39 protein-coding genes (1 of these 39 running past the window's edge) are annotated in these 48097 nt (G+C 70.1%); 20 read left to right on the forward strand and 19 right to left on the reverse strand.

Features of this window, described 5'->3' with window-relative positions:
• Positions 1-777 carry the 3' end of an IucA/IucC family protein gene (locus ACFYXF_RS38690; protein ID WP_389356661.1) on the forward strand. The gene continues 1011 nt to the left of window position 1, outside the view, so the window shows 777 of its 1788 coding nt (coding positions 1012-1788); its start codon lies beyond the left edge, outside the window; it ends in the stop codon at positions 775-777.
• Entirely contained in the window at positions 774-1985 is a 1212-nt protein-coding gene (locus ACFYXF_RS38695) for a type III PLP-dependent enzyme (RefSeq protein WP_389356662.1), read from the forward strand. The genes ACFYXF_RS38690 and ACFYXF_RS38695 overlap by 4 nt, the downstream gene beginning before the upstream one ends.
• A gap of 72 nt (positions 1986-2057) precedes the next feature.
• Here ACFYXF_RS38695 and ACFYXF_RS38700 read toward each other — a convergent pair whose 3' ends face one another.
• The gene (locus ACFYXF_RS38700; protein WP_389356663.1) at positions 2058-2354 is read right to left on the reverse strand and encodes a hypothetical protein; all 297 of its coding nucleotides are present in this window, start codon (positions 2352-2354) and stop codon (positions 2058-2060) included.
• 173 nt (positions 2355-2527) lie between these two features.
• On the opposite strand from ACFYXF_RS38700, the gene ACFYXF_RS38705 reads away from it, so the two are divergent.
• Positions 2528-2902 carry a nuclear transport factor 2 family protein gene (locus tag ACFYXF_RS38705; RefSeq protein ID WP_389356664.1) on the forward strand — a complete coding sequence of 125 codons (375 nt, stop codon included), beginning with the start codon at positions 2528-2530 and terminating at the stop codon, positions 2900-2902.
• Here ACFYXF_RS38705 and ACFYXF_RS38710 read toward each other — a convergent pair whose 3' ends face one another.
• Together ACFYXF_RS38710 and ACFYXF_RS38715 are read right to left on the reverse strand one after the other, a co-directional pair.
• Positions 2903-3877: a CU044_5270 family protein gene (locus tag ACFYXF_RS38710; protein ID WP_389356665.1), complete on the reverse strand. Its 975-nt coding sequence runs from the start codon at positions 3875-3877 to the stop codon at positions 2903-2905.
• Positions 3870-4418, reverse strand: coding sequence for an RNA polymerase sigma factor (locus tag ACFYXF_RS38715; RefSeq protein WP_389356666.1), 549 nt, complete (start codon positions 4416-4418; stop codon positions 3870-3872). Before ACFYXF_RS38715 ends, ACFYXF_RS38710 begins: the two co-directional genes overlap by 8 nt.
• Before the next feature lie 105 nt (positions 4419-4523).
• Between ACFYXF_RS38715 and ctaD the strand changes: the two genes are divergently transcribed.
• The 4 genes from ctaD (at position 4524) to ACFYXF_RS38735 (ending at position 8114) form a co-directional block, all read left to right on the forward strand.
• On the forward strand, positions 4524-6170 hold the full coding sequence (ctaD, locus tag ACFYXF_RS38720; protein ID WP_389356667.1) for a cytochrome c oxidase subunit I: 1647 nt from the start codon (positions 4524-4526) through the stop codon (positions 6168-6170).
• A gap of 5 nt (positions 6171-6175) precedes the next feature.
• The gene (locus ACFYXF_RS38725; protein WP_389356708.1) at positions 6176-6520 is read left to right on the forward strand and encodes a hypothetical protein; all 345 of its coding nucleotides are present in this window, start codon (positions 6176-6178) and stop codon (positions 6518-6520) included.
• Positions 6521-6708: 188 nt separating this feature from the next.
• Positions 6709-7125, forward strand: coding sequence for a hypothetical protein (locus tag ACFYXF_RS38730; RefSeq protein ID WP_389356668.1), 417 nt, complete (start codon positions 6709-6711; stop codon positions 7123-7125).
• A 137-nt stretch (positions 7126-7262) separates the two neighbouring features.
• The gene (locus ACFYXF_RS38735) at positions 7263-8114 is read left to right on the forward strand and encodes a hypothetical protein (protein WP_389356669.1); all 852 of its coding nucleotides are present in this window, start codon (positions 7263-7265) and stop codon (positions 8112-8114) included.
• An 18-nt stretch (positions 8115-8132) separates the two neighbouring features.
• Here ACFYXF_RS38735 and ACFYXF_RS38740 read toward each other — a convergent pair whose 3' ends face one another.
• Together ACFYXF_RS38740 and ACFYXF_RS38745 are read right to left on the reverse strand one after the other, a co-directional pair.
• Positions 8133-9023, reverse strand: a complete 891-nt coding sequence (locus ACFYXF_RS38740) for a helix-turn-helix domain-containing protein (protein ID WP_389356670.1) — start codon at positions 9021-9023, stop codon at positions 8133-8135.
• 400 nt (positions 9024-9423) lie between these two features.
• A complete protein-coding gene (locus tag ACFYXF_RS38745) occupies positions 9424-10113 on the reverse strand; it encodes a TetR/AcrR family transcriptional regulator (RefSeq protein WP_389356671.1) in 690 nt (229 codons plus the stop codon).
• Positions 10114-10291: 178 nt separating this feature from the next.
• On the opposite strand from ACFYXF_RS38745, the gene ACFYXF_RS38750 reads away from it, so the two are divergent.
• A complete protein-coding gene (locus ACFYXF_RS38750) occupies positions 10292-11560 on the forward strand; it encodes a YncE family protein (RefSeq protein ID WP_389356672.1) in 1269 nt (422 codons plus the stop codon).
• A 132-nt stretch (positions 11561-11692) separates the two neighbouring features.
• On the opposite strand, the gene ACFYXF_RS38755 is transcribed toward ACFYXF_RS38750, so the two are convergent.
• Positions 11693-13555: an endoglycosylceramidase gene (locus ACFYXF_RS38755; RefSeq protein ID WP_389356673.1), complete on the reverse strand. Its 1863-nt coding sequence runs from the start codon at positions 13553-13555 to the stop codon at positions 11693-11695.
• A gap of 113 nt (positions 13556-13668) precedes the next feature.
• Here ACFYXF_RS38755 and ACFYXF_RS38760 point away from each other — a divergent pair, with 113 nt between their 5' ends.
• On the forward strand, positions 13669-14775 hold the full coding sequence (locus ACFYXF_RS38760) for an XdhC family protein (RefSeq protein WP_389356674.1): 1107 nt from the start codon (positions 13669-13671) through the stop codon (positions 14773-14775).
• Here ACFYXF_RS38760 and ACFYXF_RS38765 read toward each other — a convergent pair.
• Positions 14772-15281 carry a metallophosphoesterase family protein gene (locus ACFYXF_RS38765; RefSeq protein ID WP_389356675.1) on the reverse strand — a complete coding sequence of 170 codons (510 nt, stop codon included), beginning with the start codon at positions 15279-15281 and terminating at the stop codon, positions 14772-14774. The genes ACFYXF_RS38760 and ACFYXF_RS38765 overlap by 4 nt on opposite strands.
• A gap of 227 nt (positions 15282-15508) precedes the next feature.
• On the opposite strand from ACFYXF_RS38765, the gene ACFYXF_RS38770 reads away from it, so the two are divergent.
• Both ACFYXF_RS38770 and rfbC read left to right on the forward strand, forming a co-directional pair.
• Entirely contained in the window at positions 15509-17467 is a 1959-nt protein-coding gene (locus ACFYXF_RS38770; RefSeq protein WP_389356676.1) for a glycosyltransferase family 2 protein, read from the forward strand.
• 4 nt (positions 17468-17471) lie between these two features.
• Entirely contained in the window at positions 17472-18071 is a 600-nt protein-coding gene (gene rfbC / locus ACFYXF_RS38775; RefSeq protein WP_389356677.1) for a dTDP-4-dehydrorhamnose 3,5-epimerase, read from the forward strand.
• Positions 18072-18140: 69 nt separating this feature from the next.
• On the opposite strand, the gene ACFYXF_RS38780 is transcribed toward rfbC, so the two are convergent.
• The 5 genes from ACFYXF_RS38780 to ACFYXF_RS38800 form a co-directional block, all read right to left on the reverse strand.
• Entirely contained in the window at positions 18141-18944 is an 804-nt protein-coding gene (locus tag ACFYXF_RS38780; RefSeq protein ID WP_389356678.1) for a class I SAM-dependent methyltransferase, read from the reverse strand.
• Positions 18941-19816, reverse strand: a complete 876-nt coding sequence (rfbD, locus tag ACFYXF_RS38785; protein WP_389356679.1) for a dTDP-4-dehydrorhamnose reductase — start codon at positions 19814-19816, stop codon at positions 18941-18943. Before rfbD ends, ACFYXF_RS38780 begins: the two co-directional genes overlap by 4 nt.
• A complete protein-coding gene (rfbB, locus tag ACFYXF_RS38790; RefSeq protein WP_389356680.1) occupies positions 19813-20805 on the reverse strand; it encodes a dTDP-glucose 4,6-dehydratase in 993 nt (330 codons plus the stop codon). The genes rfbD and rfbB overlap by 4 nt, the downstream gene beginning before the upstream one ends.
• Positions 20802-21869 carry a glucose-1-phosphate thymidylyltransferase gene (locus ACFYXF_RS38795; protein ID WP_389356681.1) on the reverse strand — a complete coding sequence of 356 codons (1068 nt, stop codon included), beginning with the start codon at positions 21867-21869 and terminating at the stop codon, positions 20802-20804. The genes rfbB and ACFYXF_RS38795 overlap by 4 nt, the downstream gene beginning before the upstream one ends.
• A gap of 70 nt (positions 21870-21939) precedes the next feature.
• Entirely contained in the window at positions 21940-24420 is a 2481-nt protein-coding gene (locus ACFYXF_RS38800; RefSeq protein ID WP_389356682.1) for a SpoIIE family protein phosphatase, read from the reverse strand.
• Positions 24421-25103: 683 nt separating this feature from the next.
• On the opposite strand from ACFYXF_RS38800, the gene ACFYXF_RS38805 reads away from it, so the two are divergent.
• Positions 25104-27158, forward strand: coding sequence for a SpoIIE family protein phosphatase (locus tag ACFYXF_RS38805; RefSeq protein ID WP_389356709.1), 2055 nt, complete (start codon positions 25104-25106; stop codon positions 27156-27158).
• Positions 27159-27483: 325 nt separating this feature from the next.
• On the opposite strand, the gene ACFYXF_RS38810 is transcribed toward ACFYXF_RS38805, so the two are convergent.
• The gene (locus tag ACFYXF_RS38810; protein WP_389356683.1) at positions 27484-28866 is read right to left on the reverse strand and encodes a S1 family peptidase; all 1383 of its coding nucleotides are present in this window, start codon (positions 28864-28866) and stop codon (positions 27484-27486) included.
• Positions 28867-29886: 1020 nt separating this feature from the next.
• Here ACFYXF_RS38810 and ACFYXF_RS38815 point away from each other — a divergent pair.
• The 4 genes from ACFYXF_RS38815 (at position 29887) to ACFYXF_RS38830 (ending at position 36063) form a co-directional block, all read left to right on the forward strand.
• Positions 29887-30105, forward strand: a complete 219-nt coding sequence (locus ACFYXF_RS38815; protein ID WP_389356684.1) for a type A2 lantipeptide — start codon at positions 29887-29889, stop codon at positions 30103-30105.
• Positions 30106-30219: 114 nt separating this feature from the next.
• Entirely contained in the window at positions 30220-31026 is an 807-nt protein-coding gene (locus ACFYXF_RS38820) for an HlyD family efflux transporter periplasmic adaptor subunit (protein WP_389356685.1), read from the forward strand.
• A complete protein-coding gene (locus ACFYXF_RS38825; protein ID WP_389356686.1) occupies positions 31023-33245 on the forward strand; it encodes an NHLP family bacteriocin export ABC transporter peptidase/permease/ATPase subunit in 2223 nt (740 codons plus the stop codon). The genes ACFYXF_RS38820 and ACFYXF_RS38825 overlap by 4 nt, the downstream gene beginning before the upstream one ends.
• A gap of 1 nt (position 33246) precedes the next feature.
• Positions 33247-36063, forward strand: coding sequence for an NHLP bacteriocin export ABC transporter permease/ATPase subunit (locus ACFYXF_RS38830; RefSeq protein ID WP_389356687.1), 2817 nt, complete (start codon positions 33247-33249; stop codon positions 36061-36063).
• Between the two features lie 7 nt (positions 36064-36070).
• Here ACFYXF_RS38830 and ACFYXF_RS38835 read toward each other — a convergent pair whose 3' ends face one another.
• Positions 36071-36919 (reverse strand): alpha/beta fold hydrolase, encoded by an 849-nt coding sequence (locus ACFYXF_RS38835; RefSeq protein ID WP_389356688.1) that lies wholly within the window; start codon positions 36917-36919, stop codon positions 36071-36073.
• A gap of 197 nt (positions 36920-37116) precedes the next feature.
• Here ACFYXF_RS38835 and ACFYXF_RS38840 point away from each other — a divergent pair, with 197 nt between their 5' ends.
• From ACFYXF_RS38840 to ACFYXF_RS38850, 3 genes are all read left to right on the forward strand, one after another.
• Positions 37117-38628 carry an MFS transporter gene (locus ACFYXF_RS38840; RefSeq protein WP_389356689.1) on the forward strand — a complete coding sequence of 504 codons (1512 nt, stop codon included), beginning with the start codon at positions 37117-37119 and terminating at the stop codon, positions 38626-38628.
• Between the two features lie 97 nt (positions 38629-38725).
• A complete protein-coding gene (locus ACFYXF_RS38845) occupies positions 38726-39220 on the forward strand; it encodes a methyltransferase family protein (RefSeq protein ID WP_389356690.1) in 495 nt (164 codons plus the stop codon).
• Positions 39221-39369: 149 nt separating this feature from the next.
• A complete protein-coding gene (locus ACFYXF_RS38850) occupies positions 39370-39774 on the forward strand; it encodes an STAS domain-containing protein (RefSeq protein ID WP_389356691.1) in 405 nt (134 codons plus the stop codon).
• 151 nt (positions 39775-39925) lie between these two features.
• Here the strand turns inward: ACFYXF_RS38850 and ACFYXF_RS38855 are convergent, their stop codons facing one another.
• The gene (locus ACFYXF_RS38855) at positions 39926-40360 is read right to left on the reverse strand and encodes a protease inhibitor (RefSeq protein ID WP_389356692.1); all 435 of its coding nucleotides are present in this window, start codon (positions 40358-40360) and stop codon (positions 39926-39928) included.
• Positions 40361-40879: 519 nt separating this feature from the next.
• Here ACFYXF_RS38855 and ACFYXF_RS38860 point away from each other — a divergent pair.
• A complete protein-coding gene (locus tag ACFYXF_RS38860; protein ID WP_389356693.1) occupies positions 40880-42478 on the forward strand; it encodes a purine-cytosine permease family protein in 1599 nt (532 codons plus the stop codon).
• 275 nt (positions 42479-42753) lie between these two features.
• On the opposite strand, the gene ACFYXF_RS38865 is transcribed toward ACFYXF_RS38860, so the two are convergent.
• The 4 genes from ACFYXF_RS38865 to ACFYXF_RS38880 form a co-directional block, all read right to left on the reverse strand.
• Positions 42754-44400, reverse strand: a complete 1647-nt coding sequence (locus tag ACFYXF_RS38865) for an RICIN domain-containing protein (RefSeq protein WP_389356694.1) — start codon at positions 44398-44400, stop codon at positions 42754-42756.
• A gap of 507 nt (positions 44401-44907) precedes the next feature.
• Entirely contained in the window at positions 44908-45285 is a 378-nt protein-coding gene (locus ACFYXF_RS38870) for a toxin Doc (RefSeq protein WP_053745133.1), read from the reverse strand.
• A 3-nt stretch (positions 45286-45288) separates the two neighbouring features.
• The gene (locus ACFYXF_RS38875) at positions 45289-45534 is read right to left on the reverse strand and encodes a hypothetical protein (RefSeq protein ID WP_235472787.1); all 246 of its coding nucleotides are present in this window, start codon (positions 45532-45534) and stop codon (positions 45289-45291) included.
• A gap of 94 nt (positions 45535-45628) precedes the next feature.
• Positions 45629-47875: a glycoside hydrolase family 9 protein gene (locus tag ACFYXF_RS38880; protein ID WP_389356695.1), complete on the reverse strand. Its 2247-nt coding sequence runs from the start codon at positions 47873-47875 to the stop codon at positions 45629-45631.
• Between the last annotated feature and the right edge of the window lie 222 nt (positions 47876-48097).

Raw genomic sequence — 48097 nt, forward strand, 5'->3', positions numbered from 1 at the left:
GTGCTCCGCGAGCCCGCCTACCGGACGCTGGCCCTGCCCGGCCCCGACGGTACGCCGGACCGCGATCTCTTCGAGGGCTTCGGCGTGATCGTCCGCGAAGGCCTGCCCCGACGCCTCACACCCGGGGCAACTCCCCTGCTGGCGGCGGCGGTTGCCGACGAGTACCCGACGAGCGCCGCGCACATCTCCCGGCTGCTCACCGACACGGACCGCGAGTCGGCCCTCACCTGGTGGTCGGCGTACCTCGAACTGCTCGTCCCACCCGTTCTGGCCGCCTACTTCGACCACGGGCTGGTCCTGGAACCGCACCTCCAGAACGTGCTGATCTGCGTGGGCGCCGACGGCAGCCCCGCCCAGGTCCTCTTCCGGGACCTGGAGGGCACCAAGCTGGTCCCCGAGCACCACACCGACACCCTGACCGCCGTACCGGCCGAGGTCGCGGGCCCGATGACGTACGACGCCGAGCGCGGCTGGGACCGGGTCGTGTACTGCCTGCTCGTCAACCACATCGCCGAACTCCTCGCCGCCCTGGCCGACTTGCACCCGGAGGCCGAGGCCGAGCTGTGGGGGCGGGTGCGTGACACGCTCCGGTCCTACGCCGACCGGTCGGGCTGCCCGCCACGGCTCGCCGCGTTGCTCGCCGGGGTGCCGCTGCCCGCGAAGGCCAACCTTCTCACCCGCTGGGAGCGCAAGGCGGACCGCGAAGCAGGATACGTACGGCTGCCGTCCCCGCTCGCCGAGGACATCCTGCGCGACACCACCCGGAGCACCCGATGACCCCCGCCGTGCGCGACCACGCGCTGTCCCTGCCCACCGCCGAACTACCCGCGTACGTCTACGACTTGACGGAGTTGCGCAGTCACGCGGCGATGATCAGGGCGGCGCTGCCCGAGCGGGTCGAGCTGTACTACGCGGCCAAGGCCAACCCCGAACCGGAGATCCTGGCCGCGCTCTCGCCGTACGTCGACGGCTACGAGGTCTCCTCGGGCGGCGAACTCGCCCATGTCGCCGACGCGGTGCCGGGCCGGCCGCTGGCGTTCGGCGGGCCGGGGAAAACGCCGGAGGAGGTACTGGCCGCGCTGAAACTGGGCGTGGACCGGTTCCACGTCGAGAGCGAGCATGAGCTGCGTATGCTCGCCGAGCTGACGCGGCAGGCAGGCCCCGACCGGCGGGTGGCGGTGCTGGTACGCGTCAACATCCCCGTATCGGACGGCTCGTTGGCGGGCAGCTCGCTGACGATGGGCGGGCGGCCGACCCCCTTCGGCCTGGACCCGGCCGGTGCGGTACGGATGCTCCGGGCGCTCACGGACGGGACGTACCCCCACCTCGAACTGCGCGGAATCCACGCCCACTTGGCGAGCGGGCTCGACGCCCGGGAGCAGTTGGCGGTGGCCGAGTCCGTGGTGACCTGGGCTGCGGGGCTCGGGGTGCGCGTCAGCGAGGTGAACGTCGGCGGTGGAATGGCCGTCGACTACACGGCCCCGGCCCGCCGTTTCGACTGGGCGGCGTTCGGCAGAGGCCTGGCCCGGCTGACCGAGGCGTACCCGGAACTGACCCTGCGTATCGAGCCGGGCCGGGCGCTGACCGCGTACTGCGGCTGGTATGCCACCGAGGTGCTGGATGTGAAGCGGAGCCACGGCGAGGAGTTCGCGGTGGTCCGGGGCGGCACCCACCATCTGCGCACCCCCGCGACGAAGGGCCACGACCAGCCCTGCACGGTACTGCCGGTGGACGCATGGCCGCACCCGTGGCCGCGCCCGGCGGCGGAGGATGCTCGGGTCACCCTGTCGGGCCAGCTGTGCACACCGAAGGACGTACTGGCCCGCCGGGTCCCGGCGGCGGGACTCCGGGCGGGCGACCGGGTGCTGTTCTCGCTGGCGGGCGCCTACGCGTGGAACATCTCCCACCACGACTTCCTGATGCACCCGAGACCCGGTTTCCACTTCCTGGGCACGGAGCCGCTGCCAACGAACCACCGGAGTTAGCACACATGAGCGAGGGCCGCCCGGTGAGGCCGGACGGCCCTCGATTCACGCCTGTCCCGCCTGCCCCGCCGGTCAGGCCTCGATGCCCGGCAGCAGCCCGGTCACAGGGGCGGCCATGTCGGTCACCTGGTGCAGCTGCTGGAGATCGTTCAGCCGGTTGAGCGAGCCGAGCTGAGTGGAGACCCGGGGCAGGTCGTCGTGGTACTGGGCGGGAATCTCGCTCACGGCGAGCGAGTCGAGCTGGGCGATCGGGTTCAGCTTGCCCGCGTTCTGGTCGGCGGCGGGGGCCGCGCTGGCCAGCGGGGCGGCGAGGCCGGTGACGCCGACGGCGAGACCAACGGCGGCGGCGATTCGTCGTGTTGAGATCATGCATTCAGCAACGGCCCGCGCCCCTCCCCGGACACGGCCACTCCGTCCCCCTCACTCGTCAGGCTCATCCTCTGTCTGCGCTTGCCGAGGCCACCCGGACGGAGGAGTCTCAGAAGGAGAGGCCCCTCGCGGCCCGCGCCCGACCGGGCCGCGCCCCCTCGGAGGAGGTCACCATGGGCACCGCGGCAAGCCAAGCCTTCGACACCGAAGCACTGCGCCGGGGCATCGAAGGACAGGACGCGACGGCCCTGCTGTCGCTCTACGCCGACGACGCCGAACTCCGCGTCGTCGACCACAACACCCAGCCCAGCCACCCGATGGTCATGCACGGACGCGACGAGATCAGTACCATGCTGAATGACGTCTACAGCAGGGACATGACCCACAAACTGGAACAGGTCGTCGTCCAGGGCGACCAGGTCGCCTACACCGAGTCCTGCCTGTACCCGGACGGCGTCCGAGTCCTGGCCGGCTCGATGCTGTCCCTGCGCGACGGCAAGATCGTCGACCAGACTGTGCTGCAGGCGTGGGACGAGGAGGGTTCCTGATCAGCGCATCCAGGCGCTGTAATCCATGACGTCGCCCGCCTTCAGACCCCACTCCGGCTCCGCATAGGTCGCGGTGAGCTCCAGGCCCAGGACGGTGCCATTGGTCGGGGCCAGGATCAGCATGCGGCGGGCGCCGTGGCCGTCGTACACGTATGCCTGGCCGGGGCGGCCCAGGCGGTCTGTCACCCGGCCTACGGGGCGTAGGCCCTCCGCGTCCGCCAGCAGGGCGGCGAGTGCCGCGGTCTCGTGGGCGCCGAGCGTCCAGTGGTCGAGCAGCACCCTTACCGCGTCCAGGAGTTCGGGGGTTGTGAGTGGTGTGGTCTGGTGCTGTGCCTCCTGGAGGTAGGCCTCCAGGCGCTTCGGGTCGTGCGGTGGTGTCGACTCGGGTGGGGCGTCGCTCCAGCTCGGCCCGAAGGTCTGGTCGCTGATGACGTGCCCGTCCTCGACCAGGCCGGGTTCGCCGTCGCCGTCGCTGAGTACCGGTCGGCCGGGATGCCGGGGATCGGTCGCCACCACCAGCTCCGTGTGGCTCGCGTCGGCCCGCCAGCGCACGATGCGCTCGACGGGGAGCGTGATCGGCGGTTTGTCCTCCGACATGCCCATGCTCCACGTCTGTACGTGGGTGCCCCTCCGGAGTTCCGGGGAGCCGTCCGCTGCCGCCGCGTCGGCGATCGAGGCCATCCTGGCCAGGGGTACGGGGGTGGAGCCCGCGTGCACCAGCAGCGGGCGCGGTGCCGCCACTGCCGGGGCCGTGTTCGGGCCCGCGAGGAGCAGGGCCAGCGCGGTCACCGCGACGACGGCGACGGTCGCGAGGCTCCACGTCCAGCGGGTGCGGCGACGGCCGAACAGGGTTCTGGTGTGGAGGAGCTGGTTGAGGCGGCGTTCCGCGTCGTGGTTCAGGGGGCCGTCGCCGAAGTGGGGGTCGTTCGCCGGTACCGGGTCGGCGGCGCGCAGCAGGTCGAGTTCGTCAGGCATGGCCGTGTTCCTTCGGGGAGTTCACATCGGCGGCGAGCGCGGGGCGTATCCGGTCGATCTCGGTTCTCAGCCGGCGCCGGGCCCGGTGCAGCCGCATCGCCGCCGCGCGCGTACCGCACCCCAGGGCCACGGCGACCTCGTCGACGGCGAGTTCCTCCCAGGCCGTCAGGCGCAGTATCTCCTGGTCGGCCGGGGTGAGCCGGCCGAGTGCCTCGTGCACCCAGGCGCCCGGCGACTCGGCGTCGGGGCTCGCCACGACCTGTCTGCCGTGCGCCGTCTCGTCGTTGCCCACCCGGTCGACGAGCCGTCGGCGCCGGCCCTGGCCGCGTACCGCGTTGGCCAGGCAGTTGCGTGCCACGCCGTACAGCCAGGGCAGCGGGGACGCGGGCAGGTCGGTACGGCGTCGCCAGGCGACGGTGAAGACGTCCGCCACCACTTCCTCCACCTCGCTCGTACGGCCGTCCAGTCGCCGAGCGACATAGCGGCTGACCGCCCAGTAGTGCTCGCGATAGGCAGCGGCGAAGGTCTCGTCGTTGCTCATGTTCCGTTGGTGTCCGGCAGCCTGCGGATCGTCACACCCGTTTCCGTGATTCTTGTCGCGTCGTCCGAGTGTGACGCCGGGACCGGGCGCGGACACAGGCGGGGCGTGAAGACCATCGAGCTCCCACCCCGCACCACCACCGGTCGCAGAGCCGTCAAGTGGCTCACCACCACGGACCACAAGACGATCGGCACGCTGTATCTGGTGACGTCGTTCGCGTTCTTCTGCATCGGTGGCGTGATGGCGCTGTTCATGCGCGCCGAGCTGGCCCGGCCGGGTCTGCAGATCATGTCGAACGAGCAGTTCAACCAGGCGTTCACGATGCACGGCACGATCATGCTGCTGATGTTCGCGACACCGCTGTTCGCCGGTTTCACCAACTGGATCATGCCGCTGCAGATCGGCGCCCCCGACGTCGCCTTCCCGCGGCTGAACATGTTCGCCTACTGGCTCTACCTGTTCGGCTCCCTCATCGCCGTCGGCGGCTTCCTCACCCCCTCCGGTGCGGCCGACTTCGGCTGGTTCGCCTACTCCCCGCTCTCCGACGCCGTCCGCTCCCCGGGCATCGGCGCCGACCTGTGGATCATGGGCCTGGCCTTCTCCGGCTTCGGCACCATCCTCGGCGCGGTCAACTTCATCACCACCATCATCTGCATGCGCGCCCCCGGCATGACCATGTTCCGCATGCCGATCTTCGTATGGAACGTGCTGCTGACCGCGGTCCTGGTCCTGCTCGCCTTCCCCGTGCTCGCCGCCGCGCTCTTCGCGCTGGAGGCGGATCGGAAATTCGGCGCACACGTCTTCGATGCCGCCAACGGTGGCGCCTTGCTGTGGCAACACCTGTTCTGGTTCTTCGGGCATCCAGAGGTGTACATCATCGCCCTGCCGTTCTTCGGCATCATCAGCGAGGTCATCCCGGTCTTCTCCCGCAAGCCGATGTTCGGCTACATGGGCCTGATCGGCGCCACCATCGCCATCGCCGGCCTGTCCGTGACCGTGTGGGCCCACCACATGTACGTCACCGGCGGCGTCCTCCTCCCGTTCTTCTCCTTCATGACGTTCCTCATCGCCGTCCCAACCGGCGTGAAGTTCTTCAACTGGATCGGAACCATGTGGAAGGGCAGCCTGTCCTTCGAGACACCAATGCTCTGGGCCACCGGCTTCCTCATCACCTTCACCTTCGGCGGACTCACCGGCGTGATGCTGGCTTCACCTCCCATCGATTTCCACGTGTCCGACACGTATTTCGTCGTCGCCCACTTCCATTACGTCGTGTTCGGCACCGTGGTGTTCGCGATGTTCTCCGGCTTCCACTTCTGGTGGCCGAAGTTCACCGGCAAGATGCTCGACGAACGCCTCGGCAAGATCACCTTCTGGACCCTGTTCATCGGCTTCCACGGCACCTTCCTCGTCCAGCACTGGCTCGGGCCGAACGGCATGGTCCGCCGCATCCCCGACTACCTCGCGGTCGAGGGCCTCACCGCGCTGAACACGATCTCGACGATCAGTTCGTTCCTGCTCGGGCTGTCCGTGCTCCCGTTCTTCTACAACGTCTGGAAGACCGCGAAGTACGGCAAGAAGGTCGAGGTCGACGACCCGTGGGGCTACGGCCGCTCGCTGGAGTGGGCCACCTCCTGCCCGCCCCCGCGCCACAACTTCCTCACCCTGCCCCGTATTCGCAGCGAATCCCCAGCCTTCGACCTCCACCACTCCACCTTTCCTGTCGAGGAACGGGAGTTGACGGCGAAGTGACCGCCATGGACGACCACGCCGTGCGCGCCGCAGCGATGATCAACGACATCCAGGGCCATCTGCTCGTGGCGGCGACCCTCGACGAGGCACGAGGGGCCGCCGCACGCCTCACCGGTCGGCTGCCCTGGCTGACGGACAGTCAGCAGACCGAGCTTGAGCGGCTGTTCGAGGAGGAGTACGTGTCCCTGGCGCGCACCTCCTGGCAGCGCACAGCCCAGCGCGCTGGGGAGCTGCGGGCCGAGTACCTACAGGCCTACCGCGTACTGCGCCGACGGCTTGTGGTGATCTGCCTGCTCGCGCTCGCCGGAGGCCTGCCGGCCGTCACAGCGGCCTGGGCCGACCGGTGTTGAAGCCGCGGTTGCCTCCGGCGCCGGAGGCAACCAGGCGACCGGAGTGACCTCGTTGTCAAGGAGTCGTGGACTGAACGGCAATGACTCCAGGGCATGTCGCGAAGATCCTTGAGTCACGTCGTCCCACAGCGACATCGGGGCGCCACGAACCGACAGATGTAGAGACAGAGAGACAAAGGGGAGTCTTCGTGAATCGCATCATGTCCAGGCTGGGCATTCTCGCCGCAGCCGCCGTATGCAGTGTCCCGCTCCTGGCCGGGGTGGCTCCCGCCGCGTCGAACGACGGCGTCTGCGAGTCCACGAACTCCGAGTTCTGCGTCTTCCGGCAGGCCAACTTCGACTGGGCTGCCGACTTCAAGGCCTCGGACACGCACTACGAGAACAACTACTACCCGCTCCACCCCAGTTACTCGGTGGACAACAGCGTGAGTTCGATCGCCAACTACTACCCGTGTCCCGTGGTCGTCTACGAGAACCCGGCGCAGAGCGGGGACACCCTGGTCATCGACACCGGCTACGGGTACTCCAATCTCACCAACGTCACGGGTGACCAGTACGGAGTCAACATGAACAACGAGATCGGCGGCCACTCCATCGCCTGCTAGCAGTTCGGTTCGACGAGTCCCGGCCCACGAGGACGGGCCGGGACTCCCGACTTCCGCATTCTCCCTATTCGGTTCTCCTCATTCGGTTCTCCCTATTCGGCGAGTGGGACATGAAGCACTGGAAAAGGAAGACAGCGTTGACGGCAGCGGCGCTGATCGTACTGAGCGGCGGCGGCTACTACGCATTGTCCGAGGCCGACGAATCCACCGCGGCGGAGACGGCGACGGCGGTCGACCTGAACCTGCCGCTGAGCGCCTACCGACTCGGCCTGCGCGATCAGTCCGACGCCAGGCGTGCCGAGGGCCTCCTGGTGGACGCCTGTATGAAGAAGGCCGGATTCAGCTGGTACGCACCCGTGACGCCGCTCCCTCCCGACCCCCTGCGCCGCCGCTACGGCGTCATCGACTCCCCGGTCGCCGAGCGCTACGGCTACCATCCCCCACCCGATGGATTCTCCGCGGACATCGCGCGCCGACGCCTTGAGATCCTCAAGGGCGCCAAGGCCAACGCGGCCTACTACGGCCCTGAGAAGGCCCGGCAGCAGGGGTGTGCGGTGAGTTCGGGACAGGAACTCGCCCGCGGCGCCGGGAACCTCACGAACACACTGGCCGACCGCCTTTCCTGGCAGTCGCTGGAAGTCTCCGAGAAACACCCCGCCGTCGTTTCCGCTTTCCGGGCGTGGAAGAAGTGCATGCACACGCGGGGTTACGACTATGCGACGCCGGACGACGCCATGCTGGACAAGGCCTGGAAGCTGGAAAGCTCCTCCGCCGCCGGCCCGAAGGAGCGCGCGGTGGCCGCCGCCGATGTCGAGTGCAAGGACGAGGTCGACCTGGTGAGGATCCGGGTGGCGGCCGAAACGGAGATCCAGCGGGACGTGATCGCCGCGAACGCCTCCGAGCTGAAGTCGCTGGCCAAGAGGCTCGACGTCTACCGGAAGAACGTACGGAGTGTGCTGGACCGCTTGGACTCCCCTTCCGGGAAGTAGCGCACCCGACCGGAGAGGTCAGCGGGCCGGACGACGGTGATGGCTGGGCGGGTGCCCATAGGCGGCCCGGAAGACCCTGGTGAAGGCGGAGGCGTGCGTGAAACCCCAGCGGCTCGCGATGCGGTGGACCGGCACGTCCCGCAGGGCCGGGTCGGCCAGGTCACGGCGTGCGCGTTCCAGACGCTGGCGGCGTAAGTAGGAGGCGACCGTGTCGTCCTCGTCCCGGAAGAGGCGGTGCAGATAACTGGGCGAGATGTGGTGGGCGGCGGCGATGACGGCCGGGGTCAGGCCCGGGTCGTGCAGACGCTGTCGGACGAAGGCCCGGATGCTGAGGACCAGAGTCCGTCTTCGGGTCTCGGGCGGGAGTACGCCCTCCACGTCGAGCTCGTGGGTGAGCAGCGCGGACACCAGGCCGACGACGACTGTCCCGAGCCGGGGACCGTCGGAGGGCCGGAAGCTGTCGGCATCCGCTGTCAACCGGGTCAGTAACTCGGCCAGCAGCGCACCGATCCCCTCACGTCCGGACAGCCGTCTGCCGACGAGCTGCCCGAAGTCGGCCCGGGACAGCGGGAGCAGGTACTGGGGAACCTCGACACCGATCGCCGTGATCAAGGTGGCGTCGGCGCGAGCCTCGCACGGTTGTGACGAGTCGTCGAGCAGGAATTCGAGGGACCCGATGATGGCCTGTCGGTCGCCCCGGGTCCCGTCCTCCGTCCCTCGCACCACCAGGCCTATGCGGAACGTCTCAGGATCGGACCGCTTGATCGGTCCGGGCGTGCGACGGACGACCGTCGGCCGGAACGCCGTCGGCCACACCGCCACGTCGCCCAGTTCCATCCGGTCGCGCCACCAGTCGAACCGGTCCTCCGCGGGCACGTCCTCCGTCGAGAACACCGTCTCCGCCAGCATGGTCCCCCAACCACCCGTCGCCCTCGTCGGCCACCCGAGCACCTGGATCCCCAGGCATCACGGGCGACCGGGACATGCCAGCACAGCGCGGCGCTTCCACAAGCGGATCAGAAGGGAAGTCCCGGGGAACTCTCAGGAAATATCTCGCTCGCGACACTCGCGCATGGCTGCCGTGGCTCCCCGGCCGGTTCCGTTGCGGAGGCTGACGACGGACGCGCCGGCCTCGGCGCTGGTACGGGCGACCACCGACGCCGCGTACGGCGAACGGGCGCGCGCTCTCGCCGCCGGGATCGGCGCGGAGGACGGCGTGGGTCCCGTACTGGAGTCGGTGAACCGGCCGACCCGCCGAACAGCGCGACGACCGCGCGACCACACCCCGGCGGAGGAACCCGGAAGGACGTCAGGAACCCCGAGTGCTCTCGGTGTTCTCGGGCCCCGGAGGCACCCAGCCCGCCGGGCGCAGGATGCCCAGCAGCATGCGCACCAGTTCGTCGACCACCTCGTCCAGCGTGGCGTCCACCCACCCGGCGCTCCAGTCGTGCAGCAGGCCGTTGACGCTGCCGATGAACGCCGTGGCGGCCAGTTGGTAGTCGCGCGGCGCCGCCTCTCCCTCGGCGACGGCGGCCTCCGCCTCCGTACAGATGAGGTTCACCCACCGGGAGCGGCGGGCCAGGCGCTGTTCCTCCAGCCGGGCGCTGACGCCGACGATCTCGACGAAGGTCATCCGGATGCGGCGCGGGTCGGCGGTGACGTTGGCGGCGTAGGCGCGGAAGATCGCGGCGGCGCGTTCGGCGAGGGGCAGTCCCTCGGCGGCGGCCAGCGCGACGAGCGCCGCTTCCTCGGCCCAGTCGTTGACCTGGAGGTGGAGGGCGGCCAGGACGTCCTCCAGGGTGCGGAACTCCTCGTAGAACTGGCGGGTCGACAGACCGGCCGCCTCGCTGAGCGCGGCGACGGTGGTCGAGCGGTAGCCCGGGGTGTCGCCGAACAGCTGGAGTGCGGCGTCCAGGAAACGTCGACGCCGTGCGGCCTGCCGTTCCTCGGCCGTCTTGCCCGCGTAACGGCCGGTCGGCGCCCTCAGCCTGCCCGCCAATGAGCCCTCCTTCGTCGGTCCGAGGGCAAGTTTGTCGTGTACGCACTCTTGTGGAGAAGGGCACCCCCTCCTTACTTTCCAGTAAGTCCAATCTGAACGTGACCGTATTCAGATTGCCCACCACGCATGTCATGCACCCGCCACAGCCCATCGCCCACTCCCGGAGGGGAGAGCACGCATGCCCGCTTCCAGATCCAGGCATCTCTGTTCCATGGCCGCGGCCCTCGTCCTGACCATCACCGCCCCCGCGAGCGCCGCCGTCGCGGCGACCGACGCCGAGGACGCCACCGCCGCCGCGAGCCTGCGCGAGGTGATGTTCGTCGGCAACAACTGGGAAGGCACCGCGGACGTCATCAAGTCCAGCGGCGACTTCGCCAAGATCGGCCGGATCAACGTCGTACCGGACAAGGAGGCACGGCTGGCCGCGATCAACGCGGACCCGATCAAGTGGATCTACTTCATGGCCATCCGCAACGGCGTCGGCGAGGGCCACGACCAACTGGTCGACGACATGTACTCCACCCCGGACGGCAAGTCGATGGTGGTGTCCCGGCCGAGCTTCGCCGACGTCGTGTCGATCAACCTGGCCACCGGGGCGATCAACTGGCGCTTCCCCGTGTCGGGTTACCGCTCCGACCACATGGCGGTCTCCCCCGACGGGACCCGGGTCGCGGTCTCCGCCTCGATCTCCAACACCGTGCATGTGCTCAACATCAACACCGGTGCGCAGATCGGTTCGTTCAAGACCGGCGACAAGCCGCACGAGAACATCTTCACCAAGGACGGCAAGTACATCTGGAACATGTCCATCGGGGACGTCAACACCTCGCAGGACGCCCCCTGGCAGGACTTCACGAAGGGCGACCGCAAGATCACGGTCGTCGACGCGGCCACCTTCCAGCAGGTGAAGGTGATCGACATGCGGGACCGGCTCAACGCCATCGGCCTCACGGACTACTCGGACGCGGTCCGCCCGGCCGCCTTCTCACCCGACGAGACGAAGCTGTACTTCCAGGTCTCGTTCTTCAACGGCTTCTTCGAGTACGACATCGCCACGGACAGAATCACCCGGACGAAGACCCTGCCGAAGAACCCGGCGACCAGCGACGACCGCACCACCTTCGTCAACGACTCGCGCCACCACGGCATCTCGATGAAGCCGGACGGCACCAAGCTGTGCGTCGCGGGCACGATGGACGACTACGCGACGGTCGTCGACCGTACGACCCTCCAGGAGGGCCCGCTCGTCACCGCCTCGAAGCCCTACTGGGCCACGGTGAGCGGTGACGGCAAGTCCTGCGTGATCTCCGAGAGCGGCGCCGACCAGATCACGGCCATCGACTTCACCACCGGCCAGAAGACGGTCTCCGTCCCGGTCGGCGACCACCCCCAGCGAGTCCGCCTCGCCCATGTCGAGGCGGACTGGACGGCCCCGGCGACCAACTGAATCATCCGGTTCTGCTCAAACCACGCGGACACCCGCGCCCCTGTTTTCAGGGGCGCGGGGCTGTGTCGATTTGCGGCTCCGCCGCGTGGGCGCGACAAGCCCCCACCGGCCGGCAGCCGACGAACCAACCGCCTAACCGAACTCGGACGCGGCCCAAGAAGCCAGCTCAGCCCGCGCAGCACTCAGCAGGGTCGCCGAAGGAGCCGTAGCCCCATTCGTCACCAGCGCGTAATGCAGAACCCCCGAGTCCGCCGCCGTGAGCAGCAGCCGCCGACTCCCCGTGCCGCCGGGCTCGGTCCCCGCCGCGACAGGCGTCGTCGACGAGTAGGCCGGCGGCCCGTACACCGTGCCCAGGTCGGAGACCACCGTCGTCGTCGCCGTCGGGAACGACGCCGGCAGATGCAGCTCGGTCGGCGCCGAGATCCCCTTCGACCGCCACACCAGCACGCTGTACTGCCCGGACCCCACCAGCGTGGACACGTTCGGCAGCGAACTCGGCACCGGGTTCCAGGTGAGGGTCGTGGAGCCGTCCCGGGAGCGGTCCTCGTAGGTGAAGGCGAGCGTCGTCCCCGCCGTGGCGCCCGGATAGACGCGGTCCAGCATCCGGGCGTCCTGCCGCAGCACCGCCGTACCGGAGTCGTCGAGGCGTACGGCGGACAGGTCCTCGTCGTTCCAGGCGTCACCGGTGGTGAGCACCTTGTCGGGGTTGTCGTTCATCAGCTCGTGGTGGCGGCCGTTGTAGATGTCCCACTGCCACTGGCTGCCGGAGAGGACGGGCCCGGAGCCGCTCGCGTTGGCCCACCAACCCGACCCCTTCACCCGGGAGTCGAGGGCCTGGTACATCGCCTTGTAGATCGTCGGCGCCTTGCCGGAGACCGATCCCGACAGGGGATGGCCGAACTCGCTCACGATCCCGGTCGTTCCGAGGGCGGTGGCCCGGTCCCGGACCGTTCCGAAGTCCGTGACGTACTGGCCGTCCTCCGCGTTGCCCCACATCAGGATGCCGGAGATGGCCTTCTGGTCGTAGAAGTGGGTGTTGAAGACATAGCGGGCACCGACCGTCCCCGCGTCGAGGAACCCGCCCTCCTGCTTCTGGGAGTCGATGTTGGCGTTCCAGAACATGTTCGGTTCCACGAAGGCGGGCTTGTCCTGCCACCCGGCCGCGTCCATCCGCGCCCGGAACTTCACGAAGAACGGCCACAGGACGTCCTTCTCCCAGGTGCGGCTGGTCTGGCCCGAGTCGTAGTTGCCGGCCTGCGGCTCGTTGTACGGGTCGAAGCCGACGACACCCGCGAACTGGGCGGTCGTCAGGTTCTGCTTGAGGTACGTCATCGTCTTCTGGGCGGTGTCCAGGAAGGAGTCCTGGAGCCCGTACGTGTTGTGCCAGAAGTCGTACGACGCGTCCTTCACGGCCGCGTTCTGGGTGATGTTCTGCCCCCAGAAGAGGCAGATCCCGCAGTACTCGTCCGGATAGTTGCCGAGGTCCACGGCCCACTTGGGGGCGCCGTCGCCGGTGTACCAGCTGTCCGAGTCGAAGAGCCAGCGGGAGTAGAGGTCCTGGTGGAAGTCGGGGTAGACGCGGATGCCCGCGTCCAGGAAGGCACCCATCTGTGCGGTGGCGGCGGCCAGATAGCTGCTGCTCACCGTGCCACGCACGGGCTCCGCGTACGCCCAGGAGAGCAGGAAGCGGATGCTGTTGCCGCCACCGAGCGCTCGCAGCGCCGTCGCGGACTTCTTGGCGTCGGCGACCGAGGCGAAGGGGAGTCCGTTGTTCTCCTTGAGCTTCGTCTCGCCGGAGACGTTGTAGCCGCGGAGCACGACCTCGCGGCCCAGAGCGTCGGTGAACCGACCGTTCTGGACGGTGAGGGTGGTAGAGGTAGGGGTGTCGAACCAGAGGGTGTCGGCCCGGGCGGGCTGGGAGCCGACGGTGGTCAGGAAACCCGTGACCAGGACCAGTACGCCGAGCAGATGCACGCGCAACTTCGACATGTCCATTACAGTCCCGCGCGCATCAGTGGTCGTCAATACCAAGTGACTGTTGAGTAATCTTCAGCTTTTGGCACCGATAGTCGATGATCGAGTCACATGGGCGACAAAAGGAGCGGATCGTGCGTGACATCCTCCCGGCGCTCGGGCGCTGGTACGCGGCGGGCGAACCGTTCGGCCTCGCCACCGTCGTCTCCGTGAGCCGCAGCGCGCCGCGCGACCCCGGGGCCGCGATGGCGGTCGGACCCGGTGACGAGGTGGTGGGCAGTGTCTCCGGGGGGTGTGTGGAGGGTGAGGTCTTCGAGCTGGCCCAGGAGGTGGTGGCGGACGGCGAGGCGCGGCTCGCGACCTTCGGCTACAGCGACGAGGACGCCTTCGCGGTGGGGCTGACCTGCGGCGGCGAGATCACCCTGCTGGTGCGGCCCGTCACACCCGCTCTCGACCCGTCCTTCGCGGCGGTCGCGGAGGCCGTGGCGGCGGGCCGGCCGGTGACCGTGGCCACCGTGACCGACGGTCCGGCGGCACGCGGCGCCACACTCGCCGTCTGGCCCGACCGGGTGTCCGGCACCCTCGGCACGACCGGCCTGGACGTGGCCGTCACCGCCGACGCGCGCGGTGAACTCGCCCTCGGGGCAACGGGGTTGCGGCACTACGGGCCCAACGGGGAGCGGCGCGAGGACGCCGTCACCGTGTTCCTGCACTCCTTCGCGCCCCCGCCCCGCATGCTCGTCTTCGGCGCCATCGACTACGCCGCCGCCGTGGCCCGGATCGGCGCCTTCCTCGGTTACCGGGTCACCGTCTGCGACGCGCGCCCGGTCTTCGCGACCCCGAAGCGCTTCCCCGAGGGTGTCGAGGTGGTCGTCGACTGGCCGCACCGCTATCTGCGCGGCACGGACACCGATGAGCGCACGGTGGTGTGCGTGCTGACCCACGACCCGAAGTTCGACGTACCGCTGCTGGAGGAGGCGCTGCGCCGCCCCGCCGCGTACATCGGGGCGATGGGCAGCCGCCGCACCCACGACGACCGCCGGACCCGGCTCACGGAGGCCGGCCTCACCGGGCCCGAGCTGTCGCGGCTGCGCTCCCCCATCGGGCTGGACCTCGGCGCCCGTACGCCCGAGGAGGTCGCGGTGTCCGTGGCCGCCGAGATCGTCGCGCTGCGATGGGGCGGCAGCGGGGCGGCGCTGACGGCGACGGCCGGCGCCATTCATCCGCCGAAGGCGGGTTAGGTCCGGCGGGGCGGCAGTCGGTGCAGTTCCACGTCGGTGAGGCGGCCGGCGTCCGTCACCGTCGCCGTCATGTACGTGCAGTGCGGCTGGCGGCGGCGGTCGGTCGGCGAGCCGGGGTTCAGCAGCCGGAGGCCGGTGTCCGTCGTGGTGTCCCACGGGATGTGGCTGTGACCGAACACGAGGACGTCGAGGTCGGGGTAGCGGGTGATGCAGCGGGCTTCTCGGCCCTGCGCGGGGCCGGTCTCGTGGACGACTCCGAGGCGGAGGCCGTCGAGGTCGGCGTAGGCCACCTCGGGCAGTCTCGCCCGTAGGTCGGGGCCGTCGTTGTTGCCGTATACGCCGATCAGGCGGCGTGAGCGGGTCTCCAGGAGGTCGAGGGTGGCTGTGTCGACCCAGTCGCCGGCGTGGATCACGATGTCTGCGTGCGGGAGTTCGGTAAGAAGTTGCGCCGGTAGTTGCTTGGCGCGTTTGGGGAGGTGGGTGTCGGAAAGCAGCAGGAGGCGCACGTTCCTGAGCGTAGGGGGTGCCGCGATTTGCCGTCTTGCGGGTGCGGCGCCATCGTGGCTTGTCGCGCCCGCGCGGCGGAGCCGCACATTGACACAGCCCCGCGCCCCTTTCGGGGCGCTGCCGAACCGCCGACAGGAGCCAGGGGTCACGCCCGGTTAGTATCAGGCATCCCGAACCGTGCCGTTGCGGAAACGGGGAGTAAAGCCAAAAGGGGGCTTCCAGCCGCATGCCGGTCAAGGTCAGCGTCATCGTTCCGGTGTACAACCCGGGACCGTACATCGAGGACTGCGTCGCGTCGCTGCTGCGGCAGTCGCTACCCGCAGACGAGTACGAAGTGATCCTCGTCGACGACGGTTCCACCGACGACACCCCGGCCCTGCTGGACGAGCTCGCCAAGACGGACTCGCGTTTCCAGGTCATCCATCAGGAGAACTCGGGCTGGTCCGGCAAGCCGCGCAACGTCGGTATCGAGGCCTCGCAGGGCGAGTTCGTGATGTTCGTCGACAACGACGACTATCTCGGTGACGAGGCCCTTGAGCGGATGTACGACTACGGCGTGGCCAACGGCGCCGATGTGATCGTCGGCAAGATGGCCGGCAAGGGCCGTCCGGTGCCGGTGGAGCTGTTCCGGCACAACCATCCCAAGGCCAGTGTCGAGAACGCCCCGCTGATCGACAGCCTCACCCCGCACAAGATGGTCCGCCGCGCCTTCCTCGACCGCATCGGTCTGCGCTTCCCCGAGGGTCGGCGGCGGCTCGAAGACCATGTCTTCGTCACCGAGGCCTACCTGCGCGCGGACAACGTCTCCGTGCTCAGCGACTACGTCTGCTACTACCACGTCAAGCGCGACGACGCCTCGAACGCGGGGTTCCAGCGCTTCGACCCGGTCGGCTACTTCCGGAATCTGCGCGAGGCCCTCGATGTCGTCGAGCGGTACACCGAGCCCGGTGCCGTGCGCGACCGGCTCTTCCGGCGCTGGCTGCGGAACGAGATGGTCGAGCGGATGCGCAGCAACCGTCTCCTCAAGCTGCCCGAGGACTACCGCAAGGAGATGTTCGACGAGATCCGCGGGGTCGTCGTCGAGCGCTTCGGGCCGGGTGTCGCCAACGGTATGCAGGAGGCGCAGCGGATCGTCGCGGCGCTGATCGCCGCCGATCGGCTGGACGACGTCGTCGCGTTCGCGGAGTGGGAGGCGTCGCTCGCCCCTTCGGCCACTCCCCTGAGTGTCGAGTGGCGGGACGGGGTCCTCCACGTCGGCTTCACCGCCGAGTTCACCTCTCACGGCAAGCCGATGACGTTCCCCGCCGAGGACGACAGCGACGGCGCCGACCTGGACGGCACGCCCACCGACGCCGACGACGCGATCGCCCGGGTCGCGGCCTCCACGGTCGCCCGGTTCGGGAGCGCGACGGCGGACTTCCTGGTGCGTGAGCGGGCCACGGCCGCCCAGTTCTTCCAGCCGGTGGAACTGACCCGCGAGACCCTCCCCGCCAGCGACGATGGTCAGGTGCGGCTGGTGCTGCGCGGTACCGCGACCGTCGATCCCGGTACGGCTGCGGGCGGTGTCGCCCTCGGCGGCGGTCTGTTCGACGTGTTCGTGCGGATCAAGCTGGGCGGCTGGACGCGTGAGTGCCGTCTGGGCCCGGTCAAGCTGGACCCCCGTCCGGTGCCCCCGGCCGGTGTGGTCGCCGGTCGTGTGGTCCTGCCGTACTGGACCGCCAAGCAGGCCACCCTGTCCCTGGACGTCGACCGCGCTGTGAAGGGCGTGGGCCTCGGTCGCCTCAAGCCGGACGATGTCACCGTCACGGGTGACCGGCTGCGTGTCGCCCTCCCTCTGCACGTGCCCGTCGACACCAAGGCGCTGCTCCGGTTCACCTCGGCGGCGGTCGCCGAGCCCGTGGACATCGAGGGCACGCTGTCCGCCGGCTTCGTCGACGCGACGCTGCCGTCCGGCGCGCTGGCCGACGGGACCTGGAAGCCCTCGCTGTGCCTCGCCCCCGAGGCCGACGAGCCGCGCTTCCTCGCGATGTCCGTCAGCCTCAGCTCCAAGGCAGGCCGCGTTCAGGTCGTACGGCCCGCCAAGCCCGCTGGGCCGAGCGGCGGTCAGAAGCTGGTCCGCAAGGTGCGGCGCACTCTCGGGAAGATCGCCCGCAAGGCCGGGCTGCGACGCGGAAACGGAGCCTGACACCATGCGCGCACTGGACATCGAAGGCGCCTGGGTACTGGAGCCGAAGATCTTCCCGGACGACCGGGGCAGCTTCCACGAGTGGTACCGGGGCGAGGAGTTCCGCGAGGCCACCGGCTACGACCTCTCCCTCGCCCAGGCCAACTGCTCGGTCTCGCGCCGGGGCGTCGTACGCGGCGTGCACTTCTCGGACGTACCGCCTAGCCAGGCCAAGTACGTGACGTGCGTGCGCGGCGCGGTCCTGGACGTCGTGGTGGACATCCGGGTCGGCTCGCCCACCTACGGGCAGTGGGAGGCCGTACGCCTCGACGACGACACCCGGCACGCCGTGTTCCTCTCGGAGGGGCTCGGGCACGCCTTCATGGCGCTCACCGACGACGCCACCGTGGTGTACCTGTGCTCGACCGGGTACGCGCCGGGGCGTGAGCACGGGGTGAATCCGCTCGACCCGGCGCTGGGCATCGCCTGGCCCGAGGGCATCGAGCCGGTGCTGTCGGAGAAGGACGCCGAGGCGCCGACGCTGGCGGAGGCCGAGCGGTCCGGGCTGCTGCCGTCGTACGCGGACTGCGCGGCCTACTACGCGGGCCTGCGCGACAACCGGTAACCCAGGAACAAGGGCTGTGGCCCGGCAGCTCATCGGCTGCCGGGCCACAGCCCTTGATTCAGCGGTACGTCAGCGGCTGGTGCTCAGCGGCTCCAGGCTGCGGCGCAGCTGCTCCCAGCCCTTGCCGCGCTTGGTGCCGCGGTTGCGGGAGCGGACGAGCGGGGCCCAGAAGGCGGCCTCGACGAGGGTCTCCGGCTTGACGGCGGGCGTGCGCTCCAGGACGCTCTCGGGGACCTTCTGCGGGTCCGCGACCTCGAACTCCGCGATGATCTCGTCGTACTTGTCCGAGAGCACGGTGTTGTCGGGGTCGGCGCCGAAGACGATGAGCTGGCCGGTGGGCGCGGTGTCGACGAGGACCGTGACCAGGTCGGGGCGGTACCGGGCGAGGATCTCGATCAGCTTGTAGACGTCGCCGGTCCAGGCGTTGGTGTGCCGGTCGCGGGCGGCCTCGTCGATGCTGCGCGGCAGCATGTCGTCGAGGACGATGACGCTGGCCCAGTCCGAGTGCTTCTCGACGTTGATGAAGTCGCGCAGCGCGTACTCGAACAGGTGCATGCCGTCGATGAACGACAGGTCGAGCGTGGTGCGCTGCCAGTAGCCGAACGGGCTGCGGTTGCGGGCCAGGTTGCGCAGCGGGTGCCGGCCGCCCTTGAGGTGGGCGAGGGGGTTCTGCCGGGCGAAGAAGTCGTCGCTGGTGGCCTTGGCGAGATGGACGTCGCAGCGGATCTCGGAGACCACCTTGAACGCGGGGTCGATCGCGATGCTGGGTACCCGGGACAGGGTCAGGCTTCGGCCGTCGTTGACGCCGATCTCCAGGTAGTTCCTGTTCGCGCTGACCTTGTGGAGCTCCCGGAGGAACTCATGACGTTTCACGAGGAAATCTCCTTGCGGATGTGTGGCAGTGCTTCGTGCAGGGCGGTACGCCAGTCACGGAGGGGTCCGAGACCGGTCTGCTGCCAGCGGCCGTGGCCGAGGGCGCTGTATGCGGGCCTGGGTGCGGGCCGGACGAAGGCCGCGCTGGTGGTGGGGCGCACCCGGTCCGGGTCGGCGTCGATGAGGCGGAACACCTCACGCGCCAGCTCGCACCAGGTGACCTCGCCGGAGTTGGTGGCGTGGAGAATACCGTTCGTCCCGGGCCCGATCAGGGGCCCCAGGTCGGCGATCCGTACGGCGACGTCCGCGCTCCAAGTGGGTTGGCCGCGTTGGTCGTCGACGACATCGAGGGTGTCCCGACGCGCCTCCAGGTCGATCATCGTACGCACGAAGTTGCCGCCGTGGGCGCCGTACAGCCAAGCCGTGCGCAGGACGGCGCTGGTGTCCGGGAGCGTGGCCAGGACGGCCTCTTCACCGGCGAGTTTGGTACGGCCGTACGCCGTGCGCGGGGCCGGGGTGTGGTCCTCGGGGTACGGGGTGTCGCGGGCCTCGCCGTCGAAGACGTAGTCCGTGGAGACGTGGATGAGGCGGGCGCCGTGCTCGGCGCAGGCCTGGGCGAGCAGGCGCGGGCCGACGCCGTTGATGTGGAACGCGGTGTCCTCGTCCGTCTCGGCGTCGTCGACGGCGGTGTAGGCGGCGCAGTTGACGACCAGGTCGGGCTCGTGCTCGGTGAAGACGCGGCGGATGTCGTCGGGGTCGGTGATGTCCAGGGCGGCGCGGGCGAGGCCCACGACGTCCTCACCGCGCCTGAGGAGTTCCTCGACGGTGTCGAGGCCGAGCATGCCGGCCGCGCCGGTGACCAGCCACTTCATCCCTTTGCCTGCTTCTCCGCGGTGCCGACGCGCTGCTTGAGGGGCTCCCACCAGGCGCGGTTGTCGCGGTACCAGGCGACGGTGGCGGCGAGGCCGGCGGCGAAGTCGTGGCGCGGGGTGTAGCCCAGCTCGTCGTGGAGCTTGCTCCAGTCGACGGAGTAGCGCAGGTCGTGGCCCTTGCGGTCCTCGACGTACTCCACGCTGTCCCAGGTGGCTCCGCAGGCCTCCAGGAGCAGCCCGGTGAGTTCCTTGTTGCTCAGTTCGGTGCCGCCGCCGATGTTGTAGACCTCGCCGGGCCGGCCTCCGGTGCGCACCAGGTCGATGCCCTGGCAGTGGTCGTCGACGTGCAGCCAGTCGCGGACGTTGAGGCCCTCGCCGTACAGCGGGACCTTCTTGCCGTCGAGGAGGTTGGTGACGAAGAGGGGGATGACCTTCTCGGGGAACTGGTGCGGCCCGTAGTTGTTGGAGCAGCGGGTGACGCGCACGTCCAGGCCGTGGGTGCGGTGGTAGGCGAGGGCGAGCAGGTCGGAGGAGGCCTTCGACGCCGAGTAGGGCGAGTTGGGGGCCAGCGGGTGGTCCTCCGGCCAGGAGCCGGTCTCGATCGAGCCGTACACCTCGTCGGTGGAGACGTGCACGAAGGGGCCGACGCCGTAGCGCAGGGCCGCGTCCAGCAGCACCTGGGTGCCCACCACGTTGGTGCGGACGAAGTCGGCGGCGCCGTCGATCGAGCGGTCCACATGGGACTCGGCGGCGAAGTGGACCACCTGGTCGGCCTCGGCCATCAGCTTGTCGACCAGTTCGGCGTCACAGATGTCGCCCTGGACGAACTTCAGCCGGGGATGCCCGGTCGGCAGGTTCTCCAGGGTGCCCGCGTACGTGAGCTTGTCCAGCACCGTGATCCGGGGCGCGTCGGGGGCGTCGGACGCGAGGAGGTTGCGGACGTACATGGAGCCGATGAATCCGGCGGCGCCGGTGACGAGGAGGTTCATGAATGGATCTGCACCTTGCTGTGGTCTCCGAGGACGAGTCGGTGGGCGCTGGGAACACTGGGGGCCGGGGTCACCTCGACATGCCGGCCGATGAGCGAGGACTCGATGCGGCCCACCCCGGCGATGGACGAGTCGCGCAGCACGATGGAGAACTCCAGCTCGCTGTCGGTGATCCGGCAGTTCTCCGCGAGGGAGGTGAACGGTCCGACGTAGGAGTCGCTGACGACGGTTCCGGCGCCGATGACGACGGGTCCGACGATGCGGGAGCGGGTGATGCTCGCGCCCTCCTCGATCACCACACGCCCTATGGTCTCGGAGGCGTCGTCCACGTCGCCGTCGATCCGCCGCTCCAGGCTCTCCAGGACCATGCGGTTGACTTCCAGCATGTCGGCGACGTTCCCCGTGTCCTTCCAGTAGCCCTTGATGAGCGTGGATCGTACGTCGGACCGGGTGTCGATGAGGTGCTGGATGGCGTGGGTGATCTCCAACTCGCCGCGCCAGGACGGGCGGATGGCGCGTACGGCGTCGTGGATGGCCGGGGTGAAGAGGTACACGCCGACGAGCGCGAGGTCGCTCTTGGGGTGCTCGGGCTTCTCCTCCAGGCCGATCACCTGGCCGTCCGCGTCGAGTTCGGCGACGCCGAAGGAGCGCGGGTCGGGGACCTGGGTGAGGAGGATCTGGGCGTCCGGACGCAGTCCGCGGAACTCGTCGACGAGGGCGCTGATGCCGCCGATGATGAAGTTGTCGCCGAGGTACATGACGAAGTCGTCGTCACCGAGGAAGTCCCGGGCGATCAGCACCGCGTGGGCCAGGCCCAGGGGCTTCTCCTGCGGGATGTAGGTGACTTGCAGGCCGAACTTCGATCCGTCGCCGACCGCTTCCTCGATCTCGGCCGCGGTGTCGCCGACGATCATGCCGACCTCGGTGATGCCCGCGTCGGCGAGGGATTCCAGGCCGTAGAACAGCACGGGTTTGTTGGCCACGGGCACGAGCTGCTTCGCCGAGGTATGGGTGATCGGCCGAAGCCGCGTGCCGGCGCCACCGGAGAGCACGAGAGCCTTCATCCGTTCACCCTAGCTGCGATTTCCCGGTACGTAATATCCGGTGCCTCAGAGTGACCGCCAGGGCTGCCCTTCAGGACTCCAGTGCGATCTCGCTCCACACCTGTTTGCCGCCGCTGACCGGGACGGTTCCCCAGGCCGCCGACATGGCCTCGACCAGGAGCATGCCCCGGCCGCCGGTGGCCTCCCAGCCGAGGTTCGTGGGTCTGATGGGGGTGCGGGGCGAGTTGTCGGCGACGGCGACGCGCAGCCGGCCGTTGAAGAGGGTGAGGTCGAGACGGACCTGGCCGTCGGTGTGCACGAGGGCGTTGGTGACCAGTTCGGAGACGACCAGGAGCACGGTGTCCATGTTCTCCTGGATGTTCTCCGGGGCCCCCGCCTCGCCGGACAGGCTCCAGGTGCGCAGGGTGCGCTTGCTGAAGCGGCGGGCGTGCCGGACCGCCTCGGGCACCCGCCACACGGTCCAGCTCTCGCGCAGCGGGCGCTTCTCCATGCCGTCGTAGCGCAGCAGGAGCAGGGCCACGTCGTCGTTGCGGTTGGCGCCCGCGAGCAGGGCGTCGGCGACCAGGCCGAGGTGGGCGGGGTCGGCGGCGGCGAGGTCGGCCGCGAGGGCGTTGAGTCCGTCCTCGACGTCGGTCTCCGCGGACTCGACGAGGCCGTCGGTGGTGAGGGCGAGCAGGGTGCCGGGCTGGAGGCGCAGCATGCTCATCGGGAAGTCGGCCCGGGGCAGCACACCGAGCGGGGGTCCTACGTCGGACTCGGCGACCTCGGTGGTGCCGTCGGGGTGGCGGACGACCGGGGGGAGGTGGCCGGCGCGGACGTACCAGGCGGTGCCCTCCTCCATGTCGACCTCGACATAGCAGCAGGTGGCGAAGAGGTCGGTCTCCATGTCGGCGAGGAGCCGGTTGGAGTGGGAGACGACGACGTCGGGCGGGTGACCCTCGACGGCGTAGGCGCGCAGGGCGGTGCGCATCTGGCCCATGAGGGTGGCGGCGCTCGCGTTGTGGCCCTGGACATCGCCGATGACGAGGGCGACGTGGTTGTCGGGCAGCGGGATCACGTCGTACCAGTCGCCGCCGACCTCCAGGCCCTCGGTGGTCGGCAGATAGCGGGCCTCGGCGACCCCGCCGGGCAGTTTGGGCAGCCGGCGGGGCAGCAGGGAGCGCTGGAGCATGCCGACGAGTTCGTGTTCGGCGTCGAAGGCGTGGGCGCGGGTCAGGGCCTGTCCGGCGAGGCCTGCGGCGGCGGTGAGCAGGGCCCGTTCGTCGGTGCCGAACTCGTGCGGGCTGTCCCAGCCGATCAGGCAGAGGCCGGCCATCCGGCCGCCGGCGGGCAGCGGCAGTACGGCGAGACCGCCGGGGCCGACGCCTTCGAGCGCGGGCTCCATCTCGGTGCCCGCGGGCCAGATCGCGGCGCGGCCCTCGCGCAGGGCGGCGGCCAGTGTGGGCATGGAGCGCACCGGCGACTCGGGCCACTCGGAGCGCCATTCCAGGCGCCACAGCTCGGGCCAGGACTCGGGTTCGGGCGGGTCGAGGACGGTGACGACGAGCCGGTCGTTCTCCAGCTCGGCGAGGGCGATCCGGTCGGCCCGCAGCGGCTCGCGCAGCGCGGTGACGACGGCCTGGCCGACGTCGCGGACGGTCCCGGCGGTGGCCAGGGCGGCGGCGAGGCGCTGGACGCGGGCCACGTCGGTGACGCCCGAGCGCAGCGTTGAGGCGTCTCCCACGGTGCCCACGAGCCGGGCGGGGCGGCCCTCCCCGCCGGTCACGAGCCGTCCGCGCAGCCGCAGCCACCGGGGCGGACCGGCGGGCTGCACCACCCGGAACTCCAGCTCGCGGTCGCCGATGGACATGTGGTCGGCCTCGACGACGGACATGAGGGAGGGCAGATCCTCGGGCACGGTCAGCCCGAGCAGCGTCTCGACTCTTCCATCGAAGTCGGTCCGGTCGAGCGCGAACAGTTCGAGGAGTTCGTCGCCGACCTCGACGCGGCCGGTGTCCATGGCGAGGCTGAAGGCGTTGGCGGGAAGTTCACCTTGATCCCCGGCGGCGATCGGGGCGGGCCAGGCGACTGCGTCGGCGAGCAGGGCGAGACAGTCCCGGGCGTCGTCGTCGAAGCCGCCGGGACTCTCCGTCACGGCGAGCAGACACCCGCCGTCACCTACGGCCGCCCCCGCGCGGACGGGCAGGGCGGCCAGGTGGACGTCGGCGGTCGGCATCCGCCGTGACTCGGCGCAGTCGGCGAGTTCGCCGGGGCCGAGCCATACCGTCCGGCCGGTGCGGTGGGCCTCGGCGGCGGGCGATCCGCCGGCCACCGCGTAGCTGTCGCGCAGGCCGTACAGCGTGCGGGGCACGCCGGCGGACTCGACGAGACACAGCAGATCACCGCCATCACCAGGGGTGTACACGGCGGTGGTGACCACATCCGCGAAGACGAGCGCCTGTTCGAGGACGCGGCGCAGGTACTCGCGGGGGTCGAGGTCGGCGGGGAGGGTCTTGAGGGCAAGTTCGGCACGCAGCGTTCTCGTTCCGCGTCTCGCGTCCTCACTGACCACGTCGTCATTACAGCGCGTATGGGGCGCTGGCGCAGCCCCTGTGCCGTTCCGACGACACCGGTCGGCCCAGTGGACACCCCGCACGGCGGCCCCACAGAGCCACGACCGCCGGTGCCCACCCGGGTCCTGGTGTTTCTCGCCCCCGCCGCCCCTACCCGTCCCATCCTCGGGGGCTCCGCCCCCGAACCCCCGCTCCTCAAACGCCGGAGGGGCTGGGTGGGGCTGCGGACGGGTGGGTGGGAAGGTCGCGCTGGACGCGCTCGTCCTCAAACGCCGGACGGGCTGGAATGCCCAGGCCCGTCCTGAAGCGCGGCGGGGGTGGATGGGCGGGGAAAGGGGTGGGCTGAGCACGGTTGTCCTCGAACGTCGGCCGAGGCTTGATCTCTCAGCACCGGCCCGCACCCCACTCAGCCCGTCCGGCGTTTGAGGACGAGGCCGTTCAGGCCGACAAGCGGGGGTCTGGGGGCGGCAGCCCCCAGGGATGGGACGGGTAGGGGCGGCGGGGGCGAGAGAACGAGCAGGTCGTTCGCCGTGCGCGGTGGGGCGTGTGGGGGGAGCCTTGAGCCGGGAGGGCCCGGTCCGGTGAGGAGGTGGTCCGGGTGGGCGATGCGCAGGTCTCCGGGCGACCGGGCGGCGGCTCCGCGGCGTTCGACAGGCCACTCCTGTCGCTGGCGCTGGCCGGAATGATGGACGACGTCCAGGCCCACGCGGGCGGCGTGTATCTGCTGGCCCCGGGCGAGTCCGTACTGGAGATGGCCGTCATGGCCGGGCTGCCCCGGGCCTTCGCCGCGCCCTGGGAGCGGGTCGGGCTCGGCTCGCCGGTACCCGTCGCCCAGGCGGCGCGCGAGCGGCGGTTCGTGTGGGTGGGCGGTGAGGAGGACATGGCCCGGCGGTACCCACGGGTCGCCGTCGTGCTGCCGTACCCCTTCGCACTGGCCGCCCTGCCGGTGGCGACCGACTCGACGGTGTACGGAGCGGTCTTCGTGACCTGGCCCGGTTCGCATCCGCCGGAGCTGTCGGACCGGGAGCGGGAGCAGCTCACCGCGGCCTGCGACCGGCTGGCGCTGCGGCTGGAGCGGGCCGCCGCCGAGCACCGTACGCTGCGGCCCGAGGCGGATCTGCTGGCCGCCTGGCCGGGCACGCCGGTGGCCGACACCCTCGGCACGGTCGAGGCGGCGCGGATGGTGTCGCGGCTGCCGTACGGGCTGTGCTCCCTCGATCTGCACGGGCGGGTCGGTTTCGTGAACGCGGCGGCCGCCGAGTTGCTGGGGGTACCTGCGGACGAGCTGCTCGGCAGTCGGTTGTGGGCGTCGGTGCCCTGGCTGAACGATCCGGTGTACGAGGACCGCTACCGCGCCGCGCTGTTCAGTCTGCACGTCACGTCGTTCGTGGCGCTGCGCCCACCCGGCGACTGGCTGTCGTTCCGGCTGTATCCGAGCACGACCGGACTGAGCGTACGGATCACCAGGGCACGGGCGGTGGCCGAGCTGGACCGGGCGGAGCGGCGGCCGGGCGGACCGTCCAGCCTCGTCACGATCTCGCAGGTGCTGTCCCTGGCGGGGGCGCTCACCGAGGCGGCAGGCGTCCAGGATGTCGTCCAGCTGGTCGCGGACGAGATCATGCCGGCGGTGGGCTGCCAGACGCTGGTGATGCTGGGCTCGCGGGGCGGGCGCATGCGTGTGGTCGGGCACCGGGGGTTCGAGGACCCGGAGCTGGTGGAGCGGTTCGACGGGCTGCCGCTGTCCGAACAGACCCCGGGGACGCAGGTCCTCACCACCGGGGTGCCCGCCTTCTTCGAGTCGCGGGGACAGTTGGACCGGCTGTATCCGACGGTGCGGGAGGTGGTCGGGACGATGGCGGCCTGGGCGTATCTCCCGCTGATCGCGTCCGGGCGGCCGGTGGGCACGTGTGTGCTGGGGTACGCCGAACAGCACGCGTTCCCCGCCGACGAGCGCGCCGTCCTGACCAGTCTCGGCGGTCTGATCGCCCAGGCCCTGGAGCGGGCCCTGCTGTACGACGCCAAGCACCGGGTCGCGCACGGCCTCCAGGCCGCTCTACTGCCCGCTTCCCTGCCGTCGCTGCCCGGGTTCGAGGCCGCTGCGCGCTATCTGCCCGCCACCCAGGGCATGGACATCGGCGGCGACTTCTACGACCTGGTGACCTCGCACGGGCGGGCCTCGGCGGTGATCGGGGACGTCCAGGGGCACAACGTGACGGCGGCCGCCCTGATGGGGCAGATCCGTACGGCCGTACGGGCGTACACGACCGTCGGTCAGGCGCCTGAGGAGGTCATGAGCAGCACCAACCGGCTGCTGATCGATCTCGGGACCGAGTTGTTCGCCAGTTGTCTGTATCTGCGGCTGGACCCGGGATCCGGGCGGGCCGTGATGGCCCGCGCGGGGCATCCGCAGCCGCTGCTGAGACGCCCGGACGGGCAGGTGCGCGTGCTCGATCTGGCCGGGGGCCCGCTGCTGGGAATCGATGCCTCGGCCTCGTACCCGACAACCGAGGTCGAGCTGCCGCCGGGCTCGGTCCTGGCCCTGTACACGGACGGCCTGATCGAGTCCCCGGGCGTCGACATCGACGAGGCACTGGCCGCGCTGGGGCAGCGGCTCGCGGAAACCGGCGACCGCCCACTGGACGAACTCGCCGACGGGCTGGTCGAGTTCGGCGCGGGGACGACGGCCCGGGCGGACGACATCGCGCTGCTGCTACTGAGGGCAAAACCGGAGAACTGACGGCTCTGGCGCCGGCGGCGACGGCTGCCCTACGGGAGGAACGTGCACGCCGGTGGGCCGTGGGCCGTCCGCGGTACAGGGCCGAGGCCCGGAACCATGCCACGCACACCTGCACCGAGGACACGCCCAGAGGCGACAGCCGCCGAGCCGGTCGCCCACGGCCGTCCGGCCTACAGGGCGGGGCCCGGAGCCAGCCACGCACACGTGCGCCCACGGAACTCCGCCGCCGCTCCGCCGGAGGCCCACGAACGCAGAACGGTCCGGCCCTCCCGCCGGAGGGCCGGACCGTTTCACTGGCGGCCGGTACTACTGGTGGTGTGGCCGGTCAGTGGCCTTCGGTCTCCAGACCGGTGCCGTCGTCGACGCCCTCGGTGGCCTGGTCGTCCACACCGCCGAGTTCGTCACCGCCGACCTCTTCACCGAGTCCGGCCTCCTCGCCCGCACCGGCTTCCTCACCGGCACCAGCCTCTTCACCGGCGCCGACTTCCTCGCCGGCGCCCGCCTCTTCACCGGCACCGGCTTCCTCACCGGCGCCCGCTTCCTCGCCCGCGCCGGCCTCATCTCCGGCGCCGGCGCCCGCGTCAGCCGCGCCGAGGGTGGCGCCGACGGCCGCCAGGGCCGTGGTGACCGGCTGGAAGAAGGTCTCGCCGCCGACCGTGCAGTCGCCGCTGCCGCCGGAGGTCAGGCCGATCGCGCTGCCGTCCTGGGTGAACAGCGAGCCGCCGCTGTCGCCGGGCTCCGCGCAGACGTTGGTCTGGATGAGGCCGGTGACCGTGCCCTCGGGGTAGTTCACGGTGGCGTCGAGGCCGGTGACCTCGCCGTCGTTGAGGCCCGTCGTGGAGCCCATCCGGAAGACCTGCTGGCCGACCTCGGCCTCGGCGGCCTGGAGGATGTCGACGGTCTGACCACCCCCGACGTCGACGGTGCTGTCGGCCACGGTCGCCGGGTCGTCGTACTTCACGAGTGCGAAGTCTCCGTCGCCCGGGAAGGTGGCCGCCTCGACCGTGGCGACCGGCGCGCCACCCTCTTCCTCCGACCACTCGGCCGCGGCGACACCGCAGTGACCGGCGGTCAGGAAGCCGGGCGTGCCGTCGCCGGTCACCACGTTGAAGCCGAGGGAGCAGCGGGCGCCGCCGCCGAAGATGGCGTCGCCGCCCTCCACGGCGAGGGGCTTGAAGGTGCCCGCGCTCTTCTTGATGGTCGCCATGCCCGCGCCGAGGCTCTGGACGGTCGACTCGATGGTGTCCCAGTTGGCGCCGGTGACCGTGCTGTCGGCGGTGACCTGGATCTTGTTGGTCCGGGGGTCGACGGACCAGGCGGTACCCGGGATGGTCGCCTCGGCCTTGAGGGTCTGCGCGCCCGCCTTCAGCTCGGCGATGCTGTTCTCGACCTCGCGGACTGCGGCGCCGGCCTTCTGGGCCTGGATGATGACGTTGTTGTTGTCACCCTCGACGTCGACGACGTTGATGATGAGCTGCTGCTTGTCGGCGTCGTAGTAGGAGCCTGCGAAGGCGTCCCCGAGCAGTTCCTCCAGCTGCGAGGCGAGATCCGAGGCCGCCGTCGCCTTCAGGGTCTTCGGAGCCGCGCCGTCCGCAGCGTCGGTCTGGGACGCCATGGCGTTGGGCAGCAGCAGTGCCGCCGCGCCGATCGCCGCGACACTGCCCACCGCTATCGCGGCCTTACGCTTCGGAACTCGCTTGTGACTCAACTTCTTGACCTCCTGCGGGGCGGGGTCTTAGCCGCCGATCGTTCTCGGCGACCGACTGGGGCGCCTGGATGGCTGTAGGTACGGACGGTTCACGTGGGGCGTTCAAACGCGTTTGCCAACTCCCTTTGCGAAACAGCGAATCGGCCATTGCCAGGCCCTGACCGAGAGCCGCCGGGAACAACCACCCATATGCCGATGACGCCTGCCGAAGCAGACAAGATCCATTCCACCGGCTTCGCGCCCTGAGCGGTCGATCCCGGCCTGTCCGCCGAGGAGTTGGGCCGGCACCGCGCCCTGCGGCGAACGCCCTGATGGGAGCGGTCGTCCGGGGCGGACTCCACCGGCCGCCGCGGACACCTCGCCGATGATCGCGGCACCGGCGACACCCAGGGCTTTCGTCCCCCTGACCGCACCCCACCCGCCCCCGACATATCCGTGCGCGGTGACCGGATCCGATGTCCGGATCAAGCCGGTCCCCCGAGCCGCCGGCACTCGTCCGTATCGCCCTTCCGGATCAAGCAGACGCACAGGAAAGGCACAGCGAAACACTTTCCGTAATCGCCTCATGGCTTTGTGTCGGTCAAACCGATACGAATCCCGGCTTCAGGGAATCTGCACATCGAATACTCAGTCAGGTCACCGCACACTCCTGTTCCGCACATCCGCCCGTTACACGCCACGCCTTTGATGGCGGACTGTCCGATTCGGTCGCGCACCCATGTCCGACGTGTGTGCCCGGCCGCAAGAGCCGGGGTGCGCCGAAGCGGTGCGGCATGTGAAGAAGTCGCCGCGAAGCCGTGCGCACGCCCTCACGGTTTGGGGCCCGTGGGGCTCAAGTGCCCTGGTGAGGGCGTTGGTTGATTGGAAGACGGCTGTGCGGGCGTGCTTTGATCCATCGCATCGCAGGGGCCGCACAGGTTCCGGAAACGAGCCTGACTGGTCCTGCGATCGCGGCCGTCATCTGTCCCCAGTGGGGGCCGCTCTCCCCCTTGAAACACCCATACGAAGGGAAGTTCCATCATGAACTCCACCCCCCAGGTTGAGACCGCCGAGCTGTCGGACGCCGCTCTCGACGCCGTCTCCGGCGGTCTGTCCCTGAACGCCGTCGGCACCGTCACGGGCCTGGTGGACAGCGTTGCCCCCGGCGTCACCCCGCTGGTCGGCACGGTCGTCGGCACTGTCGAGGGCCTCACCGGCCTGAACACCGGTGCGGTCACCAACCTGGTCGCCGGTCTCTGATCGACGCCTTGTGCCGCTGAGTCCCGGAACCGTTTCGCGGTTCCGGGATTCTCGGTTGCCACAAACCATCGGCCTTTCTCAGGCAAGTCTTCGTCACGCAGGTGAGGAAAGCCCGTGCAGTTCCGCCAACAGGCCCTCGCCAAGCTCCAGTCGCCCGAAGAGCTGGACCTTCCGGTGCGTTTCGCGCGCCCCCAGGGCTGGCTGGTCCTCTCCGTCACGGTGGTCGTCATGGCCGCCGCGTCCGTGTGGGCGGTCACGGGGTCCGTCTCCTCCACGGTGAGCGCGCCCGCCATCCTCACGCACGGGGAGGGCAGTTACGTCCTGCAGAGCCCCGTCTCCGGCCAGATCACCGCGGTACTCGCCGAGGAGGGCGCCCGGCTGCCCGCCAACTCGCCTGTGCTGAAGGTCCGTACGGCCTCCGGCGACACGGTCGTCCGCTCGGTCGCCGCGGGCCGGCTCACCGCGCTCGCCGCCACGATCGGCCAGATCATCGGGACGGGCACGAACATCGCGGCCGTGGAGAAGGTCGCCCGCGCGAGCGATCCGCTGTACGCGACGGTGTACGTCCCCGCCGAGAACGCCGCCACGATTCCCGCGAACGCGGCCGTCGACCTGACCGTCCAGACGGCACCCACCCAGCAGTACGGGGTGCTGCGCGGCCATGTGAAGTCGGTGGACCGGGCTCCCCAGGCGCAGCAGCAGATCGGCGCGTTCCTCGGGGACAGCCAGCTGGGCGAGCAGTTCACCAAGAAGGGCCGGCCGGTCGCCGTCCTGGTGAGGCTGGACAAGTCGTCGGCCACGAAGAGCGGTTACGAGTGGTCGTCGGCCGACGGGCCGCCGTTCAAGCTCACCTCCATGACCCTGGCCTCGGGCTCGATCCGGCTGGCCGACCAGCGTCCCGTCGATTGGCTGCTGCCGTGAGTGCCGCACAGAACTCCCGGGCCAAGCGCCGCTCGGCCCCGCCCCGGCGCACGGTCCCCAAGGGCAGCGGCAAGTCCGTGCGTACCCCGACCGTCCTCCAGATGGAGGCCGTGGAGTGCGGCGCGGCCTCGCTCGCCATGGTCCTCGGACACTTCGGTCGGCACATCCCCCTCGAAGAGCTGCGCATCGCCTGCGGTGTCTCCCGGGACGGCTCGCGCGCGAGCAACCTCCTGAAGGCGGCGCGGAGTTACGGTCTGACGGCCAAGGGCATGCAGATGGACACGGCCGCGCTCGCCGAGGTGAACGCGCCCGCGATCCTGTTCTGGGAGTTCAACCACTACGTCGTCCTCGACGGCATGGGGCGCCGCTTCGGCCGGCGCGGGGTGTACATCAACGACCCGGGCAAGGGCCGCCGTTTCGTGCCGATGGAGGACTTCGACTCCAGCTTCACCGGAGTCGTCCTCGTCATGGAGCCGGGCCCCGACTTCGAGCGCGGCGGGCGTAAACCGGGCGTCCTGGGTGCCATGCCGGCCCGGCTGCGCGGCACTTCGGGCACGATGCCCGCCGCGATCCTGGCGAGTCTGCTGCTGGTGGCGGTGGGCGCCGCGATGCCCGCGCTCAGCCGCACCTACATCGACACGTTCCTCATCGGCGGCCAGACCTCGATGCTGGAGGTGCTGTTCGCGTCGATGGGCGCGTGCGTGGCACTGACCCTCGTACTGACCTGGCTGCAGCAGGCGAACCTGCTGCACGGCCGCATCATCTCCTCGACCCTGAGCAGCGCACGCTTCCTGCGCCATCTCCTCCGTCTCCCGGTCACCTTCTTCTCCCAGCGCAGCCCGGCCGACCTGGTCCAGCGCCTCCAGTCGAACGACTCGGTGTCCGAGACGCTGGCCCGCGACCTCTCGGCGGCGGGCGTCGACGCGGTCGTCGTCATGCTGTACGCGGTGCTCCTCTATACGTACGACCCTCAGTTGACGGCCGTCGGCATCGGGGTCGCGCTGCTGAACATCGTGGCCATGCGGGTGGTGATCCGGCTGCGGGCGACCCGTACCGCCAAACTCCGCGCGGACAACGCCCGGTTGACCAACACCGCTTATTCCGGGCTCCAGTTGATCGAGACGATGAAGGCGACCGGCGGCGAGGAGGGCTACTTCCGCAAGTGGGCCGGACAGCACGCGACCACGCTGGAGGAGCAGCAGCGGCTCGGGGTGCCGAGCGCCTGGCTGGGTGTCGTCGCACCGACGCTGGCGACGCTGAACAGTGCGCTGATCCTGTGGATCGGCGGGATGCGGGCCGTCGAGGGGCACTTGTCCGTGGGTCTGCTGGTGGCGTTCCAGGCCCTGGTCGTTCGGTTCACGGCGCCGCTGACCCGGCTGAACGGTGTGGCGGGCCGCATCCAGGACTTCGCGGCGGACGTGGCCCGGCTCAAGGACGTCGAGAACTTCCAGGCGGATCCGCTGTACAACCGGCCGGGCGGCGGCGATTCGACGCGCCGCCTGCACGGCCACGTAGAACTGCAGAACATCACCTTCGGCTACAGCCCCCTCGACAAGCCGCTCCTCTCCGGCTTCGACCTGACCGTCGGTCCAGGTCAGCAGGTGGCGCTGGTGGGCGGCTCCGGCAGCGGCAAGTCGACGGTCTCCAGGCTGATTTCGGGCCTGTACGCGCCCTGGGAGGGCGTGATCCGTATCGACGGACAGCGTCTGGACGACATTCCGCGCGGTGCGCTCGCGGCCTCCGTCTCCTTCGTCGACCAGGACGTGTTCCTGTTCGAGGGCAGCGTCCGGGACAACGTGGCGCTGTGGGACCCGTCGATCCCGGACGAGTCGGTGGTGGCGGCCCTTGAGGACGCGGCGCTGTACGACGTGGTGACGCGCAGGCCGGGCGGTATCCACAGCCGGGTCGAGCAGGACGGGCGGAACTTCTCCGGCGGACAGCGTCAACGCCTGGAGATAGCACGGGCGTTGGTGCGCAACCCCAGCATTCTCGTCCTCGACGAGGTGACCAGCGCGCTGGACGCGGAGACCGAGCAGACAGTGATCGACAACCTGCGCAAGCGCGGCTGCGCCTGTGTGGTGATCGCCCACCGGCTCTCCACGGTGCGCGACAGCGACGAGATCGTCGTGCTCCAGCACGGCACGATCGTGGAACGCGGGCGGCACGACGCCCTGGTGGCGGCCGGCGGGGCGTACGCCGAGCTGGTCAGGGAGCGATGAGATGACGACCGTTCACGAGGAAGACGTCGTCCTCACCGCGCTCGGCCAGATGGGCACGCGTTACGACCTGTCCGGGCAGACCCGGCTCGACCTCGAAGGCCCGCAGGTGCTGTGGCTGGTCGCGTCCGGCGCGCTCGACCTGTACGCGGTGGACGCCGTGGAGCAGGGCCAGTGGCACCACATCGGCCGGCTTGAGGCGGGCGCGCTGCTGCTCGGCCCGGTCACCGGACCGGAACACACGCTGGTCGCCCGCCCGGTGCGCGACTGCGTGGTGCACCGCATCGGCCTGCGCGAGCTGTACCAGACGCCGGACACCCAGACCTGGTCGTACGACGAGTACGGCAACGCCCAGTACGTGCCCCCCGCGACCAGCCCGCTGGAGTACGCCCTCGCCCTGGGCGTCGGCCGAGGCATGTCCGTCCTCTTCCAGGCGCCGATGGCCTCGGAACGGGCCGCCGCGCCGACCGACGACGACGTGTTCTGGATGCAGGTCCCGCCGGGCAGCGTGCAGTACGGATCGCTGTACGGCGCCGAGGCCGCCGCCGACCTGCTGATGGACCCCGGGGTCTGGCAGGGCATGGTCGACCAGCAGCACCGGTTGCTCACCACCCTCGACCGGTGGATCGAGCAGCTGGAGCGCCGCCACGAGACCCGTACGGCGGCCGGTATCAAGGCGGGCGAGGCCGTCCGCGCCCAGGCCGACCGGACCCTGCTGGCGTCGATCGGCAAGCAGTCGGCGAAGCGCACGACCGCCGCCGACGCGGATGCGACGTACGCGGCCTGCAAGCTGGTCGCCGGGGCGGCCGGGATCACGCTCGCCGAGCCCGCGCAGAGCGGCACCGAGAGCGACCGGCTCGACCCGGTCGAACGGATCGCGCTCGCCTCCCGTGTCCGTACCCGGGCCGTCCGGCTCGACGGCCGCTGGTGGCACGACAACGTGGGCCCGCTGGTCGGTCACCGGAGTCTGTCGGGTTCTCCGGTCGCGCTGCTGTGGCGGCGCGGCGGCTATGTGGCCGTACAGCCGTCGTCGGGGCGCGAGACGCCGGTGGAGAAAGCGAACGCGGCGGAGTTCGAGGAGCGGGCGGTGATGTTCTACCGGCCGCTGCCCGAACGCGGGATGAGCCCGCTGCGGCTGCTGCGGTTCAGCATGGGCGGCAGCCGGGGCGATGTGGTGAACCTGCTGCTGAGCAGCCTGGTGACGATCGCGATCGGCGCACTCGTGCCGGTCGCCACCGGCAAGGTGCTCGGCGAGTTCGTGCCGAAGGCGCAGACCACGCTGATCGTGCAGTTCTGTCTGGCCGTGATGATCAGCAGTGTGGTGGCGGCGGCCTTCATGCTGATGCAGAACCTCACCCTGCTCCGGATGGAGGGCCGGATCGAGGCGACGCTCCAACCGGCCGTCTGGGACCGGCTGTTGCGGCTGCCGACGAAGTTCTTTACCGAGCGCTCGACCGGTGAGCTGGCGAGTGCGGCGATGGGCATCAGCGCGATCCGCAAGCTGCTGGCGGGAGTTGCCCCGGTCGTCACCCAGTCGGTCACGGTCGCGGCGATGAACCTGGGCCTGCTCCTCTGGTACAGCGTCCCGATGGCACTGGCGGCGATCGGCATGCTGGTGGTGATCGCCGCTGTGTTCCTGGGACTTGGCCTCTGGCAGGTCCGCTGGCAGCGGCGCCTGATCGTGCTCTCCAACAAGCTGAACAACCAGGCCTTCCAGACCCTGCGTGGACTGCCCAAACTGCGGGTCGCGGCGGCCGAGAACTACGCGTACGCGGCCTGGGCGGGCGAGTTCGCGCGCAGCCGTGAGCTGCAACAGAAGGTCGGCCGCATCAAGAACCTCACCACGGTCCTCGGCGCGGTCTACCTGCCGATCTGCACGCTGCTGATGTTCATGCTGCTCGCGGGCCCGGCGCGCGGTGAGATGTCGGCGGCGGCCTTCCTCACCTTCAACACCTCGGTGACGATGCTCCTGACGTCGGTCACCCAACTGACCGGCGCCTTCGTCTCCGGGGTGGCCGCGCTCCCGCTGTACGAGGAGATCAAGCCGGTCCTTGAGGCGACCCCGGAGGTACGCGTCGCGAGCACCCGGCCCGGCGTGCTGACCGGCGCGATCGAGGCCCGCCGACTCGCCTTCCGCTACTCGGACGACGGCCCGCTCGTCCTGGACGACGTGTCCTTCCAGGTGAAGGCGGGAGAGTTTGTCGCGATCGTGGGCCCCAGCGGCTGCGGCAAGTCGACCCTGCTGCGGCTGCTGATCGGCTTCGACAAACCGGTCTCGGGCAGTGTGCTGTACGACGGCCAGGACCTGGGCGCGCTCGACCAGTCGGCCGTACGACGTCAGTGCGGTGTCGTGCTCCAGCACGCCCAGCCGATGACGGGTTCGATCCTGGACGTCATCTGCGGTACGGAGCCCTACACGCCGGAGGAGGCGATGGCCGCCGCCGCGATGGCGGGCCTCGCCGAGGACATCCAGCGGATGCCGATGGGGCTGCACACCATCGTCCAGGGCAGCGGCGCGATCTCGGGCGGCCAGCGACAGCGGCTGATGATCGCGCAGGCGCTGATCCGCAGGCCGCGCATCCTCTTCTTCGACGAGGCGACCAGCGCCCTGGACAACGAGACCCAGCGCATCGTCATCGAGAGCACGCGTGCGCTGAACGCCACCCGGATCGTGATCGCCCACCGGCTGTCGACGGTGCTCGACGCGGACCGGGTGATCGTGATGGAGGACGGCAAGGTCGCCCAGCAGGGTCCACCGGCACAACTGCTGGCGGACACGGACGGGCGGCTGCACGAGCTGGTGCGGCGGCAACTGGCGTAGGGGACCGTCAGGGTGCCTCCGGTGCGCCCCGCCACAGGTCCGGGACCTTGCCGTCGGCGGCGTACATCTGCGTCGCCAGCACTCGTACGGCCGCCGCGAAGCGGGACGGGTGGCGCAGGAACTCCATGTGGATGCCGGGGAACTCCACCCACGGGACGCCGATCCGGCGGGCGATCTCGATCGACGGCAGGGCGTAGTACGTACCCCGGTCGTCGGCGCCCGCGCCCAGGACGATGGGGAACGGGGCCGCGCGCAGCGCCTCCTCGTCGGGGTGGAAGGCGGCGAAGGCGGGCCATTCGCGGCCGAAGAGGTGGTCGGCGTTGCCCAGGAACCGTTTCCACAGGTCGGCGGGCCAGCGGTAGGAGCCCTCGCCGCGAGTCGTCTCGCCGAAGCGGCGGCCCGCCGCCGGGGCGCCGCCCGCCGCGTACAGGCCGGCCAGTTCGGCGAAGAAGCCGCGCCCGGGGTCGCCGTCGGGGAGGACGTTCACGGCGGGCGGTTCATGGGCGATCAGGCCCAACATGCACTCCGGGTGGAGCGCGGCCAGCGTCAGGCCGACGATCGCGCCGCCGCTGTTGCCGAAGACCAGGGCCCGGCCGCCCGCGAGTGCGCCGACGAGGTCGCGGGCGTCGGCGGCCTGCCGGGCCAGCTCCATCGGACCGTCATCGCCGCCCGTGCTGCGGGAGTTGCCGCGCCGGTCGTAGGTGATCACCGTGAAGGCGTCGGCGAGGCCCTCGGCGATCCCGGAGTAGTAGCCGGCGTCTCCTCCGGCGCCGCTGATCATCAACAGGGCCGGACCGACCCCGCGTACCTCGTAGTACAGCTCGGCCCCGTCGACCGTCAGCCTGCCGCTCCGCACGTCCGCACATCCTCCCTAGCGATACTTTCCCGTATCGATACTTTGCCGTTTCGATGAAAGTGGTCTAGGCTCGAAGCGTCGGGAGTACGAAACAGTTTCGTTTACGTATTCGTAACCCCCGGTCTCCATTACTCCTCTGCTCACTGTTCCCTGCCGCCTCTCCTCTTCACGAGCGACCTTCCCTGGAGTGTGCTCAGATGTCCCAGTCCCTGACCGAAGGCGCCCCGAAGGGCGTCGCGAACACCACGGACAAGGGGTCCGCCGCGCCGAACGCGCAGCGGTGGTGGATCCTCGCGATCATCGGAATCGCGCAGCTGATGGTCGTCCTCGACGCCACCATCGTGAACATCGCGCTTCCCTCCGCACAGGCCGACCTCGGCTTCTCCGACGGCAACCGGCAGTGGATCGTCACCGCGTACGCGCTGGCCTTCGCCTCCCTGCTGCTGCTCGGCGGCCGGATCGCCGACCTCTTCGGCCGCAAGCCCGCCTTCCTCATCGGTGTCGCCGGATTCGCCGGGGCCTCCGTCCTCGGCGGCGCCGCGAACGGCTTCGAGATGCTGGTCATCGCCCGTGCCCTCCAGGGTGTCTTCGGCGCGCTGCTCGCGCCCGCCGCTCTCTCCCTCCTCAACACGACCTTCACCGACGTGCGCGAAAAGGCCCGCGCGTTCAGCGTGTACGGCGCGATCGCGGGGGCCGGCGGCGCGGTGGGCCTGCTACTCGGCGGTCTGCTGACCGACGCGCTCGACTGGCGCTGGACGCTGTACGTCAACCTGATCTTCGCCGTCGTCGCGTTCGTGGGCGGCTGGATGCTGCTGAGCAACCACCGGGACGCCGCCAACTCCAAGATCGACGTCCCGGGCACCGTACTGGTCGCCGGTGGTCTCTTCTCCGTGGTCTACGGCTTCTCCAACGCCGAGACGCACGACTGGAGTTCACCGCAGACCTGGGGCTTCCTGATCGCCGGCGCTGTGCTCCTGGTGGCGTTCACCCAGTGGCAGACCCGCGCCAAGCACCCGCTGCTGCCGATGCGCGTCCTGCTCGACCGGGACCGGGGGGCGTCGTTCCTCACGGTGCTCATCTCGGGCGCGGGCATGTTCGGTGTCTTCCTCTTCCTCACCTACTACCTGCAGCTGAACCTCGGCTTCAGCCCCACCAAGACCGGCCTGGCCTTCATGCCGATGATGGCGGCCCTGATGGTCGCGGCCCAGGTGTCCACCACCAAGCTCGTGCCCCGCTTCGGCCCCAAGATCATCATCCCGCTGGGCTTCGCCCTCGGCGCGGTCGGCATGGTCTGGCTGACCGGTATCGGCGTCGGCTCGGACTTCAGCACCGCCGTCCTGCCGCAGCTGCTGGTGATCGGCGTGGGCATGGGCGTCATCATGCCGCCCGCGATGCAGCTGGCCACCAGCGGAATCGGCGCCGAGGACGCGGGAGTGGCCTCCGCGACGGTCAACACCATGCAGCAGGTGGGCGGTTCGATCGGTACGGCGCTGCTGAGCACGCTCGCCGCGAGCGCCGCGACCAACTACCTGTCCGGCCGCAACGCGAGCGACAAGCTGGTCCAGGCCCAGTCGACGATCGAGAGCTACACCACCGCCTTCTGGTGGTCGGCGGGCTTCTTCGCCGCGGGCGCGCTGATCACCTTCCTCCTGTACCGCCCCGGCGTACGGGCCCAGGACGAGAGCGCCGCCCCGGTCGTCCACATGTGACCCACCCGGGTCGTCCGGACCGAGGGGCCGCCGTCTTCAGGGAGACGGCGGCCCCTCCCGCCTGTCGTGACGTCCGCCGCGCTGCCATGGTGAAGGCATGCGCAAATCGGCGGCGGCCCTGGGCAGTTCACTCTTCCTGGCACTCGCCCCCGGCACCGTGGCGGTCCTCCTGCCGTGGTGGCTGACGGGCTGGCGTACGGGAGACTGGTGGCTGCCCATACGACTGGTGGGCCTGATCCCGCTTACGGCGGGCACGGCCGTCCTGCTGTCGGCCTTCGTCCGCTTCGCCGCCGAGGGCCTCGGCACCCCGGCCCCGGTCGCGCCCACCGAACATCTGGTCGTGGGCGGCCTCTACCGCTACGTGCGCAACCCGATGTACGTGGCGGTCGTCGCCGTCGTCGCGGGCCAGGCGCTCCTGCTCGCCCGGCCGGTCCTGTTCACGTACGGCGTCTGCGCCGGGCTGCTGATGTGGGCGTTCGCGCGCTGGTACGAGGAGCCGGCGCTGGCCGACCGGTTCGGCGCCGAGTACGAGCGTTACCGCCGGTCGGTACCGGGCTGGTGGCCGCGACCGCACCCCTGGCAGGGCGAGTGAGTGCACACCCCACGGAAACGTCAACCAATACGGCCGTAATTCACCTTGTCGAGTGAACCAGATCTTGCGGGGCGTGTGTCAGGGATGGTCACGACTCCGCCGGGGTAGCTACCGAGATCGAATGCGCCCCCTGCAGAGGTGGAGCGGCCATGACGCCGGAAGCCGAAGACCGCATCCCCGGGCCGCCCGAGCGCACGGCCCCGGACTCGTCCGGAGCCCCGCCGCCGACGGCCGGCCCGTATGCCCGTACGTACCCGAGCGGGCCGTTCACCGTGGTCGAGGTCACCGGTGAGATCGACCTGGCGACCTCGGGCTTTCTCGCCGAGCACCTGGACGCCGCGACCTCGTGCCCCGGCCCGGACGTCCTGGTCGACCTCCGGCACGTCGACTTCTTCGACTGCTCGGGCCTGCGCGAACTGTGCCGGGCGGACACCCGGGCCCGCGAACGCGGCGGACGCCTGCGTCTGGTCTCCGACACGCCCCGCCTCCACCGCCTGCTGCGCGCGGCGGGTCTGCTGCACCGTTTCCCGCCGCTCGCCCGGATCCCGGAGTAGGGCTTCCCCGTACACACGTCAAGGGCCGGTCGGCGGCCCCACACCACCGACCGGCCCCGCTGCGAGATCGCGCGGCACCCCGCGACACAGGGATCGCCCTCCCCATCCGCGAGCGTCCTGCAAGGCTCACGGGAGCGCGCGACCCCGGTCCCTAGAACGTGAAGACGGCCGTCCCGTAGGTGCTCTTCACGCACTCGTTCGCGAAGGTCCGCTCATAGGCGACCCGCTGGCCCCGCCACACGCCCTCGACGGTGACGACCACGGGGTCGTACTGCTTGGTGCACTTCACATCACTTCTCGCCTCAAGGACGCCCAGATCCCCGCCCACGGCCCGGAGTTCGGCACAGGCCTCGGACGCGGCCGGATGGGTGCCCGAGGCCGTCGGCGCACAGGTGAGGGTGACGGCGCGCTCGGGGGTGACGGCGGCCGAGACCTCACCGTGCCCCACGGTGAGCACCAGGGCCGAGGGTGCGTAGAGCCCGGCGGGCGCGGGGGCCGGAGCAGCGACGGCGGCCCCGGTGAGGGGGCCGCAGACGGCGGTGGCCGTCAGGGTCAGAGTCGCTGCCCAGCGCGCGGTGTTCGGCATTGTGTGCATCCTTCCGCTCAGTTCGAATGCGAATCGAAGGTCCAACGGTCCGCATGGGTACTCGATCCCAGCCGGTCGGGCCGGATCGGCGAGCGTGAGTCTGCCGAGTCCGGCGCCGAAACTCATCTCGACCCCATGCGTTTCGGTAACCTTGCGTATTGAATCAGTGGCGTGAAGTTACGTGATTCGAACGCCTGAAGCCCGCAACTGAGCGGTTGTTGATCGCTCGGGGCGACCGACTGGCCGGATTCACCAGCCTTTTTAATCGGCCTGAAACATTCCGGTACGGCCGGCGAAACGACTGCCGGTTCACCCGTCACCCCCATGGCACATCCATCCATGAGGGACTCGAAAGATGGATGAAACGTCCTCTGGTGCGGCCTTCGCCGGTCCCCCTACGGTCGGCAGACCACCCGAGGACGGCATCCGCCTGCGCCGCACACCCCAGCGGCGACGGCAGCCCTTCCCTCTGTCCGCGCCACAACGCGCTCCACCGCCGATCCCCCGCTGGAGCCTCCCTTGCCCTCGCCGTCCTCACAGCCCCAGTCAGCCCTCTCCCCCACCGCCGCGCCGCCGGCCCTCACCGAGGTCGAGACACACGGCGTCGAACGCATTCCCGACGCGGACCGCACCGCGACCCCGCTCGACCTGTTCCGGCTCGCCTTCGGCGGCGCCAACACGTTCTCCACCTGTGTCCTCGGCGCCTTCCCGATCCTGTTCGGCCTCTCCTTCTGGCAGGGCCTCGCGGCCACGCTCCTCGGAGTGGTCGTGGGCGCGCTGATCCTCTGCCCGATGGCGGTCTTCGGCCCGGTCAACGGCACCAACAACGCGGTCTCGTCCTCCGCACACCTGGGCGTCCACGGCCGCGTGGTGGGCTCCTTCCTCTCCCTCCTCACCGCGATCGCCTTCTTCTCCATCTCGGTGTGGAGCTCCGGCGACGCCCTGGTCGGCGGCGCCCACCGGCTGTTCGGTCTGCCGCGCGGCGATGTGACGTACGGCGTCGCCTACGCGCTCTTCGCCGGTCTGGTGCTGGCGGTGTGCGTGTACGGGTTCCGGTTCATGCTGTTCGTGAACAAGATCGCGGTGCTGTCGGCGACGGTGCTGTTCCTGGTCGGCGCGGTCGCGTTCGCCGGTGACTTCGATCCGTCGTACGCCGGTGTCTTCACGGACTCGGCGGACGCGGCGACGCAGGAGCTGTTCTGGCCGTCCTTCATCGGCGCGGCGCTGATCGTGCTGTCCAACCCGGTGTCGTTCGGCGCGTTCCTCGGCGACTGGTCGCGGTACATCCCGGCGGACACGCCACGCCGCAGGGTGATCGGCGCGGCGTTCCTGTCGCAGCTGGCGACGCTGTTGCCGTTCCTGTTCGGGCTGGCGACCGCGAGCATCATCGCGACGAAGGCTCCGGACTACGTCGATCCGGCCGCGCCCGACTTCGTGGGCGGCCTGTTGGCGATCTCGCCCGGCTGGTTCTTCCTGCCGGTGTGTCTGCTGGCGCTGATCGGCGGCATGTCGACAGGCACGACCTCCCTCTACGGGACCGGGCTCGACTTCTCGTCGGTGTTCCCCCGGCTGTCCCGGGTGCGGGCCACCGTGCTGGTCGGTGTGCTGTCGATCGTGTTCATCTTCGTGGGCCGGTTCGGGTTCGACCTCGTCCAGTCGATCTCGACGTTCGCCACGATGATCATCACCTGCACGACGCCGTGGATGGTGGTGATGATCCTGGGCTTCTACACGCGGCGCGGCTGGTACGACCCGGACGCGCTCCAGGTCTTCAACCGGCGTCAGCGGGGCGGGCGTTACTGGTTCGCGCACGGCTGGAACTGGCGGGGCATGACCGCGTGGTGGGTCTCGGCGGTGATCGGTGTGCTGTTCACCAACATCCCGGGGCAGTTCGTCGGACCGCTGGGGAATCTGGCGAACGGCATCGACATCAGCCTGCCGCTGTCCCTGGCCGTCTCCGCGGTCCTGTTCCTGACGCTGCTGCGGGTGTTTCCGGAGCCGCGGGCGGTGTATGGGCCGGAGGGGGCGCGGTTGGCTCGGACGGTGGATGTCGCGGTGCCGCCGGTGAGTGGGCCGGGGGTGGGGGTGCCTGCGGCGCTGGCGGCGGAACGGGGCTGAGGCGGCACTTTTTCGCCCCCGCCGCCCCTACCCGTTCCCATCCTCGGGGGCTGCCGCCCCCGAACCCCCGCTCCGGCCCTGAAGGGGCCTTGTCCTCAAACGCCGGACGGGCTGAAATGCCCTGGGCCCGGGCTGAAATGCCTCGGCCTGGGCTGAAAGATCAAGACCGGCCGGCACCACTCAGCCCGTCCGGCGTTTGAGGACAAAGGGGGGTCTGGGGGCGCAGCCCCCAGGGATGGGAACGGGTAGGGGCGGCGGGGGCGAGAAAACTCTCCCTACGTCGGGTTCGCGTCCACCTGGGCCGCCTCCCCCCTTGGGCCCCCTATCGACAGGGACTCGGGGCTTGCCGTGACCGTGTCCGTCAGCCAACGCTGTTCCGCCGAGCCGTCCCGGACCTTGACGACCACGTCCGCGTCCGGGTCGTCGGACGCGGGGGCCACGGCCAGGCCCTCCTCCCAGCGCGGCAGCAACTCGCCCCGCACCGTGAGGTCGTAGCGGACATCGTCCCCCCGCTCGGCCGACACCGCGGCGCAGCGGCCGAGGATCACGACACCGGCGTCGGCATGCGAGTCCAGGCACAGCTCGGGGTTGGCGACACTGCGCAACAGCCCGTCGTCCTCGTACGACCACATCTGGGTCCACGCGGTCGAGCAGGACGCGAGCCTGGTGACGGCACCGGCCGTGGCCTTCCCGCCCCGGATGTCGAGGCACAGGTCGGCGGTGACGTTGCGCAGCCGGGTCTGCCGGGCGGCGGTCGGGTTGCCGCCCGTCGCGGGCGGCGAGGAGGACACCGCCGGCGGGGTCGGCGAGGCGTCGGGCACCGGGGCGCGTCCGCCGGTCGCGCTGGACGAGGCGGCCGGGTCGGCGCCACTGCCGTCCTTCGGCCACAGGCCACTGCCCAGGACGACCGCGAGAACGACCGCCGAGGCCAGGCCCACACTCGTGAGCAGGGTCTTCCTGTTCCGGGGCACGCCCGCCACCGGGCGGCGCGGGGAGGGAATCCGGGAGAGGAGACGGCTCCGGCCGGCTCCACCGCGCTCGCCTCTGCCGCCGTGCCTGGCATGGCCCCGCGTCCGCGTGCCGGCCTCGCCGCGCCCCGGCCGGGAGTCGAGATAGCGACGGGCACCCCAGCCGAGCACCGCCTCGGCGAGCAGCGTGCCCAGGCCGCCCTCGAAATGGCTCAACTGCTCTGCGGCGTAACGGCAGTAGCGGCACTCCACCAGATGCTGCTGGACATCGGGCAGCAGTGCGCCACCGCGTCTGATGGGAACGTCGAGAAGTCGGTTGTAGAACCGGCAGTCCTTGGACGGCGCGAGTTCCCGGTGGGCGCGTACACAGCCCTCGCGGAATTGTTCGCGGGCCTGTTCGAGCGAAGCCGCCGCCGTATCCGTGTCCATGCCAAGAAGAACGGCGGGCACATTCATCGGCTCGGCTTCCACCTCGGTGTGCCACAACAGGCACTGCGCGAGTCCGGGAAGGGACTGGAACGAACGCTCCGCGAGCTTACGGTTTTCCGGCGTCATGGACTTCGCCGCGCGCATACCGCGACCGCCCGCCGGTTTCCTCAGGTCCGGGAGTACGTCGGATATGCGGTCGTCGGCGGCCCATTCCCTGACGGTGTCGCGTACGGCCACGAGGAACCGGGGGCGCAGTGCGACGGCCGACTCGGCCCGCATCACCCGCTCCAGGACCTGGTGGAACGCGGCGGCGGTGACCATCGAGGCGGCCTGGGCCGAGGTGGCGAGGCAGATGACCGCGTACTCGTGGGTCGCCTGCCAGTGCCGCGCCGTCAGAAGCGCGACGGACGGGCCGGTCTCGCCCTCCGGCCTGCTTCTGAGCTGGGCGGCGAGACTCTCGTCCGATTCCCCCGGGACCCCACCGGAGTACGGGGGGTAGGACGGACGAGGAGGGGGGGTGGGCACTGAGCGGTTTCCTTCCCACGCGCGGGTGACTCACTGCGGTTCCGGGAAACGGCCCGGCCGAGTCCGCACGAAGACCGGCGGCTTTGTGTCCCCCCGCCCCGGGCCCCGGCTGTGGCGCTGGACCGCCACCGAATCACCACCGGTGAATCGAACCCTGCCATTCCCCCTGCACAGGTAGTTCACCCTTGCACAAGTCACTCATGGCCAACAAGGCACTTGAGCAACATCCATTCATTGAAGGAAAGTCAGCAACAGCAGAAACTACCGGTGGCAGTACCGGCTTTCGGTGCTTTTCCGCGCCCCGTGTGAACCGGATGCACGCGCCGGTGCACCGCGCACGCTCCCGGCGCACGCGAAGGCGGAGTCCACTGGAACCCGGCCCTTCCTCGGAGGCCACGCGCGGGACGGCGGCTCTCCCGCGCGAAACGGCCGCCGACCCCGTTCCTCCCGCCCTCGGTCGGCGGCCCCGAGGGCGGGGCCGAAGCCACCCCCGGCAGAGACGTCTGCTCAGATCTGCCAGGAGCGCAGCCGGTCGGCCGCGCCGTAGACATCGGTCTTGCCCGAGATCAGGTCACGGGCGAGGTCGACGAGAGCGCCGTACGGCGGGTCGATGCCGACGTCGCTGACGAACATGTACGCCACGGCGGTGGCGCAGGCGAAGCGGGCGTTGGCCGACGGCAGCGGCTTGAGCAGCGCGAGGGTGTGCAGCAGCGCGGCGGCCCGCCAGGCCGGGTCGGAGTCCACGCCGAGGCGCGGCGGGTCGACCCGGTGACGGGCCACGGCGGCCACCAGGGCAGAGAAGTCGTTGACCGTGGGCTGGTCCGGCAGGACCTCTTCGTGGCGCTGGAGCAGCCAGGGCACGTCGATGTGGATGACGGGAGCCATCGGTCAGGCGACCCGTCCCCGACCCGGCGCGACCGGTTCGTCCTCGGGGAACGCGGCGGCGAACTCGTCCGCGTGGGCCGCGAAGAACCGCCGGAATTCCTCCGCGCCCTCCTGGAGGGCGCGGTGCCGGGCGATGTCGGCCGCCGCCGCCTCACGCACGAGAGCCTTCATCGACGTACCGCGCTCCTTGGCTATCTGCCGCAGGTCCTCTAGCTCGCGGTCACTGAACTCCACATTCAGAGCTGGCATGCCCCCACGGTACCGCTCCGGTACTTACCCGTAAATACCCCCAGGTCAGGCGGGTAGGGCAGTGGTACCGAGGGGGCGAGGCGGTATGGCCCGGCTATCCCTGGTCGGCCACGAAGGACGCCATCCGGGCCAGGGCGGCGTTCCAGTTGATCGTGTGCTCGTTGGTCGACCAGGACTGGATGTCGTCGATGTAGCAGAACTGGCCGACACAGCCCTGCAGTTTGCTCTGTGCGTAGGGGTCCTGAATGCTCGAGTTCGGGCCTCCGGCGAGTGTGCCGTCCGGCGGGCTCGGCAGGCTCGGGTCGAGCTGTTTGGCGTACCAACGGCTGTGCTGCTGATGGGAGTTGACCTCGCCGTAGCCCGTCACGTACGACATGTTCAGCGCGTTGCGGCCGAAGAGGTAGTCCATGCTCTGGAGCGCGCCGTCGCGGTACTTCGAGGCGCCGCCGATGTCGTACGCGGTGGCGATGACGACGGCGTTGTTGAGGATCTGGGCGTTGGAGCCCCAGTCGTACAGGTTGGCGTCGGGGGCGTAGGGCATGCCGTACGGGTGTGCCGCCAGGGTGGCCAGATAGCGGTCGGCGCCCTTGGTCACCGACTGGCGGACCTTGTCCCGGCCGGGGAGCCGGTTCGGGACGGTCGCCAGGTCGAGGCGGCCGGCCGCTGCGGTTCTGGCCCAGTCGAAGCCGAGAGGGACGAAGATGTCGGCGGTGTGGACGGGCGATGTGAGGATGTGCTGCTCGAACGCCTTCTCGCCCGTGGTCAGATACAGCTCGGCCGCCGCCCAGTAGAACTCGTCCCGCGCGTCGGTGTCGGGGTAGGCGCCGCCGCCGGTGCCGTCGTTCGGGTCGGGGTGGATGCCGGGGTGGGCGAGCGCCGCCGTCCAGGCCTTGCGGGCCACCGTGAGGGCGTGCGCGGCGAACGTACGGTCGTAGGGCCGGTAGAGCCGGGCCGCCTGGGCCGCCGTGGCCGCGAGGTTGAGGGTGGCCTCGGTGGTGGGCGGGTGCAGTTCGCGCTTCTGCGGGTCGGCGCTCGGCAGCAGCGGCAGCCCGGTCCACTGCTCGTCGTGCATCTTGTGGTGCGCCATGCCGGCGAGCGGCTGCCCGTCGGGCACCTGCATCTTCAGCAGGAACTCCAGTTCCCAGCGGGCCTCGTCCAGGACGTCCGGCACCTTGTTGCCGCTCTCCGGGATGCCGAGCGTGCCGTCACCGAGCGCGTCTCGCTGTCCCGTACGGGCGTACAGGGAACGCTCGTACGTGCTCAGCAGCTCCCACGTCGAGATACCGCCGTTGACCACGTACTTGCCGTGGTCACCGGCGTCGTACCAGCCGCCGGTGACATCGAGGGTGTAGTCACAGACGCCGGGCTGGCAAGGCACGCTGCCGTCACCCTGATTGGGCGCCACGTCGACATGACCCGCGGGGCGGGCGTAGCCGGGGCGCAGGTCGTCGCGGATCTCGATGCCGCTGCGCTGCGTGTAGTAGTACTTCAGCGAGTCCAGCCGCAGCCGGTCGTAGGCGCTCGCGTCGATGTCGAAGGGGCGGCTCGTCTCGCCGTCGGCGACCAGGGTGAGGCCGGTGGCGCGTTTGCGGTAGGCGCCGAAGTCGATCGAGTGGACGTTCTGCCCGGAGGAGGCGTCGGTGCCACGCGGCACGGTCCTGCCGTGGGCCACGGTCGTCCCGTCGGCCTTCTTCAGCCGCCAGGGCAGGGGCTGGGTGGAGGTGGTGACCAGCGTTGCGTTCTTCGGCCCGGCGGGGAGGTAGGCGACCTGGTTGACCCGTACCCGGGGTCCGGTGTCGGGTTCGTAGACCTCGGGCGGGACCCCGCCCACCAACGACACGTCGTCCATGCAGAACCGGAAGGGGTCGGCGCTGCCGCCGAGCTGGAAGCCGACCTGGCCCTGGGTGGTGTCGGTGGGTGCGGTGAATGTGTAGGTGTAGGAGTCGCCGGATGCGCTCAGTTGCGGGCTGACCTCGAAGTAGGTGTCGTAGGGGGACACCGAGAGGCCGACGATCGCCCGGACGACGTGGCCCTCGGGTGTACCGGTCGCCTTGAAGGCGAAGCGGTACGACTCGCCCTTGACGAGGGTGATGTCGTTCTGGCCGACGGCGGCGTCCCAGCGGTTGGTGGTGCCGCCGGGGATGTCGGCGCAGAGGGCGCCGTCGGTGAGGCCCGCGGTGACGTTGCTGGTCGTCCACCAGGGGGCGGTGGTGGTGTCGAAGGTGCCGTTCTTGAGCTGCTCGATCTCGTCGGCGTCGGCGGGGGTGGGCGGGAGGGTGGTGAGGGCCGCCGCTGTGAGGAGGGCGGTGAGGGTGAGCAGGGTGGTTCTGCGTCGTTTCACGTCTGGGCTCCTCGGGTGGGGTGGGTGAGAAGAGCGGCGCTTGGTGTTGCTGTGGGAGCGCTCCCAGGGGCGGACGTGGCCCATGCTGTGGGAGGTTGCACGACGCGTCAACGCTCCGAACGGGTTTTTCGCCCCCGCCGCCCCTACCCGTCCCATCCTTCTGGGGGCTGCGCCCCCAGACCCCCCTTCGTCCTCAAACGCCGGACGGGCTGGATAGTCAGC

It is taken from the genome of Streptomyces sp. NPDC002680 (assembly GCF_042889145.1).
Taxonomy (GTDB): Bacteria; Actinomycetota; Actinomycetes; order Streptomycetales; family Streptomycetaceae; genus Streptomyces; species Streptomyces adonidis.

Excerpts from the sequence above, each read along its gene's own strand:
- rfbC (WP_389356677.1), top strand. The coding sequence starts at position 17,472 with ATGCGCGCACTGGACATCGAAGGCGCCTGGGTACTGGAGCCGAAGATC.
- ACFYXF_RS38830 (WP_389356687.1), top strand. The coding sequence starts at position 33,247 with ATGACGACCGTTCACGAGGAAGACGTCGTCCTCACCGCGCTCGGCCAG.
- ACFYXF_RS38700 (WP_389356663.1), bottom strand. The coding sequence starts at position 2,354 with ATGATCTCAACACGACGAATCGCCGCCGCCGTTGGTCTCGCCGTCGGC.
- ACFYXF_RS38710 (WP_389356665.1), bottom strand. The coding sequence starts at position 3,877 with ATGCCTGACGAACTCGACCTGCTGCGCGCCGCCGACCCGGTACCGGCG.
- ACFYXF_RS38815 (WP_389356684.1), top strand. The coding sequence starts at position 29,887 with ATGAACTCCACCCCCCAGGTTGAGACCGCCGAGCTGTCGGACGCCGCT.
- ACFYXF_RS38805 (WP_389356709.1), top strand. The coding sequence starts at position 25,104 with ATGATGGACGACGTCCAGGCCCACGCGGGCGGCGTGTATCTGCTGGCC.
- ACFYXF_RS38695 (WP_389356662.1), top strand. The coding sequence starts at position 774 with ATGACCCCCGCCGTGCGCGACCACGCGCTGTCCCTGCCCACCGCCGAA.
- ACFYXF_RS38750 (WP_389356672.1), top strand. The coding sequence starts at position 10,292 with ATGCCCGCTTCCAGATCCAGGCATCTCTGTTCCATGGCCGCGGCCCTC.
- ACFYXF_RS38725 (WP_389356708.1), top strand. The coding sequence starts at position 6,176 with ATGGACGACCACGCCGTGCGCGCCGCAGCGATGATCAACGACATCCAG.
- ACFYXF_RS38740 (WP_389356670.1), bottom strand. The coding sequence starts at position 9,023 with ATGCTGGCGGAGACGGTGTTCTCGACGGAGGACGTGCCCGCGGAGGAC.
- ACFYXF_RS38715 (WP_389356666.1), bottom strand. The coding sequence starts at position 4,418 with ATGAGCAACGACGAGACCTTCGCCGCTGCCTATCGCGAGCACTACTGG.
- ACFYXF_RS38840 (WP_389356689.1), top strand. The coding sequence starts at position 37,117 with ATGTCCCAGTCCCTGACCGAAGGCGCCCCGAAGGGCGTCGCGAACACC.
- ACFYXF_RS38850 (WP_389356691.1), top strand. The coding sequence starts at position 39,370 with ATGACGCCGGAAGCCGAAGACCGCATCCCCGGGCCGCCCGAGCGCACG.
- rfbD (WP_389356679.1), bottom strand. The coding sequence starts at position 19,816 with ATGAAGTGGCTGGTCACCGGCGCGGCCGGCATGCTCGGCCTCGACACC.
- ACFYXF_RS38875 (WP_235472787.1), bottom strand. The coding sequence starts at position 45,534 with ATGCCAGCTCTGAATGTGGAGTTCAGTGACCGCGAGCTAGAGGACCTG.
- ACFYXF_RS38870 (WP_053745133.1), bottom strand. The coding sequence starts at position 45,285 with ATGGCTCCCGTCATCCACATCGACGTGCCCTGGCTGCTCCAGCGCCAC.
- ACFYXF_RS38770 (WP_389356676.1), top strand. The coding sequence starts at position 15,509 with ATGCCGGTCAAGGTCAGCGTCATCGTTCCGGTGTACAACCCGGGACCG.
- ACFYXF_RS38845 (WP_389356690.1), top strand. The coding sequence starts at position 38,726 with ATGCGCAAATCGGCGGCGGCCCTGGGCAGTTCACTCTTCCTGGCACTC.
- ACFYXF_RS38705 (WP_389356664.1), top strand. The coding sequence starts at position 2,528 with ATGGGCACCGCGGCAAGCCAAGCCTTCGACACCGAAGCACTGCGCCGG.
- rfbB (WP_389356680.1), bottom strand. The coding sequence starts at position 20,805 with ATGAACCTCCTCGTCACCGGCGCCGCCGGATTCATCGGCTCCATGTAC.
- ACFYXF_RS38855 (WP_389356692.1), bottom strand. The coding sequence starts at position 40,360 with ATGCCGAACACCGCGCGCTGGGCAGCGACTCTGACCCTGACGGCCACC.
- ACFYXF_RS38755 (WP_389356673.1), bottom strand. The coding sequence starts at position 13,555 with ATGGACATGTCGAAGTTGCGCGTGCATCTGCTCGGCGTACTGGTCCTG.
- ACFYXF_RS38795 (WP_389356681.1), bottom strand. The coding sequence starts at position 21,869 with ATGAAGGCTCTCGTGCTCTCCGGTGGCGCCGGCACGCGGCTTCGGCCG.